The 57,132-nt window shown below is 72.0% G+C and carries 49 protein-coding genes, 1 pseudogene and 1 riboswitch (2 of these 51 running past the window's edge); of the genes and pseudogenes, 20 read left to right on the forward strand and 30 right to left on the reverse strand.

All coding sequences use genetic code 11. The features are described from left to right. The 4 genes from ACYVLT_RS18400 to ald form a co-directional block, all read right to left on the reverse strand. Positions 1–63, reverse strand: the 5' end (the start) of a protein-coding gene (locus ACYVLT_RS18400) for an ABC transporter ATP-binding protein (protein ID WP_461121407.1). 1,104 nt of this gene lie to the left of the window's left edge; the window shows 63 of its 1,167 coding nt (coding positions 1–63); the start codon lies at positions 61–63; the stop codon falls past the left edge of the window. A 48-nt stretch (positions 64–111) separates the two neighbouring features. Next, the gene (locus tag ACYVLT_RS18405) at positions 112–486 is read right to left on the reverse strand and encodes a hypothetical protein (RefSeq protein ID WP_461121408.1); all 375 of its coding nucleotides are present in this window, start codon (positions 484–486) and stop codon (positions 112–114) included. Between the two features lie 6 nt (positions 487–492). Continuing rightward, entirely contained in the window at positions 493–675 is a 183-nt protein-coding gene (locus ACYVLT_RS18410) for a hypothetical protein (protein WP_461121409.1), read from the reverse strand. A 347-nt stretch (positions 676–1,022) separates the two neighbouring features. After that, positions 1,023–2,129, reverse strand: a complete 1,107-nt coding sequence (gene ald, locus ACYVLT_RS18415) for an alanine dehydrogenase (protein ID WP_461121410.1) — start codon at positions 2,127–2,129, stop codon at positions 1,023–1,025. Between the two features lie 193 nt (positions 2,130–2,322). Further along, positions 2,323–2,417, forward strand: a riboswitch (glycine riboswitch). 142 nt (positions 2,418–2,559) lie between these two features. Between ald and gcvH the strand changes: the two genes are divergently transcribed. Both gcvH and ACYVLT_RS18425 read left to right on the forward strand, forming a co-directional pair. Beyond that, complete coding sequence (gcvH, locus tag ACYVLT_RS18420) at positions 2,560–2,940, forward strand: glycine cleavage system protein GcvH (RefSeq protein ID WP_461121411.1); 381 nt, start codon at positions 2,560–2,562, stop codon at positions 2,938–2,940. A gap of 4 nt (positions 2,941–2,944) precedes the next feature. Continuing rightward, positions 2,945–4,309: an L-serine ammonia-lyase gene (locus ACYVLT_RS18425; RefSeq protein WP_461121412.1), complete on the forward strand. Its 1,365-nt coding sequence runs from the start codon at positions 2,945–2,947 to the stop codon at positions 4,307–4,309. Positions 4,310–4,361: 52 nt separating this feature from the next. Here ACYVLT_RS18425 and ACYVLT_RS18430 read toward each other — a convergent pair whose 3' ends face one another. From ACYVLT_RS18430 to ACYVLT_RS18450, 5 genes are all read right to left on the reverse strand, one after another. After that, on the reverse strand, positions 4,362–4,847 hold the full coding sequence (locus tag ACYVLT_RS18430) for a glutathione peroxidase (protein ID WP_461121413.1): 486 nt from the start codon (positions 4,845–4,847) through the stop codon (positions 4,362–4,364). After that, positions 4,844–5,158 carry a transcriptional regulator gene (locus tag ACYVLT_RS18435; protein ID WP_461121414.1) on the reverse strand — a complete coding sequence of 105 codons (315 nt, stop codon included), beginning with the start codon at positions 5,156–5,158 and terminating at the stop codon, positions 4,844–4,846. Before ACYVLT_RS18435 ends, ACYVLT_RS18430 begins: the two co-directional genes overlap by 4 nt. Continuing rightward, positions 5,151–5,861 (reverse strand): hypothetical protein, encoded by a 711-nt coding sequence (locus tag ACYVLT_RS18440; RefSeq protein ID WP_461121415.1) that lies wholly within the window; start codon positions 5,859–5,861, stop codon positions 5,151–5,153. The genes ACYVLT_RS18435 and ACYVLT_RS18440 overlap by 8 nt, the downstream gene beginning before the upstream one ends. 32 nt (positions 5,862–5,893) lie before the next feature. Continuing rightward, positions 5,894–7,807 carry an ABC1 kinase family protein gene (locus tag ACYVLT_RS18445; RefSeq protein WP_461121416.1) on the reverse strand — a complete coding sequence of 638 codons (1,914 nt, stop codon included), beginning with the start codon at positions 7,805–7,807 and terminating at the stop codon, positions 5,894–5,896. A gap of 314 nt (positions 7,808–8,121) precedes the next feature. Beyond that, positions 8,122–8,475: an SSI family serine proteinase inhibitor gene (locus tag ACYVLT_RS18450; RefSeq protein ID WP_461121417.1), complete on the reverse strand. Its 354-nt coding sequence runs from the start codon at positions 8,473–8,475 to the stop codon at positions 8,122–8,124. A gap of 180 nt (positions 8,476–8,655) precedes the next feature. Between ACYVLT_RS18450 and ACYVLT_RS18455 the strand changes: the two genes are divergently transcribed. Then, positions 8,656–9,936, forward strand: coding sequence for an MFS transporter (locus ACYVLT_RS18455; protein WP_461121418.1), 1,281 nt, complete (start codon positions 8,656–8,658; stop codon positions 9,934–9,936). Between the two features lie 279 nt (positions 9,937–10,215). On the opposite strand, the gene rdmE is transcribed toward ACYVLT_RS18455, so the two are convergent. Continuing rightward, complete coding sequence (gene rdmE / locus ACYVLT_RS18460; RefSeq protein ID WP_461121419.1) at positions 10,216–11,793, reverse strand: aklavinone 12-hydroxylase RdmE; 1,578 nt, start codon at positions 11,791–11,793, stop codon at positions 10,216–10,218. 44 nt (positions 11,794–11,837) lie between these two features. Beyond that, complete coding sequence (locus ACYVLT_RS18465) at positions 11,838–12,854, reverse strand: Gfo/Idh/MocA family protein (RefSeq protein WP_461121420.1); 1,017 nt, start codon at positions 12,852–12,854, stop codon at positions 11,838–11,840. Positions 12,855–13,074: 220 nt separating this feature from the next. Here ACYVLT_RS18465 and ACYVLT_RS18470 point away from each other — a divergent pair, with 220 nt between their 5' ends. Next, positions 13,075–14,364, forward strand: a complete 1,290-nt coding sequence (locus ACYVLT_RS18470; protein WP_461121421.1) for a bifunctional o-acetylhomoserine/o-acetylserine sulfhydrylase — start codon at positions 13,075–13,077, stop codon at positions 14,362–14,364. Beyond that, positions 14,361–15,440, forward strand: coding sequence for a homoserine O-acetyltransferase MetX (gene metX / locus ACYVLT_RS18475; RefSeq protein WP_461121422.1), 1,080 nt, complete (start codon positions 14,361–14,363; stop codon positions 15,438–15,440). Before ACYVLT_RS18470 ends, metX begins: the two co-directional genes overlap by 4 nt. 81 nt (positions 15,441–15,521) lie before the next feature. Here the strand turns inward: metX and ACYVLT_RS18480 are convergent, their stop codons facing one another. Then, a complete protein-coding gene (locus ACYVLT_RS18480) occupies positions 15,522–16,022 on the reverse strand; it encodes a hypothetical protein (RefSeq protein ID WP_378083501.1) in 501 nt (166 codons plus the stop codon). Between the two features lie 191 nt (positions 16,023–16,213). Between ACYVLT_RS18480 and ACYVLT_RS18485 the strand changes: the two genes are divergently transcribed. The 4 genes and pseudogenes from ACYVLT_RS18485 to ACYVLT_RS18500 all read left to right on the forward strand — a co-directional run. Further along, the gene (locus ACYVLT_RS18485; protein WP_461121423.1) at positions 16,214–17,329 is read left to right on the forward strand and encodes a sensor histidine kinase; all 1,116 of its coding nucleotides are present in this window, start codon (positions 16,214–16,216) and stop codon (positions 17,327–17,329) included. After that, a complete protein-coding gene (locus ACYVLT_RS18490) occupies positions 17,326–17,973 on the forward strand; it encodes a response regulator transcription factor (protein ID WP_461121424.1) in 648 nt (215 codons plus the stop codon). Before ACYVLT_RS18485 ends, ACYVLT_RS18490 begins: the two co-directional genes overlap by 4 nt. Before the next feature lie 63 nt (positions 17,974–18,036). Further along, the gene (locus ACYVLT_RS18495) at positions 18,037–18,711 is read left to right on the forward strand and encodes an alpha/beta hydrolase (RefSeq protein WP_461121425.1); all 675 of its coding nucleotides are present in this window, start codon (positions 18,037–18,039) and stop codon (positions 18,709–18,711) included. Next, positions 18,708–19,604: pseudogene (locus ACYVLT_RS18500) on the forward strand (acyltransferase family protein); the annotation flags it as partial. The gene ACYVLT_RS18495 and the pseudogene ACYVLT_RS18500, both read left to right, overlap by 4 nt. Here the strand turns inward: ACYVLT_RS18500 and ACYVLT_RS18505 are convergent. Both ACYVLT_RS18505 and ACYVLT_RS18510 read right to left on the reverse strand, forming a co-directional pair. Beyond that, positions 19,605–21,755 carry a phospholipase A2 gene (locus tag ACYVLT_RS18505; protein ID WP_461121426.1) on the reverse strand — a complete coding sequence of 717 codons (2,151 nt, stop codon included), beginning with the start codon at positions 21,753–21,755 and terminating at the stop codon, positions 19,605–19,607. A 141-nt stretch (positions 21,756–21,896) separates the two neighbouring features. Beyond that, positions 21,897–22,490 (reverse strand): SACE_7040 family transcriptional regulator, encoded by a 594-nt coding sequence (locus ACYVLT_RS18510; RefSeq protein WP_461121427.1) that lies wholly within the window; start codon positions 22,488–22,490, stop codon positions 21,897–21,899. A 191-nt stretch (positions 22,491–22,681) separates the two neighbouring features. Between ACYVLT_RS18510 and ACYVLT_RS18515 the strand changes: the two genes are divergently transcribed. From ACYVLT_RS18515 to ACYVLT_RS18530, 4 genes are all read left to right on the forward strand, one after another. After that, positions 22,682–23,470 (forward strand): SGNH/GDSL hydrolase family protein, encoded by a 789-nt coding sequence (locus ACYVLT_RS18515; RefSeq protein ID WP_461121428.1) that lies wholly within the window; start codon positions 22,682–22,684, stop codon positions 23,468–23,470. A 127-nt stretch (positions 23,471–23,597) separates the two neighbouring features. Beyond that, on the forward strand, positions 23,598–25,202 hold the full coding sequence (locus tag ACYVLT_RS18520; protein WP_461121429.1) for a carboxyl transferase domain-containing protein: 1,605 nt from the start codon (positions 23,598–23,600) through the stop codon (positions 25,200–25,202). Positions 25,203–25,237: 35 nt separating this feature from the next. Beyond that, on the forward strand, positions 25,238–27,154 hold the full coding sequence (locus ACYVLT_RS18525; protein ID WP_461121430.1) for an acetyl/propionyl/methylcrotonyl-CoA carboxylase subunit alpha: 1,917 nt from the start codon (positions 25,238–25,240) through the stop codon (positions 27,152–27,154). 3 nt (positions 27,155–27,157) lie between these two features. Beyond that, positions 27,158–28,312 (forward strand): acyl-CoA dehydrogenase family protein, encoded by a 1,155-nt coding sequence (locus ACYVLT_RS18530; RefSeq protein WP_461121431.1) that lies wholly within the window; start codon positions 27,158–27,160, stop codon positions 28,310–28,312. A gap of 281 nt (positions 28,313–28,593) precedes the next feature. Here ACYVLT_RS18530 and ACYVLT_RS18535 read toward each other — a convergent pair whose 3' ends face one another. Both ACYVLT_RS18535 and ACYVLT_RS18540 read right to left on the reverse strand, forming a co-directional pair. Further along, positions 28,594–29,349 carry a crotonase/enoyl-CoA hydratase family protein gene (locus tag ACYVLT_RS18535; protein ID WP_461121432.1) on the reverse strand — a complete coding sequence of 252 codons (756 nt, stop codon included), beginning with the start codon at positions 29,347–29,349 and terminating at the stop codon, positions 28,594–28,596. Beyond that, entirely contained in the window at positions 29,346–30,938 is a 1,593-nt protein-coding gene (locus tag ACYVLT_RS18540) for an acyl-CoA dehydrogenase family protein (RefSeq protein WP_461121433.1), read from the reverse strand. Before ACYVLT_RS18540 ends, ACYVLT_RS18535 begins: the two co-directional genes overlap by 4 nt. Before the next feature lie 88 nt (positions 30,939–31,026). Here ACYVLT_RS18540 and ACYVLT_RS18545 point away from each other — a divergent pair, with 88 nt between their 5' ends. Both ACYVLT_RS18545 and ACYVLT_RS18550 read left to right on the forward strand, forming a co-directional pair. Continuing rightward, on the forward strand, positions 31,027–32,391 hold the full coding sequence (locus ACYVLT_RS18545; RefSeq protein WP_461121434.1) for an FAD-binding oxidoreductase: 1,365 nt from the start codon (positions 31,027–31,029) through the stop codon (positions 32,389–32,391). Positions 32,392–32,405: 14 nt separating this feature from the next. Continuing rightward, positions 32,406–33,641 carry a class I SAM-dependent methyltransferase gene (locus ACYVLT_RS18550; protein WP_461121435.1) on the forward strand — a complete coding sequence of 412 codons (1,236 nt, stop codon included), beginning with the start codon at positions 32,406–32,408 and terminating at the stop codon, positions 33,639–33,641. Between the two features lie 49 nt (positions 33,642–33,690). Here ACYVLT_RS18550 and ACYVLT_RS18555 read toward each other — a convergent pair whose 3' ends face one another. The 6 genes from ACYVLT_RS18555 to ACYVLT_RS18580 form a co-directional block, all read right to left on the reverse strand. Then, complete coding sequence (locus tag ACYVLT_RS18555; RefSeq protein WP_461121436.1) at positions 33,691–34,173, reverse strand: GNAT family N-acetyltransferase; 483 nt, start codon at positions 34,171–34,173, stop codon at positions 33,691–33,693. A 16-nt stretch (positions 34,174–34,189) separates the two neighbouring features. Beyond that, entirely contained in the window at positions 34,190–35,032 is an 843-nt protein-coding gene (locus ACYVLT_RS18560; protein WP_461121437.1) for a S1C family serine protease, read from the reverse strand. Positions 35,033–35,077: 45 nt separating this feature from the next. Continuing rightward, positions 35,078–37,201, reverse strand: coding sequence for a putative bifunctional diguanylate cyclase/phosphodiesterase (locus ACYVLT_RS18565; RefSeq protein ID WP_461121438.1), 2,124 nt, complete (start codon positions 37,199–37,201; stop codon positions 35,078–35,080). Between the two features lie 327 nt (positions 37,202–37,528). Beyond that, positions 37,529–38,293 (reverse strand): ESX secretion-associated protein EspG, encoded by a 765-nt coding sequence (locus tag ACYVLT_RS18570; protein ID WP_461121439.1) that lies wholly within the window; start codon positions 38,291–38,293, stop codon positions 37,529–37,531. Continuing rightward, on the reverse strand, positions 38,290–39,978 hold the full coding sequence (locus ACYVLT_RS18575; RefSeq protein ID WP_461121440.1) for a PPE domain-containing protein: 1,689 nt from the start codon (positions 39,976–39,978) through the stop codon (positions 38,290–38,292). Before ACYVLT_RS18575 ends, ACYVLT_RS18570 begins: the two co-directional genes overlap by 4 nt. A gap of 12 nt (positions 39,979–39,990) precedes the next feature. Then, positions 39,991–40,407 carry a hypothetical protein gene (locus ACYVLT_RS18580; RefSeq protein WP_461121441.1) on the reverse strand — a complete coding sequence of 139 codons (417 nt, stop codon included), beginning with the start codon at positions 40,405–40,407 and terminating at the stop codon, positions 39,991–39,993. 155 nt (positions 40,408–40,562) lie between these two features. On the opposite strand from ACYVLT_RS18580, the gene ACYVLT_RS18585 reads away from it, so the two are divergent. Then, positions 40,563–43,319 carry an AfsR/SARP family transcriptional regulator gene (locus ACYVLT_RS18585; RefSeq protein WP_461121442.1) on the forward strand — a complete coding sequence of 919 codons (2,757 nt, stop codon included), beginning with the start codon at positions 40,563–40,565 and terminating at the stop codon, positions 43,317–43,319. Between the two features lie 229 nt (positions 43,320–43,548). Next, positions 43,549–44,502: a hypothetical protein gene (locus ACYVLT_RS18590; protein WP_461121443.1), complete on the forward strand. Its 954-nt coding sequence runs from the start codon at positions 43,549–43,551 to the stop codon at positions 44,500–44,502. Between the two features lie 5 nt (positions 44,503–44,507). Here the strand turns inward: ACYVLT_RS18590 and ACYVLT_RS18595 are convergent, their stop codons facing one another. Beyond that, positions 44,508–45,215, reverse strand: coding sequence for a zinc ribbon domain-containing protein (locus ACYVLT_RS18595; RefSeq protein ID WP_461121444.1), 708 nt, complete (start codon positions 45,213–45,215; stop codon positions 44,508–44,510). 113 nt (positions 45,216–45,328) lie between these two features. Further along, positions 45,329–46,987, reverse strand: coding sequence for an FAD-binding dehydrogenase (locus ACYVLT_RS18600; protein WP_461121445.1), 1,659 nt, complete (start codon positions 46,985–46,987; stop codon positions 45,329–45,331). Between the two features lie 70 nt (positions 46,988–47,057). On the opposite strand from ACYVLT_RS18600, the gene ACYVLT_RS18605 reads away from it, so the two are divergent. Beyond that, the gene (locus tag ACYVLT_RS18605; RefSeq protein ID WP_461121446.1) at positions 47,058–47,531 is read left to right on the forward strand and encodes a cupin domain-containing protein; all 474 of its coding nucleotides are present in this window, start codon (positions 47,058–47,060) and stop codon (positions 47,529–47,531) included. A 325-nt stretch (positions 47,532–47,856) separates the two neighbouring features. On the opposite strand, the gene ACYVLT_RS18610 is transcribed toward ACYVLT_RS18605, so the two are convergent. Further along, complete coding sequence (locus tag ACYVLT_RS18610) at positions 47,857–48,687, reverse strand: hypothetical protein (RefSeq protein WP_461121447.1); 831 nt, start codon at positions 48,685–48,687, stop codon at positions 47,857–47,859. A 256-nt stretch (positions 48,688–48,943) separates the two neighbouring features. Here ACYVLT_RS18610 and ACYVLT_RS18615 point away from each other — a divergent pair, with 256 nt between their 5' ends. Continuing rightward, complete coding sequence (locus ACYVLT_RS18615; RefSeq protein WP_461121448.1) at positions 48,944–52,186, forward strand: S8 family serine peptidase; 3,243 nt, start codon at positions 48,944–48,946, stop codon at positions 52,184–52,186. A 65-nt stretch (positions 52,187–52,251) separates the two neighbouring features. Here the strand turns inward: ACYVLT_RS18615 and ACYVLT_RS18620 are convergent, their stop codons facing one another. The 4 genes from ACYVLT_RS18620 to ACYVLT_RS18635 all read right to left on the reverse strand — a co-directional run bounded on the left by ACYVLT_RS18620 (position 52,252) and on the right by ACYVLT_RS18635 (position 56,047). Continuing rightward, positions 52,252–53,616, reverse strand: coding sequence for an AAA family ATPase (locus ACYVLT_RS18620; protein ID WP_461121449.1), 1,365 nt, complete (start codon positions 53,614–53,616; stop codon positions 52,252–52,254). Between the two features lie 99 nt (positions 53,617–53,715). After that, a complete protein-coding gene (locus ACYVLT_RS18625) occupies positions 53,716–54,126 on the reverse strand; it encodes a hypothetical protein (protein ID WP_461121450.1) in 411 nt (136 codons plus the stop codon). 44 nt (positions 54,127–54,170) lie between these two features. Then, positions 54,171–55,310: a mechanosensitive ion channel family protein gene (locus tag ACYVLT_RS18630; RefSeq protein ID WP_461121451.1), complete on the reverse strand. Its 1,140-nt coding sequence runs from the start codon at positions 55,308–55,310 to the stop codon at positions 54,171–54,173. Positions 55,311–55,411: 101 nt separating this feature from the next. Continuing rightward, positions 55,412–56,047, reverse strand: a complete 636-nt coding sequence (locus ACYVLT_RS18635) for a TetR/AcrR family transcriptional regulator (RefSeq protein WP_461121452.1) — start codon at positions 56,045–56,047, stop codon at positions 55,412–55,414. An 84-nt stretch (positions 56,048–56,131) separates the two neighbouring features. Between ACYVLT_RS18635 and ACYVLT_RS18640 the strand changes: the two genes are divergently transcribed. Continuing rightward, positions 56,132–56,974 (forward strand): alpha/beta fold hydrolase, encoded by an 843-nt coding sequence (locus ACYVLT_RS18640; protein ID WP_461121453.1) that lies wholly within the window; start codon positions 56,132–56,134, stop codon positions 56,972–56,974. Here the strand turns inward: ACYVLT_RS18640 and ACYVLT_RS18645 are convergent. Next, a protein-coding gene (locus tag ACYVLT_RS18645) for a DUF4153 domain-containing protein (RefSeq protein WP_461121454.1) crosses the window boundary here: on the reverse strand, positions 56,949–57,132 show its 3' end. 1,148 nt of this gene lie beyond the right edge of the window; 184 of the gene's 1,332 nt are visible here — the last part of the coding sequence; the start codon falls outside the window, past its right edge; the stop codon is at positions 56,949–56,951. The genes ACYVLT_RS18640 and ACYVLT_RS18645 overlap by 26 nt on opposite strands.

The following is a 57,132-nucleotide window of genomic DNA, read 5'->3' on the forward strand; positions in this document are numbered from 1 at the left end:
TGCGACCGGACCGAACTGCTTGGTCAAGTTCTGCACCACGATGCGGCCAGTGCCGTCGTGCACGCGTCCCTCCCGAGTACTCCTACCGGGCGTCATCCTGCCCTAGGCGGATCACTCGGGGAGGGCGTGTCGCGGTTTCGACGCGACTCTCGGTATCTCGGTGGTCGTCTCCACGTCCGTCGAACGGCGCAGCGTGCGCAGCGGGCGGCGGCGTTCGCGGTGCGGCAGGCCGTCGCCGATGAGGTGCTGGTGGGCCATCGTCCACACCTGGCACGGCCACTTCCGGTGCCGCAGGATGCCGGGGCACGCGCCGCAGCGGCCGTCCGGATCCGGTTGGTGCACGGTCAACAGCAGCCGCCAACCGTCGGCCAGGCGGTGGATCTCGGAGCGCGCGAGCGGCACGAGGGCGTCCGCCTCACCGCTCTCGGCCACCTCGTCCAGCAACGCCAACCGGCGCAGCACGGCGGCCCGCAGTGCCTCGTCCACGCGGCCTCACATCCTGTCGGCGGCTTGGTCGAGGAGGCGGTGCAACTTGCGGGTCTGTGTGACCGACATCACGGCGGACTCGCCCGGCGGTGCGACCAGCAGAACCCGGTCCTCCTCGACGAGCACGGTCATCGACCGGTCCCGTCCGAACGGGTCGTGGCAGTCGATCCAACCCTCAGGCTCAGCCATCTGCGCTCCGATCGCCAGGTGCGCGGCAGACGCCGCGCGAGCGGACGACCCCGCTGCGTAGCTGCGGAGTTCCCGCCCTCCCATCGGTCGCCGGGCCGTCGTGACTTACCTGTTACGACGAGAATTCACTCGTTTGCTTGAGCTCGCACACGGCGAGTCGCCACCGCTGGGCGAAAAGTCGTCCGGATCGGTGGGGTCACTGGGCACGGCGCCGTGTTCCCGGCTAGGATTGGTGACGCGGCCCGCTCCCAGTGACCCCCAGGCTGGTTGAGCGGGCCGTCTTATCGTCAAAGGGCCCCGCTCACAGCACGTGAGCGGGGCCCTTCGCGGTGGTGCGGACGGTCGGCTCAGAGGTCGAGCGGCGTGTGGGTCATCCCGTGGGCCTGCGCCACCGGCAGGTTGGTCAGCAGGCCGTCGTGCGCGTTCAGGCCGAGCGCCAGCGACGCGTCCGCGCGCAGCGCCGCTTCCCAGCCCTGGTCGGCCAGCGCGACGGCGTGCGGCAGGGTGACGTTGGTCAACGCGTAGGTCGACGTGCGCGGCACCGCGCCGGGCATGTTCGCCACGCAGTAGAAGACCGAGTCGTGCACCTGGTAGGTCGGGTCGGCGTGCGTGGTCGGCCGCGAGTCGGCGAAGCAGCCGCCCTGGTCGATCGCGATGTCCACCAGCACCGAGCCGGGCTTCATGTCGGCCACCAGCTCGTTGCTGACGAGCTTGGGCGCCTTCGCGCCGGGCACCAGCACCGCGCCGATCACCAGGTCGGCCTCGCGCACGGCCTGCTCGACCGAGTAGCGGTTGGACGTCACGGTGCGCAGACGGCCCTGGTAGAGGGCGTCGATGTGGCGCAACCGGTCCACGTTGGTGTCCAGGATCTGCACGTCCGCGCCCATGCCGACGGCGATCGCGGCCGCGTTCAGGCCCGCCACGCCGCCGCCGATGATCACCACGCGCGCCGGGTGCACACCGGGCACGCCGCCGGGCAGCACGCCGCGGCCGCCGGAGGGCTTCATCAGCGAGAACGCGCCCACCTGCGGCGCGAGGCGGCCGGCGACCTCGGACATCGGCGCCAGCAGCGGCAGCGCGCCGTTCGCGGTCTGCACGGTCTCGTAGGCGATCGCGGTGGTGCCGGAGTCCAGCAACGCCCGCGTCAGCGGTCGGTCGGCGGCCAGGTGCAGGTAGGTGAACAGGACCTGGCCCTTGCGCAGCCGCGGGTACTCCTCGGCGATCGGCTCCTTGACCTTGAGCACCAGGTCGCCCTCGGCCCACACGTCGTCCCCGGTCGCCAGCACCTTGGCGCCGGCGGCCAGGTACTCCTCGTCCGTGATCGCCGAACCGAGGCCCGCACCGGTCTCGACCACCACGTCGTGACCGCGCTGCGTCAGCTCGTGGGCGCCCGCCGGGGTCAGCGCGACGCGGTACTCGTGGTTCTTGATCTCGCGGGGAACTGAGATCCGCACGGTGGGCTCCTTCGGCCGTTGTTACACCAAAGGTCCGGTAACGTGGTTTCGGTGTCATCGTGCCACTGGCACCACCAACCGGTGTCAAGTTGTGCGGATCGAACAAGTCGGCGGTCGCGTTGACACCCGTCGACCTCGGCACCTAGCGTTCGGGCCACCAACTGAACATCGGCCGCGGCGCAGGATGAGCGCCGGAACCCGCGCGGGAGAGACCTCGGTGAACGTGCCGGGGCGCCGAAGGAGCAAGTCCCCCGCACACTCTCAGGCAGCGAGAACCGCTCGGGTGAGGCGACTCTGGAAAGCGCGCCCTCGGCGCGCACCCACGGTGCAAGTCGGGTCGGATCGACGGTCAGCCGTCGGGCCGGCGCGGCGAAGCTCTCAGGTCCCAGGACAGAGTGGGGATCCGGACCTCGCCCAAGGGAGCGCTGTCGTGACTTTTCCGGACAACCTGCTGTACACGCCCGAGCACGAGTGGGTGGACTGGGCGCCGGGTACCCAGGACCCCGTGGCGGTCGGTATCACGTCGTACGCGGCGGAGTCGTTGGGTGACATCGTCTTCGTGGAGCTGCCCGCGCCCGGTGCCGTCGTCACGTCCGGCGAGGTGTGCGGCGAACTGGAGTCGACCAAGTCGGTGAGCGACCTGTACGCGCCGGTCAGCGGCGAGGTGGTGGAGGTCAACACGGCGGCCGCCGACGACCCGTCGTTGATCAACAACGACCCGTACGGCGCCGGCTGGCTGTTCAAGGTTGCCGTGACCGACGCGACCGGATTGCTGACCGCCGCCAAGTACGCGGAACTGACCGGGGACTGACGTCATGGCGATCAGCGTGTTCGACCTGTTCTCCGTGGGGATCGGACCGTCGAGTTCGCACACCGTCGGTCCGATGCGCGCGGCCATGATGTTCGCCGACCGGCTGCGGCCGGTGCTGGGGTCCGTCGACCGCGTGCACGTGGAGCTGTTCGGGTCGCTCGGCGCGACCGGGCACGGGCACGGCAGCCCTAAGGCGGTGCTGCTCGGGTTGGAGGGCCACCGGCCGGAGGAGGTCGACCCGGCGGAGGCCGAGCGGCGGCTGGCGGAGATCCGCGCCACCGGGCGGTTGCGGCTGGGCGGCGTGCGGGAGATCGCGTTCCGCGAGGACCCCGACCTGGTGATGCACCGGCGGAAGTCGTTGCCGTTGCACCCCAACGGCATGAGCTTCACCGCCCACTCGGGTGACGCCGTGGTCGACTCGGCGGTGTACTACTCGGTCGGCGGCGGGTTCGTGGTGGACGACACGGCCACCGGCACCGACCGGATCAAGGCCGACGAGACGCCGCTGGCGCACCCGTTCCGCACCGGTGACGAGCTGTTGGCGCGGTGCCGCGAGACCGGGTTGTCGATCAGCGAGGTCATGCTGGCCAACGAGCTGTCCTGGCGTGACGAGGCGTCGGTGCGTTCGGGGCTGCTGCACATCTGGGACGTGATGCAGGCGTGCGTCGAGCGCGGCTGCACCGTGGACGGCGTGCTGCCCGGCGGGCTGAAGGTGCGGCGGCGCGCGGCCGAGATGCGGCAGCGGATGGCCGCCGAGCACTACGCCACGGACCCGTTGCGGGTGATGGACTGGGTGACGTTGTTCGCGTTGGCGGTGAACGAGGAGAACGCGGCCGGCGGTCGGGTGGTGACCGCGCCGACCAACGGCGCGGCCGGCATCGTGCCGGCGGTGTTGCACTACTACACGCGGTTCGTGCCCGGTGCGTCCGATGACGGGGTGGTGCGGTTCCTGCTGACGGCGGGCGCGGTCGGCGTGCTGTTCAAGGAGAACGCGTCGATCTCGGGCGCCGAGGTGGGGTGCCAGGGCGAGGTCGGCTCGGCCTGCTCGATGGCCGCGGGCGGGTTGGCCGAGGTGATGGGCGGCACGCCCGAGCAGGTCGAGAACGCCGCCGAGATCGCGATGGAGCACAACCTGGGGCTGACCTGCGACCCGATCGGCGGGCTGGTGCAGATCCCGTGCATCGAGCGCAACGCGTTGGCGTCCATCAAGGCCATCACGGCGGCGCGGATGGCGTTGCGCGGTGACGGTTCGCACTTCGTGTCGCTGGACAAGGTCATCAAGACCATGCGTGAGACGGGCAAGGACATGAAGGTCAAGTACAAGGAGACGGCCCGCGGCGGGCTCGCCGTGAACGTCATCGAGTGCTGACCCGGCGCGCGGGAGGTGGTCGGTCGGCCGCCTCCCGCGCGCCGGACACGGACTACGGCAGCACGGACTCGATCGCCTTCACGACCGCCTCGTCCTCCGGCTCGGTGGCCGGCCGGAACCGGGCGACCACCTCGCCGGAGGGGGCGAGCAGGAACTTCTCGAAGTTCCACTGCACGTCGCCCGCCGCGCCGTCGGTGTCGGCGAACGCCGTCAGCTCGGCGTACAGCGGGTGCCGGGACGGGCCGTTCACCTCGACCTTCTCGAACAGCGGGAACGTCACGCCGTACGTGGTGGAGCAGAACGTGGCGATCTCCTCCGCCGTGCCCGGCTCCTGCCCGGCGAACTGGTTGCACGGGAACCCGACCACGGAGAACCCCTGCGCCGCGTACCGCTCGTGCAGCCGCTCCAAGCCCTGGTACTGCGGCGTCAAACCGCACTTCGAGGCGACGTTCACCACCAGCAACGCCCTGCCCGCCAACGCGCCCAGGCTCGACGGCTCACCGGACAGGGTGTGCAGCGGGATGTCGTGGATGCTCATGCCTGCGAGGCTACGTGCCGCTCCACCAGCGCACGCAGGGCCGCCATCTCGACCGCCAGCGCGGCGCGTCCCGCCGGGGTGACGCCGATCCACGTCCGCGGCCGCTTGCCGTCGTAACCCTTCTCCACCGCCACCAGACCGGCCTGCTCCAGCACGGCGACGTGCCGCGACAGGTTGCCCGCGGTCAGCTCCAAAGTGGACCGCAAATAGCCGAACCCGACCCGCTTCGCCTCCGCCGCCACGGTGAGGATGCCCAGCCGGTGCCGCTGGTGCACCACGTCGTCCAGGGCCGCGGTCGGGTGCTCAGCCACGCCGCAGGCCCACCAGACCGCCGACGAGGAGCACCGCCCCGGGCAGCACGACCACGCTGCCCAGCGACCAGGCGGTGGGCTGGGCGACCACCAGCGGCGTGAACGCGGCCGACACGCACAGCACCACGAGGTAGGCGGCGGTGATCGTGGTGAACCGGGTGCTGCGCTCCAGCGCCGCCAGCACCACCAGGCCCAGGCCGATCGCGATGAACTGCGCGATCGCCGGCTGGTCGTGCTGGAGCACCCCCGTGCCGAGCACGGCCGCCGTCAACGTCACCGCCCGCGGCGCGCCCCGGTGCCACAGCACGGTCGCCGCCGCCAGGACGATCAGCCCGGCGCCCGTGCCGGAGTAGAACCGGAACGGCAGGTTCTCCAGCACCAACCCGACCACCGGACCGCTCAGGCCGATCGCCGTCGCGCCGAGGTAGCCCCGCGTGGACGTCTCGATGCCCACCCGCGCGCCGCGCCTGCGGTACCACCACACCGTCGCCAGGCCGCCCACCACCAGCACGACCAGCCAGAACAGGCCGAGCAGCACGGGGTAGCGCACGTCGAACCCCCGGCCCGGCGGCTCGGCGGGCGCGTACAGCGGCAGGGCCAGGAACGACGCGACGCCGAAGAACAGCAGCGGGAACGAGTAGGCGTGCCGGTCCTCGCGCGCTCGACGGCGCAGCTCGGCCAGGTCGCCCAGCAGGTCTGCCACCCAGTCAGGTTTGCATCGCAAACCAACCGCCGTCAACCCCGCGGCCGGAAGATGGTCACCACCACCCGCAGCCCGAGCAGCACGCTGATGACCAGCAGGTTGTAGCCGAACACCTGGAACAGCGAGAGGTCCGGGCCCACCTCCGGGCCGCCGTCCGCGCCCATCAGCAGCACCGCCATCACGCCCGCCGTCGCGCCCAGCACGGTCAGCATCACCTGGTGCAGGAGTGAGACGATGAACTGCCGGTCCCGTTCGTCGGCGAACAACCGCATGCTCATCCCCAACCGCCCCTGCTCCAGCGCGGCGGAGATCCGGTCGGCCCGCCGGGGCAGCCGGCGCAGCATCGGCAGCATCGCGTGCAGCTCCTCGGTCACCGTGCGCCGCAGCGACTCGGGCGTGAGGTGCGCGCTGAACTGCTTGTCGGCGAACGACCGCGACTCGACCACGATGTCGAACCCCGGCGACAGCGCGCCCAGCGTGCCCTCCACCGTCGCCAGCGCCCGGAACACCGCCGCGATCTCCGGCGGGATGCTCAACCCGTACCGGTAGACCAGCTTGAACAGGTCGCCGAACATCCCCGCGTCCGGCCGCATGCCGGTGCTCAGGTGCCGTGCCATGAACTGGCCGAGCGCGCGCTCCAACTGCTGCTCGTCGATCTCGTCCGGCCTGGTCACCAGCTCCAGCAACGCGTCGCGCAGGCCCGCCGGGTCGGCGTGGTCGACGGCCAGCAGCAACTTGCCCAACGCCGACCGCAGCTGCGCGTCGATCCGGCCGACCGAGCCGAAGTCGAGCATGCCGAGCCTGCCGTCGTGCAGCAGCATGATGTTGCCCGGGTGCGGGTCGGCGTGGAAGACGCCGTTGATCATCACCTGGCGCAGCAGCGCGTCCAGCAGCGTGCGGGCCAGCGCGTCCCGGTCGACCGACTCCAGCGACGCCGACCGCACCGGCACGCCGGCCAGCCGTTGCATCACCAGCACGCGTGCCGTGCAGAGGTCCTCGTGCACGGCGGGGAGCACCACGTCGGTGTCGGCGGAGGCGGCCCGCACGGCGGCCAGGTTGCGCGCCTCGACCCGGAAGTCCAGCTCCTCGCGCAACGCGGCGGAGAACCCGGCGGCCAGGTCGCGCACGCCGATCGCCTTGCCCCAGCGCGTCTTGTCGTGCAACGTCGACGCGAGCCGGTTCACGATGTCCAGGTCGCCCTCGGCGACCCGCCGCACGTCCGGCCGCTGCACCTTCACCACCACGTCCTCGCCCGACCTCAGCCTGGCCCGGTGCACCTGCGCCACGGACGCGGCGGCGATCGGCCGCTCGTCGAACTCGGCGAACACGTCCTCCGGCGGTTGCCCCAGCTCGGCCACCAGCACCTCGCGCACCGCGGGCCACGGCGCGGCGGGCACCTTGTCCTGCAACAGCGTCAACTCGTCCACCACGTCCGGCGGCAGCAGGTCGGGGCGCGTGGAGAGCACCTGGCCGAGCTTGACGAAGGTGACGCCGCCCTCCTCCAGCGCGAGCCGCAGCGACCGCGCCAGCCGGGTGTCGGTGCGTTCCCGGCCGCGCAGGTACGGGCCGAGGCCGTGCCGGAACGCGATCGCGGTGATGCGCGAGTAGCGGCGGGTGCGCGCGACCCGCCCGCGCAGCGCGCGCCACCACTCGGTGGGCGGCGGGATCGACCCGGTCGGCACGACGATCTCGGCGAACGTGAGCAGCGCGATCATCATCAGCAGCGCGACGCCGACCTGCACGGTCGCCAGCGCCGGCGTCGTCTCCGGGCCGGGCATGGCGCTCAGCGCGGCCTCGCTGGACGACAGGCCGACCATGCACGCGAGCGTGGTGCGGACCAGGCCGACGCGCAGGCCCAGGATGCGTCGCGCGGCCAGCGCCATGCCCAGCACCAGCGCCAGGAACGTCGCCGGAACGGCGACCGTGTACAGCAGGAAATCACCCATGCGTCTTCCCCCAAGCGGTTCGCGCGGAGGATAGAACGGTCTTCCTGAGACGGTCCGTGGCGTGACCAGAGCTCCGATCACACGAATGGCTCAGGCGGGTGCTCCAACGGGTAATGGTCTGTGCAGAGCCCGGTAAGTGCCCCAATTCATGAATGTGAAGGATGTTGACGAACGGGTCCCGGAGTCCCTACGGTCGCCTCAGAGGTCCGAGGACCTTTGCGCGATCCCGTGGAGGGGCCACGACTTCGGCGGCGGTGTCGAGGGCCCTCCACGGGCACGTCGCGACCTGGCTTCCGGTTTTCGCTTCCCGCCGGTCAGAAGTCGAACACGGGGCCGGTCTGGGCGCGCATCACGCACGAGTTCGCGAACTCGGCCTCGAACGTGCGGGTCTCGCCCCGCCACGTGCCGGTCGCCTTGACCCGCACCGGGTCGTACTCCAGGGTGCACAGGGCCGGTCCGGTCGACATGCCGTCGATCTGTCCGTCCACACCGGACAGCGCGAGGCAGGCCTCGTCGGCCCTGGGGTGCAGGCCGCCGGTCGGCTCGCAGGTCAGGTTCGAGAGCTGGAGCGACTCGCCGCGCTGCACGCTGAGCACGAAGCTCGACTCCGGGGCGGAGAACGCGGGGATCAGCGTGGCGATCGCCGCGAGGAAGGGAAGTGGTGCCATGGTTCACAGCGTGACCGCCTGGCAACGCTCTCTCCAGGGATCTCACCGGATCGTGTGGTTTCCCGAGCGGGCCGGGAAACGCCGCGACGACGTCGTTCCGCAGGTGTATCACGAGGTCACGCGTGTGACGTAGATCACTGTCGGGTTCGACTCGTCGGGCGGGCGGGCCAGGGTGGACGAATGGCTTCCGACGTGCGCCGGGTGGCGCTCGCCAGTTCCGCGGGCAACGCGGTGGAGTTGTACGACTTCCTGCTCTACGGCACCGCGTCGGCGCTGGTGTTCGACAAGTTGTTCTTCCCGTCCTTCGACCCGCGCATCGGCACGCTGCTGGCGTTCGCCACGTTCGGCGCGGGTTTCCTGGCCCGGCCGCTGGGCGGGATGGTGATCGGTCACTTCGGTGACCGCGTCGGGCGGCGGTCGATGCTGGTGCTGACGTTGACCGCGACCGGTTTGTGCACGGCCGCGATCGGCCTGCTGCCGACGTACGAGTCCATCGGGCTGGCCGCGCCGGTGTTGTTGGTGCTGCTGCGGTTGGTGCAGGGGTTCTTCCTGGGCGGTGAGCAGGGCGGCGCGACGTTGATGGCGGTCGAGCACGCGCCGGTCGGGCGGACCGGGTGGTACGGCAGCTGGACGTTCCTGGGGTCGCCGATCGGGCTGCTGATGGCCAACGGCGCGATGGCGGCGTCGACCGCGGTGTCCGGCGACGCGTTCCTGAGCTGGGGCTGGCGGATGCCGTTCCTGTTCAGCCTGGTGCTGGTGGGTGTGGGGCTGTACGTGCGGCTGTCGGTGGAGGAGAGCCCGGCGTTCCGCGAGGCGCGGGCGTCGGCGGGGGTGGTGCGGGCGCCGGTGGCGGCGGTGCTGCGGCAGTCGTGGCGGAAGGTGCTGCTGGGCGCGGGGGTGAACCTGGGGTTCAACATGTTCATCTTCGTGGTGGCGACGTTCGCCGTGTCGTACGGGACGCGCCAGCTCGGGATGACGCGCGGGACGTTGTTGAACGCGGGGCTGATCGGGGCGTTCGCGCAGGCGGTGGCGATCCTGGTGTTCGCGCGGCTGTCCGACCGGGTCGGGCGGTTGCCGGTGATGCTCGGCGGTGCGGCGTTCCTGGGTGTGTTCGCGTTCCCGTTGTTCTGGCTGCTGGAGACGCGGTCGCCGGGGTTGGTGGTGCTGGCGATGGTGCTGGCGTTCGCCGGGTCGGCGGCGGTGTTCGGCCCGATGCCCGCCTACTACGCGGAGCTGTTCGGCACGCGGGTGCGGTACAGCGGGGTGTCGTTGAGCTACCAGCTGGGCGCCGTGCTGGGTGGTGGCCTGTCGCCGGTCGTCGCCACGTGGCTGTTGGGCGTGACGCCGACGCACGACTCGTGGCCGATCTCGCTGTACCTGATCGCGGGCGCCCTGGTCAGCACCCTGTCCCTGCTGGCCATCGGCGAAACCCTCCGCCACCCCACCAAATCCCCCACCTGACCAGCGTGTCCAACCTCCAGAACGCGAGAGTCCTACGTTCAGAACGCGAGAGTCCTACGTTCAGAACGCGAGAGTCCTACGTTCGGAACGCGCGTGTCCTACGTTCGGAACGCGCGTGTCCTACGTTCGCGCACCCCGAGTTCAACGCTCAGAACAAGATCGACTGTTCTGAGCGTTGAACTCGGGTGTTCTGAACGTAGGACACGCGCGACGCGAACGTAGGACACGCGCGGTGTGAAGGTTGGACTCTCGAGAGGTGGAGGTTGGACTCTCGCGGGGTTAGAGGGATTTCAGGGTGGTGAGGATGGGGGACAGGGGGGAGGGGGAAGTCGGGGTGGAGGGAGTGGGGGTGGAGGGAGTGGGAGTGGGGGTGGGGGAGGTGGTGGTGCGCCAGGCGATCACGCCGTCGGGGCGGATCAGGGTGGCGCCGTCGGGGCCGATGCCGTAGCGCTTGGTCAGGTCGTCGGTCGGGTCGGTGATGGCGGGGACGTGCAGGGACGGGTCGGCGGCGGCACGCCAGGACGGGTTCACGGTCAGCAGGGTCCAGGTGGTGAACAGGTCCAAAGTGGACACGAGGGTGCCCTCGTGCTCCACCATGACGTGCGGTGCGCGGAAGCCCGGTCGGCCGCTGGGGTCGGCGGGGTCCTCCATCGGCGCCGGGTCGGCGTCCTCGATCAGCACCGCGTTCGAACGGCACCGGTAGCCCAACGTCAGGTGCAGGTGGTCGACCTCGGCCGGCACGTCGGGGCCCGCCAGGTGCGGCGCGAACCGCTGCACGTAGTTGGCGTACGACCCGTCCACCACGAGCTGCGCGTACGGCCGCCGTTCGGCCTCGTAGCTGTCCAGCAGGCCCTCGCCCGCCTCACCGCGCAGCACCGCCGCCAGCTTCCACGCGATGTCGTACCCGTCGCCGATCGCGGTGTTCCCGCCGAGCCCGCCGGTCGGTGGCGTGACCTTCGCCGCGTCACCGACCAGGAACACCCGCCCCGCCCGGAACCGGTCGCTCACCCACGCCGCCATCTCCCACGCCGCGACCTCCAGGACGTCCGGCTCCAGGTCCGGCGCGTCCGTCGCGATCCGCAACAGCTCGACGCACCGCGCCACCGGGTAGTCCGCCACCGACTCGCGCGCCGGGTCGTACTCGACCGTCAGCACGTTGCGCCGCGCCGTGTTGGTGCCCACGAACGCGCCGGTGAACGCCGGGTTCCGCAAGTAGTACAGGGTCAACCGATCGGGCACGATGTGGGCCGTCAGGTCCGCGTCGAACACCACCCCCATGTGGTGCGACAACTCGCCGGGCCCCTGCCGCCCGATGCCCACCAACCCGCGCACCACCCCGCGGTGCCCGTCCGCGCCGATCACGTAGTCCGCCCGGACGGTGTACTCCCGCCCGGCCGACCGGACCCGCGCCGTCACGCCGTCGGGGTCCTGCGCCAACGACACCAGTTCCGTCTCGAACCGCACCTCCGCGCCCAGCTCACGCGCCCGCCGCAGCAGCACCGGCTCGACGTGGTCCTGGCTCGCCATCCCGGAACGCTCAGGGCTGAGCGTCGTGGCCCAGTCCTCGTCCTCGTGCACGATCGTGTGAAACACCTGCCCGCGCAGGCTCTCCGCGACCTTGATCACCAACCCGCCCTCGAGCCCCGCGCCACCCGCCAGCACCTCGTCCGCGACGCCCGCCCGGCGCAGCAACTCCATCGTCCGGTGGGTCTGCCCGGTCGCCTTGGGGTGCGGCGACGTCCCCCGGTGCTTGGAGATGCTCAGCACCTCGACGCCCTGCTGCGCGAGGAACAACGCGGCGGACAGCCCGCCGAGCCCCGCACCGACCACCAGCACCTGCACACGCTTGTCTCTCATGACCAAGAATCTTAGCCACTAAGAGATTCGCCGAGCAAGAGGAGTCAGGCCAGCGGGACGACACCCCCGGTCCGCGCCGACTCGAACGCCGCCTCCAAGACCTCCAGCCCGGCGATCGCGTCGGCCACCGGAACGGGCGCCTGACCAGCCGCGACGGCCGCGTAGAAATCCTGGTACGCCCCCGGCTCGGTGCGCACGGGCTCCGCGCCGAGCACGCCCCACTGCTCCACCGCGTCCTCGCCCCACCCCTCGCCGCCGGGCACCTCGCCCGCCTTCAACGCCTCCTCCTGCGGGTCCATCCCGTGCTTGACGTACGCCGAACGGTCACCCAGCACGCGGAACCGCGGCCCGAGCGACGCCACCAACGCCGACGCCCACAGGTGCGACACCGCCCCGGACGGGTGGCTCAGCGCCAGGAACGCGTCGTCGTGCGCCCGCGCGCCCGGCCGCAGCGTCCGCACCTCCGCGTACACGCTCGTCGGACGACCGAACAACGCCACCGCCTGGTCCACCAGGTGGGTGCCGAGGTCGAACACGATGCTGCCCAGGTCGGCCGGGTCGCCGGACTCCTTCCAGCTCTCCTTTACCTCCGGCCGCCACCGCTCGAACCGCGACTCGAACCGGTGCACCCGCCCCAGCGCGCCCTCGTCGACCAGCCGCGCGACCGTGCGGAAGTCGCCGTCCCAACGCCGGTTGTGGAACGGCGCGAGCAGCACGCCCCGCGCCGCGGCGAGGTCGGCCAACTCGCGCGCCTGCGCGGCCGACGACGCGAACGGCTTGTCCACCACGGTGTTCAGGCCGTGCTCCAGGGCCGCCCGGGCGTGCTCGGCGTGCAACCGGTTCGGCGTGGTCACCACGACCAGGTCGAACTCGTCCGCCCGCCGCCACACCTCCGCCACCGACGCGATCAGCTCGGCCCTGGGGTAGCGCGCCGCCACCTCGGCGCGCCGGTCCGGGTTGCCGGTCACGACCGCGGCCAGCGCCAGGCCGGGCGTGGTGGACAGGAACGGTGCGTGGAAGGCGGCTCCGCCGAGCCCGTAGCCGATCAGTGCGGTGCGCATGACCGCCAACCCTAAGCGTCCCACGGCATGGACGCCCTGTCGTGGACCGTCACCCGGCGCTACCTTCGGACCCATGATCCCGCTGGTGACCCGTCGGCACGTGGACTACGTGCGAGTCACCAGCATGGCCTGTCGCCTCGGCTGACCCACCTCCCCACCGCGCGCGCCCGGTGTCGTCGGCGTGCCCGAAAAACCTCCCTGCCAGACAGGAGACGTCCGCATGTCCTGGTCCTTCGACACCGCGCAGGTCCACGCCGGCGCCGCGCCCGACCCGGCGACCGGCGCGCGCGCCACCCCGATCTACCAGACCACGTCGTTCGTGTTCCGCGACTCCGCGCACGGCGAGGCGCTGTTCAGCCTGGCCGAGCCGGGCAACATCTACACCCGCATCAACAACCCCACCCAGGACGTGCTGGAGCAGCGGGTCGCCGCGCTGGAGGGCGGGGTCGCGGCGGTGGCGTTCGCGTCCGGACAGGCCGCCGAGACCGCGACCGTGCTCAACCTGGCCCGCGCGGGCGACCACCTGGTGTCCAGCGCCTCCCTCTACGGCGGCACCTACAACCTGTTCCACTACACGCTGCCCAAGCTCGGCATCGAGGTGTCCTTCGTGGACGACCCGGACGACCTGGACGCGTGGCGCGCCGCGGTCCGGCCGAACACCAAGCTGTTCTTCGCCGAGTCGCTGGCCAACCCACGCAGCAACGTGCTGGACGTCGCGGCGGTCGCCGAGGTGGCGCACGCGGCCGGCGTGCCGCTGGTGGTGGACAACACCGTGCCCACGCCGTACCTCCTGCGGCCGATCGAGCACGGCGCCGACATCGTGGTCCACTCGGCCACCAAGTACCTGGGCGGGCACGGCACGGCGGTCGCCGGCGTCGTCGTGGACGGCGGCACGTTCGACTTCTCCGACGCGGCGAAGTTCCCCGACTTCACCGAACCGGACCCCAGCTACCACGGCCTGCAGTACTGGCCCGCGCTCGGCCACGGGGCGTTCGCCGCGAAGCTGCGGGTGCAGGGCCTGCGCGACACCGGCGGCGCCATCGCCCCGTTGACCAGCTTCCTGATCCTCCAGGGCATCGAGACGCTGTCCCTGCGCATCGACAAGCACTCGGCGAACGCCCTGGAGCTGGCCCGGTGGCTGGAGGCGCGGGACGAGGTGGAGCAGGTGCACTACGCGGGCCTGCCGTCGAGCCGCTGGCACGACCTGGCGCGGAAGTACCTGCCGGGCGGCGCGGGCGGCGTGGTGTCGTTCGAGCTGCGCGGCGGCGTGGCGGCGGGCCGCGCGTTCGTGGACGGCGTCGAGCTGTTCAGCCGGCTGGTGAACATCGGTGACGTGCGCAGCCTCATCGTGCACCCGGCCAGCACCACGCACAGCCAGCTCACGCCGGAGCAGCAGCTCGTCAGCGGTGTGTCGCCGGGCCTGGTGCGGCTGTCGGTGGGCATCGAGGGCGTGGAGGACCTCAAGGCCGACCTGGAGGCGGGTTTCCGGGCCGCCAAGTCGGTGCAGTGACGTCGAGGTCCCCCAGGAGTACCGGGTCCACTGTCGGGGAGACCCCTCCCGCCGCCGGCGGGTGGCGGGAGGGGGACCCGAACGGGCGACGGCAGTGGGTGCGCGGCGCGTTGCCGGGCCTGCCGGTGTCGATCGCCTACGAGACCTGGGGCGAGCTGAACGCCGACCGGTCGAACGCCGTGCTGGTGCTGCACGCGCTGACCGGCGACAGCCACGTGGCGGGCCCGGCCGGACCCGGCCACCCGACGCCCGGCTGGTGGGACGGGCTGGTCGGGCCGGGACGCGCGCTGGACCCGGAGCGCTGGTTCGTGGTCGCGCCCAACGTGCTGGGTGGCTGCCAGGGCACCACGGGGCCGTGGGCGACCGCGCCGGACGGCGAGCCGTGGGGCGCGCGGTTCCCCCGCATCACGGTGCGCGACCAGGTGGCCGCGGAGGTGCTGCTGGCCGACGCGTTGGGCGTCGACGCGTGGGCCGCCGTGCTGGGTGGGTCCATGGGCGGGATGCGGGCGCTGGAGTGGGCGGTGTCCGAGCCGGACCGGGTGCGGGCCCTGCTCGTGCTGGCCGCGCCCGCCGCGTCCACGGCCGAGCACATCGCGCTCGCCTCCGCCCAGCTGCACGCCATCCGGCTGGACCCGGTCGGCGGCCTGGGCGTGGCGCGGCGGATCGCGCACGTCGGCTACCGCGGCGAGCGGGAGCTGGCCGCCCGGTTCGGGCGCGAGGTGCGCGCGGACGGCCGCTTCCAGGTGGAGTCCTACCTCGACCACCACGCGGCCAAGCTGGTCCGCCGGTTCGACCCGGCCAGCTACGCCACCCTGACCGAGGCGATGAACAGCCACGACGTGGGACGTGACCGGGGTGGGGTGCGGGCGGCGCTCGGCCGCGTCACGGCCCGCACCGTCGTGGCCGGGATCGACTCCGACCGGCTGTACCCGCTGCGCCAGCAGGCCGAGATCGCCGACGCCGTGCCCGGTGCCGGCGAGCTGCGCGTGGTGAGCTCGCCTTATGGCCACGACGCGTTCCTCATCGAGGTCGACCAGGTGTCGAAGCTGGTCTCCGAGCTGCTCGACGAGCGCTAGGAGACCCCGACCGGCATTCGTTCCACGTCCGGGTGATGGTCTCCTGCCGTGGCGAACCCGGGCGCTCTCAGCCGATTTGAGCTACTCGTCCAGCGCGGTGGCGATCCACGGCGACACGGGCAGGTCGCGCATCCCGCACTCGACGGCCAGCTTCACCGTCCACCGCAGTGCCTGGAGCACCACCGTGGCCAGCTCCTGCGGCTGCCCGTTGGCCAGCGCGATCTCGATCTGCTCGGCGGCGGCCTCCTGGTCGCCGTGCACCTCGGCGAGCAGCGTGCGGATCGCGGTGCGGACCGGCGGGTCGGCGTCGTCGATCGGCACCTCCTGCCCGTCCTCGTCGAAGACCTGCATCTTGACCGGTGTCGCCCCGCCCGAGCCGAGGGCGGCGACCATGGCGCTGCACTCGGAGAACAGCAGGAGGACCAGCTCGCGGATCTCCTCGTTGCCCTCCGGTGAACCGCTGAGGTACCCGGTGACCAGGTCGACCGCGACAGCGTCCTCCCCGACCTTGGCGGCGGTCAGGGCCTCGCCGGCCACGGCCTGGAGCCGCGACCAGCGATCCGGATCTTGCTGCGGGTGCATTCAGCCATCTTCCATCACGGAGTAGGGGCGCACAGCTCTGCATATTGCCTACCCGGTGGTGTTCGCCCACCGCAACGGCTTGTCCGTGGTCCCGCCTCTCGGGTATGGGCCGGTGTTTCCCGCGCGTGCTACCGGGGTATGACAGACCTCAGGCTCATGTGCCGGGGCACGTCGCCGCATAGCATCGGGCCGTGATCCGCACCCTCCTCCAGGTCGTGCTGTTCCGCGACCGCGCGCGGATCTTCGACGGCTTCCGCTTCCGCCACCCGCTCATGGTGTCGGTGCTGCTCTACGGCTTCGTCATCGCGATCGGGGTGAGCTCCGACTACGTCTCGCGGGAGGACCCGGACGGCTGGTGGCCGCTGCTGTTCGCCGTCGTCGCCGGCAGCACCGCCCTGACGCTGCACTCCACGCTCCTGGCGTGGCGGCTGGCCACGGCCGGTCTGGTGGTCATGAAGCTGCTGGTGAAGTCCGAACCCGCGGTGCTGGGCAGCTGGCAGTGGTGGTGGTACGTGCCGGTGCTGCTGGCGGTCGCGACCGTGCACCGCGGCCGGGTCGTGCTGCTCGTGGCGTTGATCACGTCCGGCGTGCTGTTCGCGATGGGGCAGCCGGCCGACGTCCTGCCGACCATCGGCTTCCTGCTCCCGGTGCTCCTGCTCGGCTACGCGGTCGGCGCGCGCGGGCGGGCCGAGCAGCGGTTCCACTCCGAGCGGGACGAGAAGGCGGCGCTGGTCGAACGCGCCCGGATCGCCCGCGAGATGCACGACGTGGTCGCGCACCACATGTCGCTGGTGGTGGTCCGGTGCGAGACCGCGCCCTACCGGATCCCCGACCTGCCCGAGGCGGCCAAGGAGGAGTTCGCCGAGCTCGGCGCGGCGGCGCGGTCCGCGATCACCGACATGCAGCAGCTGCTGGGCGTGCTGCGGGCCTCCGGCCAGCGGGCGGACCGGGCGCCGCAGCCGGGGTTGGCCGACATCCGGTCGCTGCACCCGGACGCGTCGGTGCCGGACGTCGAGGTGCCGGAGGCGGTCGGGTTGACCGCGTACCGGATCGTGCAGGAGGCGCTGACGAACGCCGGTCGGCACGCGCCGGGCTCGACGACCTCGGTCGCCGTCGAGCTGGTGGCCGAGGAGTTGCGGGTGGTCGTGCGCAACTCGGCGGGCGGGCCGTCGCTGGGCGGCGGTGGCGGGCACGGGCTCACCGGCATGGGGGAACGGGTGGCGGTGCACGGCGGTTCGATGACCGCCGGACCGACCGAGGACGGGGGGTTCGAGGTGCGAGCGGTGATCCCGGTGGGCCGACGATGATCAGCGTGCTGGTGGCGGACGACCAGGAGATGGTGCGGGAGGGTTTCTCCGCGCTGCTGGACGCCCAGCCCGACATCACCGTGGTGGGGTCGGCCGGTGACGGCGTCGCGGCGGTCGGCGAGGTCCGCCGGCTGCGGCCGGACGTGGTGCTGATGGACGTGCGGATGCCGGAGATGGACGGGTTGACCGCCACCCGGCTGCTGGCCGACGACCCGGTCAAGGTGCTCGTGCTGACCACGTTCGACCTGGACGACTACGTGTACGAGGCGTTGCGGGCCGGCGCGAGCGGGTTCCTGCTCAAGCACGCGCCCGCGAGCGAGCTGCTGGCCGCGGTGCGGGTGGTGGCGCGCGGCGACGCGTTGCTCGCGCCGTCGGTGACCAAGAGGCTCATAGAGGACTTCGTGAAGGCCCAGCCGGTGCGCGTGGTGAAACCGGCCGGGCTGGGCGCGTTGACCGAGCGCGAGACCGAAGTGCTGCTGCTGATCGCGCAGGGCCTGTCGAACGGCGAGATCGCCGGTCACCTCGTGCTGGCCGAGCAGACGGTGAAGACGCACGTGAGCCGGATCCTGATGAAGCTCGGGCTGCGCGACCGCGCGCAGGCGGTGATCGCGGCCTACGAGTCCGGTCTGGTGGTACCCGGGTAGGGCCCGCGGATGGGCACCTCGGGGTGACGACCCGGGTGCCGTGGTCTTCCTAGCGTCGGCGTCATGTCGAAGAAGATCGCGTTGGTGGCCGCGCTGCTGGTCCTGGCGGCGCCGGGCGGCGACCCGCCCGGGTTCACGCCCCGGATCGAGGTCCACGGCGACCTGACGCGCGCCGCGCACGTCGCGGTCGTGGTGCCGGGGTCCGATGTGGACGAGCAGCGGTTCGACGCGACGGTCGGGCGGATGGCGCGCGACCTGCACGCGTCCGTCGGCCGGGACGACGTCGCGGTGGTCGCGTGGCTGGGGTACCGGACGCCGTCCGGGCTCGGGGTGGACACGGCGGGAGGTCGGCTGGCGCAGGCCGGTGCGGTCGCGCTGGACGGGTACGTGCGGACGTTGCCGGGGCACGTGCACCTGATGTGCCACAGCTACGGGTCGGTGGTGTGCGGGTTGGCCCAGCCGCCCGTCGACGACGTGGTGCACCTCGGCTCACCCGGCGTGCGGGTGGACCAGGTCGAGCCGGGTGCGCGGGTGTGGGCGGCGCGCGGCGCGCGGGACTGGACGCGGTGGGTGCCCCCGGTCCGGTTGGGCGACCTGGGGCACGGGGCGGACCCGGTCGACCCGGCGTTCGGCGCGCGGGTGTTCGACGCGGGCGACATCAGGCACGACGAGTACTTCCGGGAGGGCACGCCGTCGTTGCGCGCCCTGACCCGGATCGCGGTGGGGGAGACGCCATGACCAGGGATCCGGTGATCGACGCGACGCGGGCCGTCGCGATCGTCGGCGTGGTGCTGGGGCACTGGCTGGTGACGGCCGTGGTGCTGACGGGTGACGGGCTGGTGGTGGACAGCCCGTTGCGGTGGGTGCCGGAACTGGCCCCGGCGAGCTGGGTGTTGCAGACGTTGGGGTTGTTCTTCTTCACCGGCGGGTTCGGCGCGGCGCGGTCGGGTGCGCCGTGGTGGCCGCGGGCGCGCAAGCTCGTGCTGCCGGTGGCGGTGTTGCTCGGGGCGTGGGCCGCGGTCCTGTTCGGACTGTCGGTGCGCGGTCTGCCGCAGCAGACGGTGATGACCGTCGGGTACCTCGTCGTGACGCCGTTGTGGTTCCTGGCCGTGTACGTGGTGCTGTCGGCGTGCACGCCGCTGTCGCGCCGGCTGGGGTGGTGGGGCGTGGCGATCCCGGTCGCGCTGGTGGCGGTGGACGCCGCCCTGGTGGACCTCGGCTGGGTGAACGTGGTCGCGGTGTGGTGGGCGCCGTGGCAGGTGGGCGTGCTCGTCGCCCGCGGCGGGCCCGCCCGGCGCCGTTCGCGGGGTGCGGCGTTGCTGCTGGCCGGTGCGGGTGCGTTCGCGGTGCTGCTGGGCGCCGGTTACCCGGTCAGCGCGGTGGGGGTGCCCGGTGCGGCGGAGTCGAACCTGTCGCCGCCGTCGGCCGCCGCGCTCGCGCTGGCCATGGCCCAGGTGGGGCTGGTGCTGCTGGTCCGGCCGTCGTTCCTGGCCCGGTGGCCGATCGCACGGGCGCTGAACGCGCGGGCGTTGCCGATCTTCCTGGTGCACCAGAGCGCGTTGCTGGCGGTGGTGCTGGTCGGCTCGGCGTTCGGTTCGTTGCGCGGTCTGAACACCGTGCCGTCGGACGGGCTATGGGTGTTGGAGCGCGGGACGTGGTTGCCGGTGTTCACCGGCGTGTGCCTGGTCCTGCTTCGGTATCGCCGCGAGCAGGGCGATCGCGATCGTCGCGCCGTGCAGGACGACCATCGCCCCGGTCGGCTCCGGCGCCAGCAGCGGTGGGACGCAGGCCAGCGCGGTGAGCAACCAGGTGCGGCGGCGGTCGCACGTGCCGGCGTGCGCGGTGTGCAGGAGGTACCAGCCGAGCAGCAGGTGGATCAGGTTCTGCAGCGGGTCGACCTTGAACACGACCAGGGTGCCCCCGGCGCCCGCGAACCCGGTCACCACGAACCCGAGGACGCCCAGCACGCCGTAACCGGCGCCGAGCGTGACGGCGAGCCGGGTGCGGTGGGTCTCGCGGGTGCGGCACGGGCTGAGCGCGGCGTTGCGCTCGAAGCGGTGGAACACCAGCAGCACCGGCAGGAGCAGCACCACCAGCACGGCCAGCCAGCGGGGTCGGGTGGCGACCCAGTCGAACGCGGCCGGTGAGTCCAGCAGGCCCAGCACGCCGACCACGGCGGCCAGCACGGTCAGGTAGCCGAGGTAGACCGTCATGGGCGCGGAGCGGGCGAACTCCACGACCCGCCACCGGTGCTCGCCCGCGAGCCAAGCCGTGACGCGGGGCTTGAGCAGCAGCACCAGGCAGATCTGGACCAGGCCGAGGACCAGCAGGCACACGGTGGGCGGGCTGAGGTTCGAGCCGCCCTCGCCCGGCAGCGGCATCATCGTGCGCGGGTAGCCGCCGAACGTGATCAACGCCAGCAGCACGGGCACGGCGGCGAGCGCCAGGGCGCCGAGCACCTTGCGCGACACGCGGTGCAGGCTGCCGTCGGCGTAGTAGAAGCCGAGTTGTTGCAGCAGCAGCGCGCCGAGCACGAGGTTGAGGTAGCCGCCGGTGCGCCAGCCGAAGCCGATGCGCGCGAGGTCGACCACGATCATGAGGGCGACCAGCGCCACCGGCGTGGCCAGGCGGGCGTGGCGGTGCAGCCAGGCCATGACCGGGGTGGCGGCGACCGCGACCAGGTACAGGCCGAGGAACCACAGCGGGTGCGCGATGAGCCGGCCGAACATCTCGACCCGGGACTTGTCCACGTCGAGCAGTTCCAGGGGCAGCGGGAGGACCAGCCAGGCCAGCACGAACGCCAGCACTGGGCGCAGCAGCCAGGAGATGCGGGCGGCGAGGTAGCGGCCGTAACCGCCGTGGTCGGCCTGCACGGCGAGCCAGCTGGTCAGGTTGGCGTGGCCGCCCGCGAAGTAGAAGACGGGGATGGCCTGCAAGGCCCAGGTGAGCAGCCACAGCCAGGTCGCGCTCAGACCCGCCCAGTGCAGCACGGTGATCAGGGACTGCCCGACGACCACCAGGGCGAGCGCGCCCAGCCGCAGGAACGTGGCGTAGCGGTCGTGGGTGGCCCGGGGGCGCGGTGCGTCGACCGGCCCGTCGGGCTGCTGCCTGCGGGGCAGCCGGGCGAGCAGGAGGAACACCACGACCGCGCTGCCGAAGCCCCAGGCGAGGACCGGTTCGTGACCGGGCGGGCCCCAGCGCTGCCGCCACGAGTTGAACTCCAGGCCCGCCGCGTAGAGCTGGGCCGTGGCGTGGCACCGGGTGGCGTGGCCGCGCGGGTTGACGTCGCACTGGGCGTGCATGTCCCGGGCCAGGCGGGCGTCGAGGGACTTGCGGGCGTCCTGGTCGAGCGGGCGGCCCTTGTGCTCGGCGTAGCGGAGCAGGTCGTAGCCCAGGTCGTGGGCCTTGCAGCCGGTGCCGAAGTCCCACTCGGTGTTGCCCGCGGGCCCGGAGCAGCCGCCGTTGGGGTCGATGGCGCGCGTGGTCCCGTCCGGCCCGGTGGCCACCGCGGGGTCGCGGTTGGTCACCTCGTTGAAGTCGGCGGGGAAGGCGACGAGCGGGTTGGCGTCGCTCGGGTCGGCCATCGCCTCGACCGCCCTGGCGGCGGTGGCGATGTCGCCGGTGAGCGGTGTGGTGTCGGTGGCGCCGGCGGGCCGGGACGCGATCACCCCGCACACGAACACGGCTGACGCCACCAGCACGAACCTGAACCAGGCGGGCAGGCGGGCGAGCAACCGGAGCCCCGGCCACCCCCCGGTGGTGTTCACCGCCACGTCACCCATCGGCCGCCCAGCGTACGCGAGCCACCCACCTCCCCGCCGCGCGTGTCCTACCTCCAGAACGCGCGTGTCCTACCTCCAGAACGCGTGAGTCCTACGTTCAGAACGCGCGTGTCCTACGTTCAGGACCCCCGAATTCAACGCTCAGGACACGCGGGACGGCACGGGGAGCGCGCCCGAGAGGGAGGCCAGCGCCATCTGCGAGAGCAGCGCGGCCATCTGGTCGCGGTCCAGGTGGGCGCTGTGCGGCGTGGAGTTGATCAGGCCGAACACGGCGTGCGCGGCGGCACGGGCGGTCGGCTCGTCCACCTCCGGCGACGTCTTGCGGATCGCCTCCACCCACACCTCGACGTAACGCCGCTGGAGCGCTCTCACCCGCCGCCGGTCCGGGTCGGTCAGGTTCGCCAGGTTGCGGATCTGCACGGTGATCAACGCGGGGTCGTCCAACGCGAAGTCGACGTGCCACCGGATCAATTCCCGCAGTGCGTGCTCCGGGTCCTTCGACGCGGCGACCCGGCTCACCCCGCCCTCCAGCAGCCGCTCGCTGATGGACGTCAGCATCTCGCCCAGCATCGCGTCCTTGCTGCGGAAGTGCCGGTACAGCGCCGGCCCGGAAATCCCCACGGCGGCACCGATGTCGTCGATCCCGACGCCGTGGAAGCCGTGCCTGGCGAACAGCTCGGCGGCGGCGGCCAGGATCTGCTCCCGGCGGGTTTGCTTCGCTGGCTCGTCTGGCACGTCGCCCATCTTAAACGCCCAGACCAGTGCACGTAAACGGGCGTTAACCTCGCCTTACGCCAACGATCACCGGGCACCGGTCGAAACACGTAGTTAACTCTTGACCCACTCTTTTTATATAGGACTACTTGCTGGTAACTCTTGTTGTGCTCCGCATCACACCCTGCGTTGTTTCCCTCCGGGAGGCTCCGATGCGCCTTGTCCGAACCCTGTCCAGCGCCGCGCTGGCATTAGTCGCCTCGCTGGCGCTCGTCGTGCCGGCCCAAGCCGCCGCCGCCAACTACGTCGCGCTCGGCGACTCGTACTCGTCCGGGACGGGCACCGGCTCGTACTACAGCGACTCCGGCAGCTGCAAGCGCAGCCAGTACAGCTACCCCGCCCTCTGGGCGGCGTCGCACGCGCCCGCGTCGTTCAAGTTCGTGGCCTGCTCCGGCGCCAAGACCGGTGACGTGCTGGCCAACCAGGTCGCCGCGCTGAGCGCGACCACCTCCCTGGTCAGCATCTCGATCGGTGGGAACGACGCCGGCTTCACGGACGTGATCACCACCTGCACCTTCGGCTCCGACTCGACCTGCGTGAACCGGGTCAACCAGGCCAAGGCCTACGCCACCGGCACCCTGCCCGGCCTGCTGGACAACGTCTACACCCAGATCCGCACCCGCGCGCCGTCCGCGACGGTCGTCGTGCTCGGCTACCCGCGCCTGTACAAGGTGCCCGGCAGCTGCTCGGTCGGCCTGAGCGACACCAAGCGCTCGGCGATCAACTCGGCCTCCGACACCCTGCACCAGGTCATCTCCGCACGGGCGGGCGCGAGGTCGTTCGCCTACCGCGACCTGCGCACGGCGTTCACCGGGCACGAGATCTGCTCGTCGGACTGGTGGCTGAACAGCCTGTCCTGGCCGGTGGAGGAGTCCTACCACCCCAACCGCAACGGCCAGCGCCTCGGCTACCTGCCGCAGCTCACCGCCGTCACGGGCTGACCCACCCCGCCACACCCGCAGCAACACCCGGAGGGGGCCGCACCCGCGGCCCCCTCCGGCTTGTGAACCGGCGTTAACAAGCGCTAACATCTCCTCAGGTTAACGACTGCTAACCGCGAGGAGCCCGATGGACGCCCCGGTGCTGCGCAGCACGGCCGACAAGTCGGCCGACGCCTTCCGGCGCTACCACGACGAGCACGCGCGCCTCGTGCACGACCTGCGCGCGAAGCTCGGCCAAGCCGCCCTCGGCGGCCCGGAGCGGGCCCGCGCCCGCCACGTCGAGCGCGGGAAGCTGCTGCCCCGCGCCCGCGTCGACACGCTGCTCGACCCCGGTTCGCCGTTCCTCGAACTCGCACCGCTGGCCGCGAACGGCATGTACGGCGACGAGGCGCCCGCCGCGGGCGTCATCACGGGCGTCGGCCGCGTGTCCGGTCGGGAGGTCGTGGTCGTCGCCAACGACGCCACGGTCAAGGGCGGCACGTACTACCCGATGACGGTCAAGAAGCACCTGCGCGCGCAAGAGGTGGCGTTGCAGAACAACCTGCCGTGCGTCTACCTGGTCGACTCCGGCGGCGCGTTCCTGCCCAGGCAGGACGAGGTGTTCCCGGACCGCGACCACTTCGGCCGGATCTTCTTCAACCAGGCCACCATGTCCGCCCGCGGCATCCCGCAGATCGCCGCCGTGCTCGGCTCGTGCACGGCGGGCGGCGCGTACGTGCCCGCGATGTCGGACGAGGCGGTGATCGTGCGCGGCCAGGGCACGATCTTCCTCGGCGGCCCACCGCTGGTGAAGGCCGCGACCGGCGAGGTCGTCACGGCCGAGGAGCTCGGTGGCGGCGAGCTGCACTCGCGCACGTCCGGCGTCACCGACCACCTGGCGGAGGACGACCCGCACGCGCTGCGGATCGTGCGCTCGATCGTCAGCACGCTGGGTCCGCGCGAGCCGCGCCCGTGGCAGGTCGAGCCGAGCGTCGAGCCCGCCGTCGACCCCGCCGAGCTGTACGGCGTGGTGCCGACGGACAGCCGCACGCCCTACGACGTGCGTGAGGTGATCGCCCGGGTCGTGGACGGCAGCCGGTTCCAGGAGTTCAAGAAGGAGTACGGCGCGACGCTGGTCACCGGGTTCGCCCGGATCCACGGCCACCCGGTCGGCATCGTGGCCAACAACGGCGTGCTGTTCGGCGAGTCGGCGTTGAAGGGCGCGCACTTCATCCAGCTGTGCGACCAGCGCCGCGTGCCGCTGGTGTTCCTGCAGAACATCAGCGGGTTCATGGTGGGCCGCGAGTACGAGGCGGCGGGCATCGCCAAGCACGGCGCGAAGATGGTGACGGCGGTGGCGTGCGCGCGGGTGCCGAAGTTCACCGTGGTCATCGGCGGGTCGTTCGGCGCGGGCAACTACTCGATGTGCGGGCGGGCCTACTCGCCCCGGTTCCTGTGGATGTGGCCCAACGCCCGGATCTCGGTCATGGGTGGTGAGCAGGCCGCGTCGGTGTTGGCGACGGTGCGGCGCGACCAGCTCGGCGACGCGTGGTCGACCGAGGAGGAAGAGGCGTTCAAGGCGCCGATCCGGCAGCAGTACGAGGACCAGGGCAACCCGTACTACTCCACGGCACGGCTGTGGGACGACGGTGTGATCGACCCGCTCGACACCCGGATGGTGCTCGGCCTGGCCTTGTCCGCGGCGGCGAACGCCCCGATCGAGCCGGTTTCCTACGGCGTCTTCCGGATGTGATGACGATGGGTCGCTCGGAGAGCCTTCCCCAAGAGATGTTCGACAGTGTCCTGATCGCCAACCGGGGCGAGATCGCGGTGCGCGTGATCCGCGCGTTGCGGCGGTTCGGCATCCGGTCGGTGGCCGTCTACAGCGACGCGGACGCCGACGCGCTGCACGTGCGGCAGGCCGACGTGGCGGTGCGCATCGGGCCCGCGTCGGCCCGGGAGAGCTACCTGTCGATCGAGCGGATCATCGAGGCCGCGCGGTCGACGGGGGCGCAGGCCGTGCACCCCGGGTACGGGTTCCTGGCCGAGAACGCGGAGTTCGCGCGGGCGTGCGAGAAGGCCGGGCTGGTGTTCATCGGGCCGCCCGCCGACGCGATCGAGGCCATGGGCGACAAGATCCGCGCCAAGCTCACCGTCGCGGCGGCGGGTGTGCCGGTGGTGCCGGGGCGGACCGAGGTCGGCATGACCGACGACGACCTGGTCGAGGCGGCCGCGGAGATCGGCTTCCCGGTGCTGCTCAAGCCGTCCGCCGGCGGTGGCGGCAAGGGGATGCGGCTGGTCGAGGCCGCCGACGGCCTGCGGGACGCCATCGAGTCGGCACGGCGGGAGGCGCGCGGGTCGTTCGGTGACGACGCGTTGCTGATCGAGCGGTTCATCGGCAACCCGCGGCACATCGAGATCCAGGTGCTGGCCGACGCGCGCGGCGGGGTCGTGCACCTCGGCGAGCGCGAGTGCAGCCTCCAGCGGCGGCACCAGAAGATCATCGAGGAGGCGCCGTCGCCGCTGGTCTCCCCCCGGATGCGCGACGCGATGGGCACGGCCGCCGTGGAGGCGGCGAAGGCCGTCGGGTACGTCGGCGCGGGCACGGTCGAGTTCATCGTGGACGGCGCGTCCGGCGACTACTACTTCATGGAGATGAACACCCGGCTCCAGGTCGAGCACCCGGTCACGGAGCTCGCGACCGGCGTGGACCTGGTCGAGTGGCAGCTGCGGGTGGCCGCGGGTGAGCCGCTGGCGCTGGGCGAGGTGACGATGTCGCGGCACGCCGTGGAGGCCCGCGTCTACGCGGAGGACCCGGCGCGCGGCTTCCTGCCGACCGGTGGCACGGTGCTGGCGCTGCACGAGCCGTCGGACGTGCGGGTGGACTCGGCGTTGCGGGTCGGGTTGACCGTCGGCAGCGACTACGACCCGATGTTGGCCAAGGTGATCGCGCACGGGGCCACGCGGGAGGAGGCGTTGCGCCGGCTGGACGCCGCGTTGGGGCGGATGGTGCTGCTCGGCGTGACGACCAACATCCCGTTCCTGCGGGCGTTGCTGGCCGACCCGGACGTGCGGGCGGGCGCGTTGGACACCGGGTTGGTGGAGCGGAAGCTGGAGTCGTTGGTGCGCCACGACGTGCCGGACGAGGTGCTGGCCGCGGCGGCGTTGGAGCGGCAGCTCGCGGCGCGCGGTGACGACCCGTGGGAGCACGTCGGCGGGTGGCGGATCGGCGAGCACGCGTGGACCAGGTGGCTGATCGACGGGGTCGAGGTCCGGGTCCGCGGCGACGAAGTGTCTATTGCATACAAAGAACCGGTGCGGCTCGACGCCGCCGTCGACGGCGAGTGGTTGGTTGTAGGCGGTCGACGGTATGCAATGGCCCGGGCGGGCAACGTGCTGTGGCTCGGCGCGGACGGCCACGCGTGGGCGTTGACCGAGACGTTGCCGTCGGAGGTCGCGTCGTCGGCGGCGGCCGGCAGCGGTGGCCCGGTGACCAGCCCGATGCCCGGCACGGTGCTCGTGGCGCGGGCCGCCCAGGGTGCCCACGTGACCGCTGGTCAGGCGTTGTTCGTGGTCGAAGCGATGAAGATGGAGCACACCGTCACGTCACCCGTGGACGGCGTGCTCGCCGAAGTGCACGTCCAGGCAGGCCAACAGGTCGCGCTGGACCAGACCCTAGCCGTCGTCGTGCCCCACCAGGAGTGAGCGATGTTGGACTTCCGCCTTGACGAGGACTACGAGGCGCTGCGCAAGACCGTCGAGGAGTTCGCGCGCGACGAGGTCGCGCCGGTGATCGGCGAGTTCTACGAGCGCCAGGAGTTCCCGTACGAGATCGTCGCCAAGATGGGGCGGATGGGCCTGTTCGGGCTGCCGTTCCCGGAGGAGTTCGGCGGCATGGGCGGTGACTACTTCGCGTTGTGCCTGGCGCTGGAGGAGTTGGCGCGGGTCGACTCGTCGGTGGCGATCACGCTGGAGGCGGGCGTCTCGCTGGGTGCGGTGCCGTTGTTCCGGTTCGGTTCGGCGGAGCAGAAGGCCGAGTGGTTGCCCCGGTTGTGCTCGGGCGAGGTGCTGGGCGCGTTCGGGCTGACCGAGCCCGGTAGCGGGTCGGACGCGGGCGCGCTGCGGACCACGGCGCGGCTCGACGGTGACGAGTGGGTGATCAACGGGACCAAGGCGTTCATCACCAACTCGGGCACGGACATCACCGGGTTGGTGACGGTGGCGGCGGTGACCGGGCGGCGTGAGGACGGCAAGCCGGAGGTGTCGGCGATCATCGTGCCGTCGGGGACGCCGGGTTTCTCGGTGTCGCGCAAGTACTCCAAGGTCGGGTGGAGCGCGTCGGACACGCGTGAGCTGTCGTTCCAGGACTGCCGGGTGCCCGTGGCGAACCTGGTCGGGGGGCGTGGGCGCGGGTACGCGCAGTTCTTGCAGACGTTGGACGAGGGGCGGGTGGCGATCGCGGCCGTCGGCGTCGGGCTGGCGCAGGGGTGCGTGGACGAGTGCGTGCGGTACGCGGGTGAGCGGGAGGCGTTCGGGCACAAGATCGGCGCGTACCAGGCGATCCAGTTCAAGATCGCCGAGATGGAGGCGCGCACGCACACCGCGCGGTTGGCGTACTACCAGGCGGCGGCCAAGATGCTGCGCGGTGAGCCGTTCAAGCGCGAGGCGGCGATCGCCAAGCTGGTGTCGTCGGAGGCGGCGATGGACAACGCGCGTGAGGCGACCCAGATCTTCGGCGGGTACGGCTTCATGAACGAGTACCCGGTGGGCCGCTTCTACCGCGACGCCAAGATCCTGGAGATCGGCGAGGGCACCAGCGAGGTCCAGAAGATGCTGATCGCCCGCGAACTGGGCCTCCGCTAACCCGCGTGTCCTACCTCCAGAACGCGCGTGTCCTACCTCCAGAACGCGAGAGTCCTACCTTCAGAACGCGAGAGTCCTACGTTCAGAACGCGAGAGTCCTACGTTCGGAACGCGAGAGTCCTACGTTCGGAACACCCGAGTTCAACGCTCAGAACAAGATCGACTGTTCTGAGCGTTGAACTCGGGGTACGCGAACGTAGGACACGCGCGTTCCGAACGTAGGACACGCGCGGTGTGAGGGTTGGACTCTCGGGGTGTGAGGGTTGGACTCTCGCGGGGGGTCAGAAGTGGCCGTGGCGGCCCTCGCCGGATTGGAAGCGGCGCAGGCCCTGTTCCACCTCGGTCAACGAGGTCAGGCCGTGGTCCAGTTCGTTGGCCAGGGCGTCCTGCTCGGACAGGTCCTCCTGTTCGAGCAGGGACAGGCGGTCCTCGCGCAAGCACACCTGGGGGAACGCGGCCAGTTCCAGCGCCAGCGCCTCCGCCGCCGAACGGGACGTCCCCGTCGGCACCACCCGGTTCGCCAAGCCGATCCGCAGCGCTTCCTCGGCCGACACCGCCCGGCCGGTCAGGACCAGGTCCATGGCCCGCGACGCACCGATCAACCGGGGCAACCGCACCGTCCCACCGTCGATCAGCGGCACGCCCCAACGCCGGCAGAACACGCCGAACACCGCGTCCTCGTCGGCCACCCGCAGGTCGCACCACAGCGCCAACTCCAGCCCACCCGCCACCGCGTGCCCGGAGACGGCGGCGATCACCGGCTTGGACAGGCGCAACCGGGTCGGGCCCATCGGACCGGACGGCGACCGCGGGTCGTTGCTCCGAGCGGTGCCCAGCGCCTTCAGGTCCGCGCCCGAGCAGAACGTGCCGCCTTCCCCGTGCAGCACGGCCACCGCCGCGGTCGGGTCCTCGTCGAACTCGCGGAACACCTCGGTCAACGTGTGCGCGGTCGGGCCGTCCACCGCGTTGCGCACCGCAGGCCGGTTCAGCAGCACGGTGAACACCGGCCCCGACCGCTCCACCCGCACCGCGCTCACGGCTTCGGCCGCCCCCGCTCCACGATCGCGCCGAAGTCGACACCGCGCGGCAGGGTGCCGAACGCCACGCCCCAGTCACCGGACAGCCGCGACGCGCAGAACGCGTCCGCCACCGCCGGGTGGCCGTACCGCACCAGCAACGCCCCCTGCAACGCCAACGCCATCCGCTCCACCAGCCTCCGCGCCCGCACCTCCAGGTCGGCGAGGTCGGTCAGCTCATCCTTGATCCCGTCGACCGCCGCGTCCAGCCGCCGATCGGCACCGCGCGCCGCGTCCAACTCGCCGAAGAACTCCTCCACCGCCTCCGCCGAACGCCCGAGAGCGCGCAGCGCGTCCAGCGCCGCCACGTTCCCCGAGCCCTCCCAGATGGACATCAACGGTGACTCGCGGAACAGCCGGGGCATCCCGGAGTCCTCGATGTACCCGTTGCCGCCCAGGCACTCCAACGCCTCGGCGGCGTGCGCCGGAGCCCTCTTGCACACCCAGTACTTGCTCACCGCGAGGCCGAGCCTGCTGCGGTTGCCGGCCAGCCACAACGCCACCGTGGTCGCCGCCTCCGACTCCACCGCCAGGTCGGCCAGCACGTTGCGCATCGCGGGCTGGTCCACCAGGTACGACCCGAACGCCTTGCGGTGCGCCGCGTGGTGGGTGGCCTGGGTCAACCCCAGCCGCATCCCCGACGCCGAGCCGAGCACGCAGTCCAGCCGGGTCGTGTTGACCATCTCGATGATGGTCCGCACGCCCCGCCCCTCCTCGCCGACCAGCCACCCGACCGCGCCGTCGTACTCCAGCTCCGCGGACGCGTTCGACTTGTTGCCGAGCTTGTCCTTGAGCCGCTGGAGGAACATCGCGTTGCGCGTCCCGTCGGGCAGCACGCGCGGCAGCACGAAGCACGACAGGCCGCCCGGCGCCTGCGCCAGGGTGAGGAACAGGTCCGACATCGGCGCCGAGGTGAACCACTTGTGCCCGGTCAGCAGGTAGTGGTCACCGGCGGGCACGGCCCGCGTCGTGTTCGACCGCACGTCCGAGCCGCCCTGCTTCTCAGTCATCGACATGCCCGCGATGAGCCCGCGCTTGGTCGACGGCGCGCGCAGCCCGAAGTCGTACTCCCGTGACGCCAGCAACGGCTCGTACCGCGCCGCCAACTCGGGCGTCGCGCGCAACGCGGGCACGGCCGCGTACGTCATCGAGATCGGGCACCCGTGGCCGGCCTCGGCCTGGCTCCACACGTAGAACTTCGCCGCACGAGCCACGTGCGCGCCCGGCCGGTCGTCCTGCCACGGCGCGGCGTGCAGGCCGTTGGCGACCGCGGTCCCCATCAGCTCGTGCCACGACGGGTGGAACTCGACCTCGTCCACCCGGTGTCCGTACCGGTCGTGGGTGTGCAACACGGGCGGGTGAACGTTGGCCAGTCGACCCAGGTCCTGGACGTGCGCGGTGCCGGCGAGCACACCGAGCGCGCGCACCTCGGGTTCGGCCCACTCCGCGCCACCGCGCCGCAGGCCGTCCAGCAACGCCGGGTCGGCGGAGACGTCGTGGCCCGTCAGCGGCGGCGCCTGGTTGGTCACCTCGTGAGTGGCGTGGGTCATAACCACGTAGACTACTACCCGTCGGTAACTTGGACCGCCGTGAAATTTGGGGGTGCTGATCAAGCTCCGGCCGCCTAACGTCGGTGCCGTGAGGGATCAGCGGCAGAGCCAGGACCACGAGCGGGCGGTGGCCGCGTTGCGCGGTCAGTACGCGGCGATCCCGGCGGGCGCACCGGTGCGGTTGGCCAAGTCGACGTCGAACCTGTTCCGGTTCCGCGCCGACCAGTCCGGCGGGCTCGACGTCGCCCGGTTCGACCGGGTCCTCTCGGTCGACGCGGCCGCGCGGACGGCGCAGGTCCAGGGCATGACGACCTACGAGAACCTGGTCGACGCGACCCTGCCGCACGGCCTGATGCCACTGGTCGTGCCGCAGCTCAAGACGATCACGCTGGGTGGCGCGGTGGCGGGCCTGGGCATCGAGTCCAGCTCGTTCCGCAACGGCCTGCCGCACGAGTCCGTGCGCGAGCTGGAGGTGATGACCGGCGACGGCGAGGTCGTCGTCGTGGGTCCGGAGGACGACCTCTTTCGCGGGTTCCCGAACTCGTACGGCACGCTCGGCTACACGCTGCGACTGGACATCGAGCTCGAACCGGTCAAACCGTACGTGCGGCTGCGGCACGTGCCGTTCGCGGACGCCGACGAGTGCGCGCGCACCATCGCCGAGGTCTGCGCCGAGCGCTCCTACCAGGGCGAACCGGTCGACTTCGTGGACGGGACGGTGTTCTCCGGCGGCGAGCAGTACCTGACGCTGGCGAACTGGGCCGACACCGCGCCGTGGGTGTCGGACTACACCGGCAACCACATCTACTACCGGTCCGTGCAGCAGCGCAGCACCGACTACCTCACCGTGCGGGACTACCTGTGGCGGTGGGACACCGACTGGTTCTGGTGCTCGCGCGCGTTCGGCGTGCAGCACCCGGTGGTGCGGCGGCTGGTGCCCAAGCGCTACCTGCGGTCCGACGTGTACCGCAAGGTCGTGGCCTGGGACCGGCGGCACAAGCTGTCGGACCGGCTGAGCAAGGCGGTGCAGGAACCGGTGATCCAGGACGTGGAGATCCCGGTGGACCGGCTCGCGGAGTTCCTGGACTTCTTCCACCGGGAGATCGGGATCAGCCCGGTGTGGCTGTGCCCGGTGCGGCTGCGGAGCCGCGAGGACGGGCGCCCGCCGAGCTGGCCGCTGTACCCCATGGACCCCGAGGTGCTCTACGTCAACGTCGGCTTCTGGTCGACGGTGTCGTTGCGGCCCGACGAGGAGCTGGGCAGCCGGAACCGGCTGATCGAGGACAAGGTCACCGAGCTGGGCGGGCACAAGTCGCTCTACTCCGACTCGTACTACGGCGAGGAGGAGTTCTGGGACAACTACAACGGTCCGATCTACGACGACCTGAAGAAGCGGTACGACCCGGCGGGTCGGCTGCCGGATCTGTACGCCAAGTGTGTTCTCCGTAGGTGAAGGGAGCCGCGGCCATGCGGTTGGCGGAGGTGTTCCAGCGGGCGGTCGGAGGCGACGCGTCCGTGGGGTTCAGCGCGTACGACGGCAGCCGCGCGGGGCCGGCCGACGCGGGTGTGCGCATCGAGGTGCGCTCACCGGAGGCGTTGTCGTACCTGGCGTCGGCGCCGGGCGAACTGGGGTTGGCGCGCGCGTACGTGACCGGGCACCTGGAGATCATCGGTGACGTGTACGGGGCGTTGAAGCACCTGTCCGAGATGTCGTTGCGGGAGGTGCCCTGGGCCGAGCGGCTGGAGCTGTTGGCCACGCTCGGCCGCACCCGGCTGGGTACGCGGGTGGAGGTGCCGCCGCAGGAGCGCCGGTTGCGCGGCCTGCGGCACTCGAAGGCGCGCGACCGCGAGGCGATCGCGCACCACTACGACGTGTCGAACACGTTCTACGAGTGGATCCTCGGGCCGTCCATGGCGTACACGTGCGCCGTGTACCCGACCGCGGCGTCCACCCTGGAGGAGGCGCAGTTCACCAAGCACGACCTGGTGGCGCGCAAACTGGGGCTGAAGCCGGGGATGCGGCTGCTCGACGTCGGCTGCGGCTGGGGCGGCATGGTGATGCACGCCGCGCGCGAGTACGGCGTCAAGGCGCTGGGCGTGACGTTGTCGCGCAACCAGGCGGAGTGGGCGCAGAAGGCCATCGTCGAGGCGGGCCTGTCCGACCTCGCCGAGGTGCGCTACCTCGACTACCGGGACGTGCGGGAGACCGGGTTCGACGCGGTCAGCTCGATCGGCCTGACCGAGCACATCGGCAAGGCCAAGCTGCCCGCGTACTTCCGGTCGTTGTACGGGAAGCTGAAGCCCGGCGGGCGGATGCTCAACCACTGCATCACCCGGCCGGACAACAAGCAGCGGGCGCGGACCGGCGGGTTCATCGACCGGTACGTGTTCCCGGACGGCGAGCTGGTCGGGCCGGGGCACATCGTGTCGTTGATGCACGACACCGGCTTCGAGGTGCGGCACGAGGAGAACCTGCGCGAGCACTACGCCATGACGTTGGCGGCGTGGTGCGAGAACCTGGAGAAGCACTGGGACGACGCGGTGACCGAGGTCGGGCTCGGCCGCGCCAGGGTGTGGCGGCTGTACCTGGCGGCGTCCCGGTTGGGCTTCGAGCGCAACAACATCCAGCTGCACCAGGTGCTGGGCGTGAAGCTGGACGGCAGCACGTCGCACATGCCGTTGCGCCCGGAGTGGTTGAGCTGAGGTGACGCGGGTCGGCGTCGCGCGGCTCCCCGTCGCGCGACGCCGGCTCTCACCGCACCCGGAACCGCAGTCGCGTGGACGGCACCGGCTCCACCCGGTCGACCTCGCCGACGCCGCCGGTCGCGACCGAGGCGATGACCGACCGCCAGAACGCGGCCGCGACCGGGTTGGCGTGGTCGACGGACAACGTCCAGACCCCGGGGTGCCGGGCGAACAGCCGTCGTGCCGCCTCGCGGGCCACGCCCCGCCGCCGGTGGCCGCGGACGACGAAGAACTCGGCGACGTTCCACGAGCCGTCGTCGTCCACGTCGCCGCGGGCCAGGGCGAAGCCGGCGAGCCCGCCGCCGACCTCGATGAAGTACGCCTCGCGCGCGGGCTCGGTGAAGTAGTGGTCCAGGTACGGGTAGCCGAAGGTGCCGTGCCGGCTGAGCGGCAGGTCCCGGATCTCCGAGAAGTCGTGTTGGTAGAGCTGGATCAGGTTCACCAACACCACTTTGTCCACCGCGTCGACCGGCACGATTCCCACGTCCACGACCCGATCCAACCACTCACGACAGCCCGTTGACGATCTGCCGCACCTGGTTGGCCGGGATCGCGAAGCCGATGCCCACGCTGCCCGCCGCACCGCTGTCCGACGCGGGCGAGTAGATCGCCGAGTTGATGCCGACGACCTCGCCTGCCGAGTCGACCAACGGGCCGCCCGAGTTGCCCGGGTTGATCGAGGCGTCGGTCTGGATCGCCTGGTAGCTCACCGACGACGAGCCGCGACGACCGGTCGACGTGCCGGGCACGGTCACCGTGCGGTCGAGCGCGCTCACGATCCCCGACGTCACGGTGCCCTGGAGGCCTTCGGGCGAACCGATCGCCACGACCTGGTCGCCGATCTTGACCTGGTCGGAGTCGCCGAACTTCGCGGGCGTCAGCCCGCTGACCCCCGACGCCTGCACGACCGCCAGGTCGCTCGACGGGTCGGTGCCCACCACGGTGGCGTCGACGGTCCGCCCGTCGCTCAACGTGACGGTCACCTGCTGGGCGCCGGCGACCACGTGGTTGTTGGTCAGGATCCGCCCGTCGGCGGTCAGCACCACGCCCGAACCGAGGCCCTGGCCCTGCGCCGACACCACGTTCACCTGCACCACGCTCGGCAGCACCCGGGCCGCGATCGCCGAGACGTCCGAAGTGGACGTCGCGTTGAGCGCCACCGGGCTGCCGCTCGTCGTCGCCACCGCGGCGCCCGACGCGTTCACCGCGCCGACCACACCGCCGGTGACCCCGCCGAACAACGCGGCGACCAGCGCCGCCGAGGTCACAACCGTGCCGGTGCGCCGCCGCCAGAACGGCGCCCGCTCCTCCAACGACCCGCGCAGCGCGGGGAAGTCCTGTGTCGTCATGACCTCAGCGTCGACCCGGACCCTATGAGCAGGCTGAGCGTCCCATCAGGACTTGCCAAGAATCGCGGCGACCTCGTCGGCCGAGAGCAGCCGCGAGCCGAACAGCGGGCCCTGCGCCCCCGTCACACCCAGCTCCACCAGCCGCCGCGCCTCGAACTCCGTGCGCACGCCCGCCGCGTACAGGGGCAGGCCCAACGTCCGCGTCCACGTGAGCAGCGCCACGGCCGCGCTCTCCTCGATCCGGTTCGCGCCCTCCGCCAGCCCGTAGACCGGCGAGCCCTGGAACTTCACCGCCGTCAACGGGATCCGCCGCAACCGGTCCAGCGGCAGGTTGCCGCCGCCGACCTGGTCGAGCACCAGCCGCACGCCGTGCCCGGCCAGGTACGTCAGCTCCTCCACCTGGTCCTCGTTGATCAACGCGGGCAGCTGCTCGCCCAGCTCGAACTGCAGCAGCCGCGCGGGCAGGCCACCCTCCCGCAACGCCTGCCGCACGGTCGCCACCAGCTCCGGCTCCTGGCACTGCCGGGCGGTCAGGTCCATGCTCACCACGGGCGCGGCGTCGCCGAACTCGGCGTGCCACCGGCCCGCGTCCTCGCACGCCTGCCCGATGGCCCACTGGCCCAGCCGGGCCGCCATGCCGGTGCACGTGGACAGCGACACCAGCTCCTGCGGGTCGAGCACGCCCTCGGTCGGGTGGTCCCACCGCACCCGCGCCTCGACGGCCAGCAGCGACCCGTCGGCCAGCGAGTGCACCGGCTCGTAGTCGACCCGGAACTCGCCCTGCTCCAGCCCGCCGGCGATCGACGCGGCCAACCGCATCCGGGCACGTTCCCGTTCGTCGCGCGCCTGGTCGTAGAGCGCCCACTGCGCCTTGCCGTCGTCCTTGGCCCACCGCACGGTCAGGTCGACGCACCGCAGCAGCTCGGCCGCGTCCGCACCGCGGGCCGGCCGCATTACGATGCCGACGCTGGCGGTCACGCCGATGCCGTCCTCACCGACCCACACCGGTTCCACGAGCCGTTCGAGTGCCGACTCGGCCAGCGCCACCACGGACGCCAGGTCGTGCGGGTCGTCGACGAGCACGCCGAACTCGTCCGGTCCGATCCGGGCCAGCCGCCCGACCCCGTCGAACACCGAGCGCAGGTGCCCGGCCACCGCGGTGAGGACCCGGTTGCCGACCTCGTGCCCGAACGCGTCGTTGACCACCCGGAACCCGTCGAGGTCGAACACGACCAGCGCGAGCTCCGCGGGGCCGCGCGGGCCGACCGCGCCCTCCAGCCAACCCACGAACTGCGCCCGGTTCGCCAGCCCGGTCTGCACGTCGTGCAGGCTCTGCCGGACCAGCTGCGACTGGAGCGCCCGGACCTCGTCCAGGCTCTCGATCATGGTCACGTAGAAGGCGGGTTCGCCGTCGTCGTCGCGCAGCAGGGCGAGCGCGACGAGCACGTCGACCGGTTCGCCGTCGGCGCGCACGAGCCGCGTCTCCACCCGCACGTGCTCCTGCCCGGCGTGCAACCGCTGGGCAACCCGTGAGATCAGGTCGCGCTCGTCCGGGTGAACCAGGTCGCGGCCGGCCGACCCGACCAGCTCCTCGGCGGTGCGGTCGAGCATGGTCAACATGGCATCGTTGCAGTCGAGGATCACGCCGTCGACGCCGGAGACCGCGATGGCCAGCGCCGAGGTCTGGAACACGGCGCGGAACTTCGCCTCACCCGCCCGCAACGCCGATTCGGCTGATCGGGTGGACCTCAACGCGTTGGCGTGGTGCTGCTCCTGGTCGTCCAGCGCGCGTCGGCGCACGGCGTCGGCGAACCCGGCGGCCAGCGCGCCCAGCACGGCGATCAGGCGCCGGGTGTCGGTGAGGTCGACGTCCAGGTCCTCGCCGACGAGCGTGAGCGTCCGCTCCAGTGTTTCGGCGGCCACCAGGCCGTGCTCGACCAGGCCGCGGCCGACCGCGTGCGCGGCGGCCGTCGACCCGTCCGGCCGGATCGCGGCGCGCAGGTCGTCGGCGTACCCGGTGAGGAGGGCTTGCAGCCGGTGCGGCGGCAGGTCGGCGAGCGCGGTGGCCGGGACGGTGTCGACGATGGCGTCCGCCCAGCGGCAGGCGAACGCGTCCCGGGTTTGCCCGGGTTCGTCACCGAGTCTCGCCGCGCCTGCCTGTTCGGCCATCTTCATTCAGCTCTGCGGGGCCTGTCGTCGAAGGTCACCGTGTTGTCGGCGGTTCGCGTGAATGGATCACGGATACACCGACGTGGTATTTCCGGCCTACCGTCACTCGAATGGTGCAATTCGGGACCGCGGGTCCCAGCCAGCTTACTTGGCCGGGACCCGCCTTCGGCAAGACGATCAGCACTTCGCGAACGCACGGGGGCACCGCCGGACGTTCTGAGCGTTGAATTCGGGTGTTCCGAACGTAGGACACGCGCGTTCTGAACGTAGGACTCTCGCGTTCTGAACGTAGGACTCTCGCGTTGTGAACGTTGGACTCTCGCGGGGTTAGGAGACGGTGGCGAGGACGGAGGCGATTCGGGTGGCGATGCGGTCGTTGTCGGTCGGGGCGAGGCTGAGCCAGCCGTCCTCGTTGACCATCAGGTACCGGCCCTGGTGGGTGTCGAACCAGGTGATCAGCGCGCCGGCCCGCTCGCGGCGGTAGCCGCCGCCCACGGTGACGCCGAACTGGCCGCCCGCGACCCGGCTCGTGGCCAGCTCGCTGACCACCGTCGCGTCCTCCCGCGACAACCCGGCCTTCTGCAACGCCTCCCGCTCGTCCAGCTCGCCGCTGCCCCACGGGTCGTCGTCCTCGGCGTCCTGCGGCTCGCCCTGCATCGCCACGGCCGCGTTCAACGCCTCCACCCGCAGCGACAGCGCGGCGCCGGGCCCGGCGGACCCGTCCGGCAGCACCTCCACGATCGACCGGGCCAACGCGGTCGGCCGGATCTCCAGCACCCCGATCGACCCGCCGTCGATCACCGCCAACGCGCCCCGCCCGCCGCCGGACACGGCCACCGCGCGCACCGACCGGTCCACCTGGGCGACCGCGTCCACGGCCACCTCGTGCTCGCCGAGCAGCCGCAGCAGGTCCACCAGCCGGGGGTCGGGCTCGCCGTACGCGGCGAGCACCTCCTCCCGCACCCGCTTGCGCTCCTCCTCGGTGGCACCCTGGCTGGGCACGTCCAGCGGGTAGGGCAGCCGGCCGAGGCCGAGGTGGTGCCACAGCACGTCCAGCTCGCGGGGCGTGAGCACGAACTCGGGCTCGATCACGACTGGTCGCCCTTCTTGCGCGGCTTGGCGCCACCGATCACCGACGGCGGCAGGTTCTCGCCGGGCACCTCGAAGATGTCCTCACCGCGGATGTACGCCGCGGCCCGGTGCTCCTTGTCCTCGCCCTGCTGGCCGCCGGCCGGTGCGCCACCCATCGGCGCGCCGCCCGCCATCGGGGACGCCGCCGCACCGCCGGGGCCGAAGCCGCCGACCGGCATCGGGCCACGCGCGCCGGGACCACCGACCGCGCCGGTCGAGCCGCCGGCCGCCAGCGCACCGCCGCCGCCGCCACCCGCACCGCCGGACCCCGTCGGACCGAAGCCGCCCGCGCCGCCACCGCCGAAGCCACCCGCGCCACCGCCGAAGCCTCCCGGCGGCATGCCGCCCCCGGGCATCCGGGCACCGCCGCCGGCACCACCACCAGCGCCACCGCCACCACCGCCGCCGGGCATGCCGGTCACCGGGGGCGTGCCGGGGCTGCCAGCCGGGATGTAGTTCGGCGGCTTCACGCCGGGCGGCAGGGTGCCGCCACCCTGGCGCGGCGGCGTGTTCGGGTTGGCCGGCTGGTACGGCGGCACGTAACCGCTGCTGCCGGGCGGGTTGTAGCCGCCGCCGGCGGGCGGCGCGTAGTTGCCGCCCTGGTAGCCGCCACCGGCCGGCGGCGCGTACGGGTTCGCCACCGGCACCTGGGCCGCCGCGGCGGCGGCCGTGGTGCCCTCGGGCCGGTAGATCGGCTGCGGGGCGGCCGGGGCCGCGCCGGCGGCGTACGTGCCGGTGCCCGCGCCACCGTAGGAGCCGGGAGCGGTCTGGTACGAGGCCGCGGCGGGCGAGTACCCGGCCGGGTGCGTGGCCGACGTCGTCTGCGCGGGCTGGTAGGCCTGCGACCGCTCCACCGCCTGCGCCGTCTGCATCGGTTGGGCCGGCTGCGTCGCCGTGTAGGCCGAGGGCGCCGTGGCACCGCCCGCGCCGCCGGCGCTGTCCGCGGCCGCGCCCGCCAACGTCGCCGTCGACATCGACCGCATCAGCGCGACCTGCGGTTCCTCGGTGCGGCCGGTCACCGGGTTGAACGGCGCGCTGAACTGCGGCGTGGTCTGGTCGACCGCCTGCGACTCGCGCTCCATCGTGCTCATGACCGTCACGGCGTGCTCGTGCAGCGCCCGCGCGTGGTCGTTGGCCGCCTGCACGTCCGCGGCGGAGCTGGCCAGGCCCTGGATGCCGCCCGCGGTGAACACGCCGGTGGCCTGGTTCCAGTCGAACTCGACCGGCTCGGGCATGCTGGCCCGCGCGTTCTCCATGATCTGGCTCTCGTCCTGCACCCGCTTGCCGACCTCGACCGCGGTCTCGGCGGTGTGCGTGACCCAGTCCGCCAGGCCCTTGATCGCGAGCCGGGCCGCGTCCGCCGCGTCACCGGTCCAGCCGGACTCGCTGACCGCGACCCGCTCGTTGATCAGCCGCGCGGCCTCGGTCAACTCGGTGCCGAACTGGCCCCACTCCGCGCCGATCTCACCGGTCTGGCCGGGGTCGTTGTTGTTGTGCACCGCCTCGTACAGCTCGCGGTGCGACCGGGACGCCCAGTTCTGGGTGTCGGTCAGCACCAGGTCGACCTCGCGCTCGTCCCGCGCCAGGCGCCTCACCTCGCCCACCTGCATCGCCCGGGCCACCTGCGCCACCTGCTCGTCCGCCATCGCCGCCGCCCCCTAGTTCCCGCTCAGCCTGGTCAACGCGACGCCGCTCTCCTCGTCGACCGAGGTGAAGTTGCGGATCGCGCTCTGCACCGAGTCGTGCGTCTGCTGCAACACCTCGCGGTAGGCCGTCATCACGGCCACGAACGACCGCGGGTCGCCGTCCGCGCGCGTCTCGAACTTGCGCGCCAGCCGGTCGCCGACGGGGTTCGCGCCGATCGGCGTGGGGCGGGCGAGCCGACCGGCGCGCTCCAGCCACGAGTCGACCTGGTCCATCTGCTCCAGGAGCATCCTGCGCAGTTCCTCGCCGGTGGCGGGATCGAGCGACACCCGGCCGGAGTTCACGGTCTCCTGGAGCGCCACGACCTGACCGCTGGCGGTCGGGACCTCCTGGGGCGGGGCCACTTCATCCCCGTTCTCGGCGATGTACATCGGTATCCCTCGCGAAGGCAGCCTGCTGGACGAAACCCACCATCCCGGTGTGCTCCAACGCCCGGCCAACGCGCGCCCAACGCGGCCCGCCGGAATGCGGTGACAACTGTGGGAAACTCTTCGACTACAGGGTGACAACGCCGAAAGGGTTGCGGATGCGGGTGAACCTGCTTGGCCCTGTTGAGCTGGTTTCCCCAGGTGGGGACGCCGTCCGCCTGGGTGCGGCCAAGCGGCGGACCGTGCTGGCCGCGCTCGCGCTCGAACTGAACCGCGTGGTGTCCGGCGACCGGCTGCTGGAGCTGGTGTGGGACGGCTCACCGCCACCGCAGGCCAAAGCCGCCCTCCAGGGACACATCGCCCAGCTCCGCAAGGTCCTCGACCACGGTGTAGCGCTCGTCACCCGCGCGCCCGGCTACGTGCTGACCGGCGAACGCGCGGCCGTCGACGTGTTCCGGTTCGAGGACCTGTTGGCGACCGCCCGCGAGGCGTCGGACGACGACGCTGTGCGGCTGCTGCGGGAGGCGTTGGCGTTGTGGCGCGGCCCGGTGCTGGCCGACGTGCCGGGCGACCAGCTGCGCGAGGCGGTGTCGGCGCGGCTGGAGGAGCTGCGGCTGGTGGCCGTGCAGGAGTTGGCGACCCGGTTGTCGCGGCTGGACCGGGCGGCCGAGGCGGTGTCCGGGCTGCGGGACGCGGTGGACGCCAACCCGCTGCGCGAGGCGTTGGTGTCCCGGCTGGTGCTGGCGCTGCACTGGACCGGGCGGCAGGCCGAGGCGTTGGCGTTGTTCCACCGGACGCGGGAGCGGCTGGCCGAGGAGCTGGGCGTGGACCCGGGGCCGGAGCTGCGCGAGGCCTACCGGACCGTGCTGGCGGGCGACGCCGCGCCGGTGGACCGCCCGCCCGCGCAGCTGCCCCGTGAGCACCAGGCCCCGGCCCAGCTGCCGCGCGAGCACCGCGGGTTCGTCGGGCGTGAGCTGGAGCTGTCGGACCTCGGCGCGAGCCTGAGCGGGCACGACTCGGCGATCGGGCTGCTGGTCGGTCCGGCCGGGGTGGGCAAGACGGCGTTGGCGCTGCGCTGGGCGCACGGGGTGGCCGCCGACTTCCCGGACGGGCAGCTGTTCGTGAACCTGCGCGGGTTCGACGAGACCGAGCCGCTCGACCCGCGCACGGCGTTGGTCGGCTTCCTGCGGGCGCTGGGGCTGGCCGACTCGCAGATCGCGGTGGACCTGGAGGACCAGGCCGCGCAGTACCGGTCGCTGCTGGCCGGGCGGCGGGTGCTGGTGTTCCTGGACAACGCCCGGTCGGCCGCGCAGGTCCGGCCGCTGCTGCCCGGCTCGTCGCGCTGCCTGGTGCTGGTGACCAGCAGGCACCGGTTGGACGACCTGGTGGTCACCGAGGGCGCGTCGTCGCTGCACGTGCCGACGTTGCCGGAGGAGAGCGCCGAGCACCTGCTGGCCGCGGTGCTGGGACGGCCGCGCATCGAGCAGGAGCCGGAGGCGGTGGCGGAGCTGGTCGAGCTGTGCGACCGGCTGCCGCTGGCGTTGCGGATCGCGGGCGCGCGGTTGGCGTCACGGCCGCGGTGGACGATCCAGTCGCTGGTGGATGAGCTGCGCGACGAGCAGGGGCGGCTGTCCGCGTTGTCGCTGCCGGAGGCGGGGCGCGGTGTGCACGCGGCGCTGGCGGTGAGCTACCGGGAGCTGCCCGAGGGCGCGGCGCGGCTGTTCCGGCGGCTGGGCCTGCACCCCGGCACGGACCTGGACAGCTACACGGCGGCGGCGTTGCTGGACATCAACGTGGTCAGCGCGCGCACGCACCTGCGCACGTTGGCGTACGCGAACCTGCTGCACGAGTCGACGCCCGACCGGTACTCGCGGCACGACCTGGTGCGGCTGTTCACCCACCACCTGGCGGCCACGGAGTCCGAAGTGGACAACCAGGTGGCGACCAACCGGCTGCTGGACTACTACCTGCACGTGGCGGACCGGGCGCGGGCGCACCTGTCCGACCACGTGCGGCCGTTCGGACCGGCCGAGCACCGGCCCGCGTCGTTCCCGGAACTGCCCTCGCACGCGGCGGCTCTGGACTGGTTCACGTTGGAGGAGGCGAACCTCGGGCTGGCGCTGGACATCGCGGTGAACGGCGGGCAGCGGGAGCGGACGTGGCAGCTGGCGCTGTGCCTGGACGCGTTCCACTTCCGCCGGGGCAACCGACTGGACCGGCTGGCGTTGTGCCGCATCGGGTTGGCGGCGACGCGTTCGCTGGGTGACGGGCACGCGGAGGCGACGTTCCTGCTGCGGTTGGGTTCGACGTTGGCCGACCTGGGGCGGATCGACGAGGCGATCGAGGCGTGCACGCGGGCGGCGTCGTTGGCCGACGGTGACCGGCACCTGGAGCTGGCGGCGTTGGCGAACCTCGGGTACTGCCTGATGGCGGACGACCAGCTGGACCGGGCGCAGGGGACGATCCTGGAGGCGCTGGAGGTGGCGCGCGAGGTCGGGGACGACCGGTCGCAGGCGAGCATCCAGAACAACCTGGCCAACGTGCTGCTGCGCAAGCACCAGCCGGAGGAGGCGTTGCGGCACGCGCGGGAGGCGTTGAGCCTGTTCCCGTCGGCCCCGTCCAAGGCGCACACGGCGACGTTGCACACCGTGGGCACGGCGTCCCAGCAGTTGGGCCGGGCCGACGAGGCCCTGGAGTCGTACCGCGCCGGGCTGGCGCTGGCGGCCCGCTTGGGCGACCGCTACCAGGAGGCGTTGTGCCACCGTGCGATCGGGGACGTGCTGGAGCAGTCCGAGGGCCCACCGGCCGCCCGTCCCCACTGGCTGGCCGCCTACCAGCTCTACCGCGACCTGCGCCTGCCGGACGCCGACGACCTGGCCCGCAAACTGGACCTGACCACCTGCCCCATGTCCTGAGCGTTGAACTCACGCGTCCTGAGCGTTGAACTCACGCGTTCTGAACGTAGGACTCTCGCGTTCTGAACGTAGGACTCTCGCGTTCTGGAGGTAGGACACGCGCGTTCTGGAGGTAGGACACGCGCGGGTTGGGTGGTTAGGGCGGTCACTCGTTCAGGTGACGGATCGGCGCGGACGGCGGGACGTGCCGACACTGGAGGGCGGTTCGGTGGACCGGATGGAGAGTCGCGTGGAAATCTCCCCGGCCGAACTCGCGGCCGACTTGCGCAGGCTCCGCCGCGGTCGCGGGGCCCAGGCGGCGCGCCTCGGCGATGAAATCGGTCCGGCGTTGCGGGCGCTGTGCGGTGTCCGCGACACCGACTCGCACGCCGCCGTCCGGGAGAAGGTCCGCACGACGCTGCGCGAGTGGGGCGCGAGGCTGCCGGTCGACCTGCGGGCGGTGTTCGCCGCCGCGCTCGCGCTGGACGTCGACGTGGCCGGCAAGTTCCTGGGCGAGCGGGAGCGGTCGCTGGCGGTCGCGTGCCACCGCGACGTCCGCACCATCCGGCGGCGGGTCGAAGAGGCGATCGACCTGGTCGCGGAGGACGCCGCGGCAGGGGCCCGCCCACCGCCCGGTGGCGAGGTCGACCACTGGCACGTCGAGCGGCTGGAGGCGCTGGTCCGCCTCGACGTGGCCGAGCCGCAGTGCGTCGAACGCTGGACGATCGTGGCCGAACGCGACATCGGCGACCACGTCCGGGTCGCGGTGACCCCGCCGTGCGGGCCGGCTCCCGACGACCAGGGCCTGCACGCCGTCCCGTTCTTCGGCGTCGAGGTGGCCGGTGAGCAGCGCGCGCCGGACGGTCGCCTGCTGCTGGACCTGCGCCTGCCGCGCACCCTGCACGCGGGTGAGCGGCACGAGTGCGGCCTGGTCGTCACCGCGGCCAGTGGTGGCGCGCGCTCGCACCACCTCTACCGCCCGCAGCGGCGGTGCGAGTCCTTCGAGCTGACGGTCCGGTTCCCGGCCGCGCACGTGCCCACCGAGATCAGCCCCGTCCGGGGATCACTCGCGACCGACGACCGGGCGACCGAGGGCGAGGAGGTGGTGGTCGACGCGGTGCGCGAGGCGCACGCCGCTTTCGCGGACCTGCGCGCCGGCCACGTCTACGGGATCCGCTGGCGGCCGGAGGTGCCCGGCGGGTGACGCGGTCAGCGGCGCGGCAGTGTGGTGCCGGCGGACGTCCCGGTGTGGGTGAGGCGCTTGGCGAAGCAGTCGTCCGGACCGATGAGTTCCCGGTCGCACCACGCGTTGGCCTCTGCCCCGGTGGCGTAGGTGTAGGGCACCACGGTGACCCAGAAGTCGTCGCTGTCGAAGCTGACGAAGTGCGCGGAGGACAGCAGCAGCGCCCCCGGGTACCGCGCCCGGGTGAGCTGGAAGTCCCGCCAGATGTCCTCGTGGGTGAACCGGACCCCGTGGACCACGAGCCCGAAACGCTTCGACGACAGCTGCGGCACCCACCGGTCCACGAGGGCCTCGACCGCCGCCCGGTCGGCCGCGACCTGTGCGTCCAGGCGTCCGCGCGCGACCTCGTCGGGCGGGATCGCGTTGGTGGTGGGCCGCTGGGTGGTGGTGGGGTTCGGCGCGGGCGTCCACGTCGGCGGCTGGACGGTCGCGGTGCTCGCCTCCACCGCGGCAGCGACACCCGTGACGTGTCGGTTCGAGTAGCGCACCGCGGCCGCGGACGCGACCGCCACCGTGATCGCGAGCACCACCGCCGCGGTGACCACGAGCGGCAGCGGCACGCGCGGACCGTCCGGCTCCACCCGAGTGGACCAGGCCTCCAGGTCCGCACCGCAGGCCGTGCAGTACCGGTGGCCGGGGATCCGACCGGCGCCGCACCTGCCGCAGACGTTCATGGGGCGTCCCTGCCGTGGTCGTGGCGAAGAAGACAGACCACGCTAGCCCCGGCCTCGTCGCCGCGGCACCCGGTGCGGCGATTGGCCACTTTCTGGCCACTTGTTGTCCAGCGTCAGCCGGTGGCGTTGGCGGCGGCGCGGCCGGCCACCCGGCCGGAGAAGATGCAGCCGCCCAGGAACGTGCCCTCCAGGGCGCGGTAGCCGTGCACGCCGCCCCCGCCGAAGCCGGACGCCTCACCGGCCGCGTAGACGCCCTCCAGCGGACTGCCGTCGTCCTTCAGGACCCGGGCGGAGAGGTCGGTGTGCAGGCCGCCCAGGGTCTTGCGGGTGAGGACGGACAGGCGCACGGCGATCAGCGGGCCGGCCTTCGGGTCCAGCAACGGGTGCGGCTCCACCACGCGGATCAGCTTGTCGGTGATGAACTTCCGGGCCTCGCGCATGGCGTTGATCTGCATGTCCTTGCCGAGCCCCGAGATCACCTGCCGGTCGCGCTGCACGATCGTGCGCCGCAACGCCCCCGCGTCGATCAACGACGTGCCGGTCAGCTTGTTCATGCCGGCCGCCAACTCCTCGGGCGTGCGGCCGAAGATGAACTCCTCGGACCGCTTGGCGAACTCCTCCACCGGCGCGACGGCACCCGGCAGCGCGCGCTTCAGCACCGCCTTGACGTCCTTGCCGGTCAGGTCGGGGTTCTGCTCCGACCCGGACAGCGCGAACTCCTTGCCGATGATCTTCTGGTTGAGCACGAACCACGAGTAGCCGTGCCCCGTCTTCACGATGTGCTCCAACGCACCCAGCGCGTCGAACCCGGGGAACAGCGGGATCGGCAGCCGGGAACCGGTCGCGTCCAGCCACAGCGACGACGGTCCGGGCAGGATGCGGATGCCGTGCCGGTTCCAGATCGGCGCGTAGTTGGCGATGCCCTCGGGGTAGTGCCACATCCGGTCTTCGTTGATGATCTCGCCGCCGGTGTCCTGCACGACCTTGAGCATCTCGCCGTCCACGTGGTCGGGCACCCCGGACAGCATGTGCTCGGGCGGCGTGCCCAGGCGCGCCGGCCAGTTGCGGCGCACCATGTCGTGGTTCGCGCCGATGCCGCCGGACGTGACCACGACGGCCTGCGCGCGCAGCTCGAAGTCACCGGACACGGCGCGCGAGCTCGGCTCGCCCCGACCGGCCGTGCTGATCTCCAGCACCTCGCCGCGCACGCCGTCCACCGCACCGCCGGTCGTGGTCAGCCCGGTCACGCGGTGCCGGAACTTCAGCTGCACGAGCCCGCGCGCCACGCCCTCGCGCACCCGCCGCTCGAACGGCGCCACGATGCCCGGCCCGGTACCCCACGTCACGTGGAAGCGCGGCACGGAGTTGCCGTGGCCGTCGGCCAGGTACCCGCCCCGCTCGGCCCACTGCACGAGCGGGAACCAGCGCACGCCCATCGCGTGCAGCCACGACCGCTTCTCGCCCGCCGCGAAGTCCACGTACGCCTCGGCCCACCGACGCGGCCAGTGGTCGGCGTCCCGGTCGAACGCGGCCGAACCCAGCCAGTCCTGCAGGGCCAGCTCCGCCGAGTCCTTGACCTTCAGCCGCCGCTGCTCGGGGCTGTCCACCAGGAACAACCCGCCGAACGACCAGAACGCCTGACCGCCGAGCGAGGCCTCGGGCTCCTGGTCGAGCAGGATGACCTTGCGGCCGGCGTCGACGAGCTCGGCGGTGGCCACCAGGCCTGCCAGACCCGCGCCGACGACGATGACATCCGCGTCGTGATGTGCCATCGGGCGAGTCTAGATCGAAGTGCCAGGATGGACGAGAGTTGAAGAAAGTTCACTTCAGGGAGTGGTCACGGTGTCGTACACGGGGGACGTCGGCGAGGTCAACGCGGTGTGGCGGCCGGTGGCGGAGGTGCCGACCATCGACCGGCCGCTGACCCGGGCCAGGTTGGTGGGCACCGGCGACGTCACGCGCAAGCAGTTCGGATTGTTCGAGTGGCGGATGGAGCCGCACGCGGGCGGTCCGGCGGCGCACTTCCACAAGACGTTCTCGGAGTCGTTCTACGTGATCTCCGGAACGGTCCGGTTGTTCAACGGCGAGACGTGGGTGAACGCGGTGGCGGGCGATTTCCTCTACGTGCCGGAGGGCGGTGTCCACGCTTTCCGCAACGACGCCGACGAGCCCGCGTCGATGTTGATCCTCTTCGCGCCCGCGCCGCCGCGCGAGGAGTACTTCCGGGAACTGGCCGAGATCGGGGAATCGGGGCGGCGGTTGAGCCCGCAGGAGTGGACCGAGTTGTACGCCAGGCACGACCAGTACATGGTCTGAGCTGCGGCGACAGGGGATCGAGCAGCAACGGCGGAGAGGTGGCAGGCCGCCGGCCGTTCGGTGGGGGTGACCGTTCGGCCGGCGGCGGTCGGGCATGCGTGGGCGCACCTGCAACGTCTCGGGGAGGGGTGCCGCACGGGCTTGGGGGTCGTGCCCGCGGGGCTGACGTCCGGTGCGGCGTCCATCGCGCCGACCAGCAGTAGAACGGGTGGTGTCGGGCGGGTGTTCCCCGGATGGACCGGGGGTGTCGGGCGTCACGCACAGTGTCGGAGAGGGGGTGTCGGGCGTCACTGCGAAGCCCGCTGGACGACCGAGCCGCGCGGTCTCAGGCGTCCCCGCGCAGCTCGGTCATCCGGGCTTCGGCGCCCGCGAGCTTGCCCCGCGCGGTCTCGGCGCGGCGCTTGGCCCGCGCCAGCCCGGTGGTCGCCTCCTGCTCGGCCTGCTGGGCCCGGCGCAGCTCGGCCTGCAACGCGGCGGTGTGCTCCTCGCGTTCGGCCAGGGTCTGCTCGGCCTCGGTCACGACGGCGTCCGCCTTCCGCACGTCCTCCCGCGCGGCGTCGATGTCCTCACGAGCCTGCGCCAGCTGCCGTTCCCGCCGCTGCTCACGGCGCGGTGCCAGGTCGTCGCGCACCGGGGTCGCGGTCTCGCTCAACGGCCCGAAGCCGGCCTGCTCGACCGGCTTGACCAGCCGCCCCGCCCGGATCCGCGCGGCCAGCACGGCGTCGGCCAGGGCCGCGGTCAACGTGGAGCGCACCTGCTGCACGGCGTCCGGCCCGAGCGGCTGGCCGGCGTGGCTCGCCAGCACCTCCACCCGGCGCACGAGCGCGCTCAGCACGGCCCGTCGACGCGCGCTCAACTGGCGCAGCGCTCCGCCGCGCAACTCCTCCTGCGCGGTGCGCAGCTCGTCACCCAGAGCGAGCGCCTCGGCCAGGTCGGCCGGGTCCTCGCGGGCCAGCCGGTTCAACGCCCACGCTGACGAGGTCGGCTTGCGCAGCGCCGAGACCTGCTTGGCCAACGCCTTGTCGCCGCGCTCGGCGGCCGTTCGGGCGTGCGCGTCCCGGGCCGCGACGAAGTCCGCCGGCGGCAGGGCGTAGAGCTCGTCGGCTATCCGGTCGATCGGCGCGGTGTCCACGATGTCGACCAGTGTGCTCGCCATCGCGGTGATGTGCGATTTGTTACCGATTTCCGGTGCTCGCGGGCGGTTCACCGTTGACAGTGTTTGACATTCCGGCCGGTCGGCTCTTGACTGGAGTGGTCGCGCCCGTTCCGGTGTTGTGCGGCACTTCTCGCGCGTTTGCGCAATAGTCCGTTCAGTTCAATGTGGACTTTTCTATTGGGCTGTTCGTCCGATTGTTACCCGGGTGCCGGGGGGATGTGCTTGCGCCAATCTTTCCCCACGAAGGGTTTGCGCCGTGATCAACTCAGCAAGCCGGTGGAGACACCGCACCAGCGCGGCCTTGCTGGCCGCCGTGCTGGGCACCACTGGGTTCGGCTTCGCCGCCGCCCCGGCCGTCGCGCAGGAGGCGCCGAGCGCGCCCGCGCCCGCCGACAAGCTCGACAAGCAGGACCGGGAGCGCCTCGTCGAGGCCGAGCAGGCCGGTCGGGCGAACGTCACGCTCCTGGTCGCCGCCGAAGAGGGCAAGCTGGACTCCGCCGCCAACGACCTCAAGGCCCTCGGCGGCGTGGTCGAGTCCACCGAGCGTGACGTCGACTACCTCAAGGTCTCGGTGCCGCGGGACAAGGCCGAGAAGGCCGCCGGGCTCGCCTCGGTGAACGCGGTGGACGTCGACGGGCTGGTCGTCCTCGACAACCCGCGTCCCGAGGGCGCGACGACCCCGCTGCCGCAGCCGGCGCCGGGCGCGTCCACGCCCAAGAAGAACCCGTACATGCCGACGCAGGACACCAAGGCGGCGCACTTCACCGACGAGCACCCCAAGTGGGACGGCCGCGGCGCGACGATCGCCATCATGGACTCCGGCATCGACCTGGACCACCCGGCGCTGGCGACCACCACGACCGGTGAGCGCAAGATCGTCGACTGGTACAACGCCAACGCCACCAACTCCGGCGACGGCACGTGGCTCCAGGTCTCCGGCCGCTACAACGGCACGTTCACCGCGGGCGGCGCGACCTACACCGCCCCGGCCACCGGCGGCCCGTTCAGCTTCGGCTCGTTCCGCGAGACCGCGGGCGACCTGGGCCTGGCCAACAGCGAGACCGGCGGTGACATCAACCGCGACGGCGACCGCGTGGACACCTTCGGCGTGCTCCAGGACGTCACCACCAAGGAAGTCCGGGTCGACGTCGACGGTGACGGTGACTTCACCGACCAGACCGCGATGATCGACTACAAGTACAAGAAGGACGTCGGCCACTTCGGCGCGGACAACCCGGCCACGCCGGTGCTGGACACCGTGGCGTTCGTGGTGCAGACCGACAAGTCGATCTACGACGCGGCCGGTGCCGCGTGGGTCAACATCGGCATCTCCGCCGCCGCGCACGGCACGCACGTCGCGGGCATCACCGCGGCCAACAAGATGTTCGGCGGCAAGATGGCGGGCGCCGCGCCCGGCGCGAAGCTGATGGGCATCAAGGTCTGCCTGTCGACGCCGTCCTGCACCAACAGCGGTCTGATCGACGGCCTGCTGTACGCGGCGCGCAACGGCGCGGACGTGGTCAACATCTCCATCGGCGGCCTGCCGGCGCTCAACGACGGCAACAACGCGCGTTCGGAGCTCTACAACCGCACCATCGCCGAGTACAACGTGCAGGTGTTCATCTCCGCGGGCAACAGCGGCGCGGGCGCGAACACCGTCGGCGACCCGTCGGTGACCACGGACGCGGTGAGCGTCGGCTCGTACATCACCAAGGACACCTGGCTGTCCAACTACGGCTCGGTGACGGCGCAGCGCGAGGGCCTGCACGGCTTCTCCTCGCGCGGTCCGCGTGAGGACGGCGGGTTCAAGCCGCAGATCGTCGCGCCCGGCTCGGCGATCTCCACCACGCCGCAGTGGCAGGCGCCCGGCCCGGTGGCCGGCACCTTCGCCCTGCCCCCCGGCTACGCGATGTTCAACGGCACGTCGATGGCCGCACCGCAGGCGACCGGCGCCGCGGCGCTGCTCGTGAGCGCGTACAAGGCCGAGCACAACGGCGAGCGCCCGCCCGTCGCGGCGCTGCGCAACGCGATCCAGTCCGGCGCCAAGTGGGTCTCCACCCTCCAGGCGTACGAGCAGGGCGCGGGCCTGTTCGACACCAAGCGCGCGTGGACGCAGCTCAACGCGCACCCGGAGACGCAGGCGGTCAGCACCTCGGTGACCGTGAACACCGCGCTGTCGGGCCTGCTGGCCACCCCCAACACGGGTGTCGGCATCCACGACCGCGAGGGCGTCGTCGTGGGCAAGGAGTACACCCGCACCTACACCCTGACCCGCACCACGGGCCCGAACCGCAACCAGAGCTTCGTGGTGAACTGGCAGGGCAACGACGGCACGTTCTCGTCCAAGGCCTCGGTCTCGCTGCCGCTGAACACGCCGGTGAAGTTCGACGTCAAGGTCAAGCCCACCAAGGCCGGCGCGCACTCGGCCGTGCTGCGGCTGGACAACGTGCTCACCCGCGGCATCGACGTGTTCACCCTGAACACCGTGTTCGCGGCGGACGAGTTCACCGCGGCGGGCAAGTACGCGGTGACCAAGACCGGCACGATCGCGCGCAACCAGTCGAAGAGCTTCTTCGTGAGGGTGCCTGCGGGCACGAGCGCGCTGAAGATCGACCTGGCGGCGGGTGGCACCGAGGCGGGCAAGGGCCAGGTGCGGTTCCTGCGCTACGACCCGTACGGCGTGCCGTTCGACACCACGTCCTCGACCAACTGCTACAACCCCGACGCGGGCGCCGGTTGTGCCGGTGGCTCGCCGACCAGCCGCACGGTCAGCAACCCGCTGCCGGGCGTGTGGGAGGTCGTGGTCGAGGCCCGGCGCACCTCGGACGCCGACGCCGCGCCGTACTCGGTGACCGCGTCCGTGCTGGGCACGACCATCAGCCCGAACCCGGACACCATCGAGTCGGCCGTGATCGGCACGCCGATCAGCCGTGAGTACGCGGTGACCAACTCGCTGGCCGCGTTCACCGGCAAGCTCGTCGGCGGTTCCCTGGCCAGCGCCAGGATCGACCGGCCGACCATCGCGGACGCCGCGGTCCAGAACTACGACCTGACCGTGGCGCCCGGCTCGTCGTCGCTGCGCGCGACGATCGGCAAGACCAGCGACGTGTCCGCCGACCTCGACCTGTTCGTCTACAACTGCACGTCCGGCACCTGCGTGCTGGCCGGTCAGGCGGCGGACGGCGACTCGGAGGAGTCCGTGACGATCGCGAACCCGGCCGCCGGCGCGTGGCGGGTGCAGGTCGACGGCTTCGAGGTGCCCGCGGGCACCACGGAGTACGACTACATCGACCTGTTCACCGCGGCGGGCCTGGGCACGGTCGCGGTGACCGACGCGGACGCCGAGCGCACCGCCGGTGCGACGTGGACGGTCCCGGCCACGGTGACCGCCGCCGGCCAGGCCGGTGCCGGTCGGGTGCTGCGCGGTGAGCTGACCGTGCAGACCTCGGACGGCGCGATCGTCGGCCGCGGCGCGGTGATCCTGCGCAACGTGGCCTGACGCCACCCGCAAGACCTCAGGGCCACTTCCGCGCAACGCGGGGGTGGCCCTGAGCCTTTCCCGGTCTACGCTGCGACGGTCCTCGATGCCTTGTAGGGCCGAACGACGGCCTTGATGAACTCTTCCAGCTCCTCGTCGGCGCGGGCCGGCTCCACGTCGTCCCGGTCGTTGTCGATCCGGTGCACCCGGCCCTTCAACGCCGTGATGCGGCCGAGCTGGCGGTAGCCGTCGTCCGAGGCGTACAGGGACTTCGCGGCCGGGCTCGGCAGCTGGTGGTCGTCGGATGGGCTGATCACGATGTCGTGCCCGACGACCGCCAGCTTCGGCGGCTGCGCGCGTCGTGCCAGGCGGGCCGCGCGGGTCTCGGCGGACGCCGTCACGTGGATCACCTGCGCCGCCGCCAGCACCTCGTCGCCGAACACCTGGAACGCGGCGGCCAGGTCGGACCGGGCGAACTCGACCAGCGTGATGCGGGTGTGGCCGCGGTTCTCCCACACCTTATTGGACAGCGATCGCAGCGCAGGTTCGAGGTCGCTCTCGTCGCGCACGTGGAACGCGCCGCCCGTGTGCGCGGTGAACCCAGCGCCGCGGGCGCCTTCGAGGGCGATCTGGCGGTGCACGTGGTCGTGGAAGGCGAACGGGTAGTCGGTCAGCTCCACCACCTGGAACCGCAGCGCGCCCAGCTTGGCCGCGAGCCGCCTGCGCACCGTCGACTTGCCCACACCGGGCTGCCCGACGATGAACACGACCGCAGCGGAGTGCCGGAACGCGACGTGCCGCACCAGCGACGTGGTCACGGCGTCGTCCAGCCGGTACTTCACCCGCACGTCGTGTGACCGGGCGCACGCCCGCTGCACGGTGTCACCGCGCCGCAGCGCCTCCTCGGCCAGCACCGACTCCAGCGGCACGGCGTCCGCCCACGACAGGTCGAAGCTGTTCTGGAAGACCTGCGCGGGCTCGGGGCCGTCGAGCAGGGACGGCCGGTCGCCCCGCGCGGTGCGGTGGTTGACCACTACGCTGTCCCGTTCGCCGCCCAGGACGTGGAACGACAGGTCGTTGGTGTTGTGCGAGCGGTCGACGCGGACCTCGATACCGCGCGCGGCCAGCTCGGCGGCACCCACGATGCCCTCGTGGCTGGTCACGACCCGGACCTCGCCGCGCGCGTTGATCTTCTCCCACGCCTCCTGGATGCGGATCAGCTGCTCGTTGCCCGCCGCCGGGGTCAGGTTCGGCACGACGGCGTGCAACCGCCGCACCCCCTTGTCCTGGGAGGCGCGCAGGATCCTGGACAGGTAGTTGCGACGGTAGACTTTCTGCGCCAACGCGTTGGGCACGCGCCGACGCGCCCGTAATGCCCGGACGAGGGCCACGATCGCCGCCACCGTCAAACCGCTGGTGATCGGGACCGCGAGCTGAAGAGACCAGTGCATCGCCACACCTCCACTCCTGACCCGCCGGTGGAGCGGAAGCGCCTGCACCGTGCTTGAGGAGCGCTTACCCGGGTGGTCGCGCGGCGAAACCCCTGGCAGCTAAGGAGTGGGGTCGCCGTTGGAGAGGGGCTCGTCCACGTCGACCCGGCTGATGCCCTCGATGCCGGCCAGCGTCGCGACCGCCTCGATCGGGGCGGTGACGCGGACGTAGCCGATGGCGGGGTCGGTGGTCTCCACCGTCGCGCCGAGCCGTCGCACGGCGGCGGCCACCTCGGCGGCCTTGCCGGGTTCGGTGGAGACGGTCAGGCCGATCGTTCTCGCGCCGTCGCGCTCGGCGTCCTTGAGCACGTCCAGTCCGTGCGGGCTGAGCTTGTTCGGCTGCACGGCGGTCGACGGCACGGCGGCCGACGTGATCGCGGGCTCCGGGCCGGTCGAGCCGGTGTCCACCGGTCGTTCGGCGCAGCCCGCCAGCGCCAACCCCGTCAGCACCAGTACCGCGGTCCTTCGCATGCGCCCTCCTGCGGCCGATCCTGCTACCAGGACGGAACGGGAGGTCAGCGCGGTTGCACGGCCTGGTCGGGGCCGCTGAACGCCTGCACCCGCTCCTGGCCGTCCGCGCTCTCGCCGAACACCCGGTTGTCCGACGAGCCGTTCGCCGCCGGCGTGAGGGAGTGGCCGGAGGCGCGGGGCAGGTCGCGCACCCGCACCTGCGGCAGCGCGCCGGGGTGCCGCGACCGCAGCCAGCCGACCATGTGCTCGCGCGCCACGCACCGCAGGTCCCACAGCCGTCCGGCGTCCGACGCGCTCACCAGCGCGCGGATCCGCACGAACGACCCGACCGCGTCGGTCACCTGCACCACGCAGACCCGGCCGTCCCACAGGTCGTTCGTCTCCAGCGCGTGCCGCAGCTCCTGCCGCAACTCCTCCACCGGCACCGTCCAGTCGAGGTCCAGCTCCACCGTGCCCAGCAGCGCCGACTGGGTCCGCGTCCAGTTCTCGAACGGGGTCTTGAGGAAGTAGGCGGTGGGCAGGATCAGCCGCCGGTCGTCCCACAGGTGCACGACCACGTAGGTCAGCGTGATGTCCTCGATGCGGCCCCACTGGTTCTCCACGACCACCACGTCGTCCAGCCGCAACGCGTCGCTGAACGCGATCTGCACGCCCGCGAACACGTTGCCCAGCAACGACTGCGCCGCCAGCGCGGCGATGGCGCCGATCACACCGGCCGAGGCCAGCAGGCTCGTCCCGGCGGCACGGGCGCCGGGGAACGTCATCAGCACCGCGGCCGCCGCCAGCACGCTCACCACCACCACGGTGACCCGTCGGACGAGGGTGATCTGCGTGTGCACGCGGCGTGCGTGCCGGTTGTCCGACACGTCGACCCGGATGCGCGCCAGCGTCGCGTCCTCGATCACCACCAGCAGCGAGGCGAGCAGCCACGCGCCGGCGAGGATCAGCGCTATACCCGTCACGTGCAGCGCGACCGGGCGCCAGTCGCCGCGCGCCGCCACGCCGAGCGAGAACTGGACGGCCACCAGCACGGCCACCGCCACCGCGGGTTTGTGCGCGTGCCGCGCCAGCCCGGCGAACAGGGGCGACCGGCGGCCGATGCGGCGGACCACCCGGTGGACGAGCGTGACGGCGAGCAGCGCGACCAGCAGCGAGCCGGCGAAGGTGGTGACGGCTGCGAGCATGGACGGGCACCTCCTCTGCGTGGGTACGTCCGGTGATCCGTACCCACGAACGGAGTAACTCAGGCGGGTGGCCGCACGATTGCGAGATTCCCCACGTGCGCTCAAGCCTCGGGCGGGGTGCGCGCCGGCAGCGAGTGCGCGACCTGGCCGACGAACCCGACCAGCCGGTTCGGCGTGAACCGCCGCGGGTCCGTGATGGCCAACCGACCCGCCATCTCGGCCAGCGCGAGCATGGTGTGGCCGAGCAGTTCGGCGTCCACCCCGGCGCTGCCCGAGGACCGCAACCCCAGCTCCGCCAGGGCGTTGACCTGCTCAGACACCTGCGCGCGCACCAGTTCCACCTGGCGGCGGAACTCGACCGGCGTGCCCTCGGGCGGCAGCAGCACCAGCCGCCACCGCTGCGGTGACGCCACGACCGCGTTGATGAACGCGCGGACGGTGTCGGTGTAGACGTCCTCCGGTGTGCGGTCGCCGAAGTCGGCGGTCGGGATCGCGTCGAGCACCTGGGCGGTGGCGCGGTCGGCCTCACGGCGCAGCAACGCGCCGATCACCTCGGCGCGGTTGGCGAACAGCTCGTAGACCACCGGCTTGGTCACGCCCGACCGCCGTGCCACGGCCTCCATGGTCAACGCGTCGAACCCGCCGTCGGCGATGAGGTCGAGCGCGCCGTCCAGCAGCTGGTCGCGCCGTTGCCCGGGCGGCATGCGCGGTGCGTACTTCCGGCGCGTTGTGCTCACCGGACCATATTGCTACGGTGGCGTAGCTTTCACAAAGCTACGCAGGCGTAGTAAGCAGGTGTGGCCCGGCGCTCGGAGGCAACGGTGTTCGTGGAGTCCGAGGGCGTGCGGCTCGCCGTGTACGAACATGGCGACCGGTCCGCACCGACCGTCGTGCTGGTGCACGGCTACCCGGACACGCACCGCGTGTGGGACGAGGTCGTGCCGCTGCTGGCCGAGCGGTTCCACGTGGTCACCTACGACGTGCGCGGCGCGGGTGCGTCGTCCTCGCCGCGCGGGTTGGCCGCCTACCGGCTGCCGGTGCTGGCGCGGGACCTGTTCGCGGTGATCGCGGCGGTCAGCCCGGACGCGCCGGTGCACGTGGTCGGGCACGACTGGGGTTCCATCCAGTCCTGGGAGGCGGTGACCACGCCCGGCGCGCCGATCGCGTCGTACACCTCGATCTCCGGGCCGTGCCTGGACCACGTCGGTCACTGGATGCGCCGCCGGCCGACCAAGCGCCACCTCAAGCAGCTGCTCCACTCCTGGTACATCCTGGTGTTCCACCTGCCCTTCGTGGCGCCCCTGGTGTGGCGCTACCTCGTGGGACCGCGGTGGGAGGCGATCGCGCGTCGGCTGGAGGGGGTCGCGCCGCACGTGCCGCCGACCATCGTGCCGGACGGTGAGCGGGGCATCGCGCTGTACCGGGCCAACTTCATCCCGCGACTGCGCTCACCGCGCGTGCGGCGGACCGACGTGCCGGTGCAGGTGGTGCAGCCGTTGCGGGACAAGTACGTCACGGCCGGCGTGAGCGAGGACGCCGAGCGGTGGGCGTCGGACGTGCGGCGGCGTGAGATCGACGCCGGGCACTGGGTGCAGCTCACCCACGCCGACGAGGTGGCGGCCCTCGTCGCCGACCACGTCACCGCGCACAGCCGGCCGGCCTGACCTCGGCGAGCGCCGCCGCGGCCCGGCTGCGGCCGAGGTTCCAGGAGCGCCAGTCGTCGCCTTGGACGCGGCGGAACCCCAGCGCGCAGGCGCGCAGGTCTTCCGGGAGCGTGGCGAGTGCGGGCACGGCGTCCTCGGAGAGCCCGGCGAGGTACGGG

It is taken from the genome of Saccharothrix stipae (assembly GCF_054781895.1).

What these genes read in the sequence shown, in the direction of transcription:
- ACYVLT_RS18410 (WP_461121409.1), bottom strand. Translation starts at nt 675, where the DNA reads ATGGCTGAGCCTGAGGGTTGGATCGACTGCCACGACCCGTTCGGACGG.
- ACYVLT_RS18425 (WP_461121412.1), top strand. Translation starts at nt 2,945, where the DNA reads ATGGCGATCAGCGTGTTCGACCTGTTCTCCGTGGGGATCGGACCGTCG.
- ACYVLT_RS18430 (WP_461121413.1), bottom strand. Translation starts at nt 4,847, where the DNA reads ATGAGCATCCACGACATCCCGCTGCACACCCTGTCCGGTGAGCCGTCG.
- ACYVLT_RS18445 (WP_461121416.1), bottom strand. Translation starts at nt 7,807, where the DNA reads ATGGGTGATTTCCTGCTGTACACGGTCGCCGTTCCGGCGACGTTCCTG.
- ACYVLT_RS18450 (WP_461121417.1), bottom strand. Translation starts at nt 8,475, where the DNA reads ATGGCACCACTTCCCTTCCTCGCGGCGATCGCCACGCTGATCCCCGCG.
- ACYVLT_RS18455 (WP_461121418.1), top strand. Translation starts at nt 8,656, where the DNA reads ATGGCTTCCGACGTGCGCCGGGTGGCGCTCGCCAGTTCCGCGGGCAAC.
- rdmE (WP_461121419.1), bottom strand. Translation starts at nt 11,793, where the DNA reads ATGAGAGACAAGCGTGTGCAGGTGCTGGTGGTCGGTGCGGGGCTCGGC.
- ACYVLT_RS18465 (WP_461121420.1), bottom strand. Translation starts at nt 12,854, where the DNA reads ATGCGCACCGCACTGATCGGCTACGGGCTCGGCGGAGCCGCCTTCCAC.
- ACYVLT_RS18470 (WP_461121421.1), top strand. Translation starts at nt 13,075, where the DNA reads ATGTCCTGGTCCTTCGACACCGCGCAGGTCCACGCCGGCGCCGCGCCC.
- ACYVLT_RS18480 (WP_378083501.1), bottom strand. Translation starts at nt 16,022, where the DNA reads ATGCACCCGCAGCAAGATCCGGATCGCTGGTCGCGGCTCCAGGCCGTG.
- ACYVLT_RS18490 (WP_461121424.1), top strand. Translation starts at nt 17,326, where the DNA reads ATGATCAGCGTGCTGGTGGCGGACGACCAGGAGATGGTGCGGGAGGGT.
- ACYVLT_RS18495 (WP_461121425.1), top strand. Translation starts at nt 18,037, where the DNA reads ATGTCGAAGAAGATCGCGTTGGTGGCCGCGCTGCTGGTCCTGGCGGCG.
- ACYVLT_RS18505 (WP_461121426.1), bottom strand. Translation starts at nt 21,755, where the DNA reads ATGGGTGACGTGGCGGTGAACACCACCGGGGGGTGGCCGGGGCTCCGG.
- ACYVLT_RS18515 (WP_461121428.1), top strand. Translation starts at nt 22,682, where the DNA reads ATGCGCCTTGTCCGAACCCTGTCCAGCGCCGCGCTGGCATTAGTCGCC.
- ACYVLT_RS18520 (WP_461121429.1), top strand. Translation starts at nt 23,598, where the DNA reads ATGGACGCCCCGGTGCTGCGCAGCACGGCCGACAAGTCGGCCGACGCC.
- ACYVLT_RS18525 (WP_461121430.1), top strand. Translation starts at nt 25,238, where the DNA reads ATGTTCGACAGTGTCCTGATCGCCAACCGGGGCGAGATCGCGGTGCGC.
- ACYVLT_RS18530 (WP_461121431.1), top strand. Translation starts at nt 27,158, where the DNA reads ATGTTGGACTTCCGCCTTGACGAGGACTACGAGGCGCTGCGCAAGACC.
- ACYVLT_RS18540 (WP_461121433.1), bottom strand. Translation starts at nt 30,938, where the DNA reads ATGACCCACGCCACTCACGAGGTGACCAACCAGGCGCCGCCGCTGACG.
- ACYVLT_RS18550 (WP_461121435.1), top strand. Translation starts at nt 32,406, where the DNA reads ATGCGGTTGGCGGAGGTGTTCCAGCGGGCGGTCGGAGGCGACGCGTCC.
- ACYVLT_RS18560 (WP_461121437.1), bottom strand. Translation starts at nt 35,032, where the DNA reads ATGACGACACAGGACTTCCCCGCGCTGCGCGGGTCGTTGGAGGAGCGG.
- ACYVLT_RS18565 (WP_461121438.1), bottom strand. Translation starts at nt 37,201, where the DNA reads ATGGCCGAACAGGCAGGCGCGGCGAGACTCGGTGACGAACCCGGGCAA.
- ACYVLT_RS18575 (WP_461121440.1), bottom strand. Translation starts at nt 39,978, where the DNA reads ATGGCGGACGAGCAGGTGGCGCAGGTGGCCCGGGCGATGCAGGTGGGC.
- ACYVLT_RS18580 (WP_461121441.1), bottom strand. Translation starts at nt 40,407, where the DNA reads ATGTACATCGCCGAGAACGGGGATGAAGTGGCCCCGCCCCAGGAGGTC.
- ACYVLT_RS18585 (WP_461121442.1), top strand. Translation starts at nt 40,563, where the DNA reads ATGCGGGTGAACCTGCTTGGCCCTGTTGAGCTGGTTTCCCCAGGTGGG.
- ACYVLT_RS18595 (WP_461121444.1), bottom strand. Translation starts at nt 45,215, where the DNA reads ATGAACGTCTGCGGCAGGTGCGGCGCCGGTCGGATCCCCGGCCACCGG.
- ACYVLT_RS18600 (WP_461121445.1), bottom strand. Translation starts at nt 46,987, where the DNA reads ATGGCACATCACGACGCGGATGTCATCGTCGTCGGCGCGGGTCTGGCA.
- ACYVLT_RS18610 (WP_461121447.1), bottom strand. Translation starts at nt 48,687, where the DNA reads ATGGCGAGCACACTGGTCGACATCGTGGACACCGCGCCGATCGACCGG.
- ACYVLT_RS18620 (WP_461121449.1), bottom strand. Translation starts at nt 53,616, where the DNA reads ATGCACTGGTCTCTTCAGCTCGCGGTCCCGATCACCAGCGGTTTGACG.
- ACYVLT_RS18625 (WP_461121450.1), bottom strand. Translation starts at nt 54,126, where the DNA reads ATGCGAAGGACCGCGGTACTGGTGCTGACGGGGTTGGCGCTGGCGGGC.
- ACYVLT_RS18630 (WP_461121451.1), bottom strand. Translation starts at nt 55,310, where the DNA reads ATGCTCGCAGCCGTCACCACCTTCGCCGGCTCGCTGCTGGTCGCGCTG.